This is a genomic window from Citrobacter portucalensis, from assembly GCF_002042885.1.
GTDB classification, from domain to species: domain Bacteria; phylum Pseudomonadota; class Gammaproteobacteria; order Enterobacterales; family Enterobacteriaceae; genus Citrobacter; species Citrobacter portucalensis.
On sequence record NZ_MVFY01000007.1, the window covers coordinates 1 to 52,717 of the forward strand.

The window sequence follows — 52,717 nt, forward strand, 5'->3', positions numbered from 1 at the left end:
TAAACTATCCATTAGGTGGTCAATTCACCTTCTCATCAATCCCGCCCGCCCACCACTGCATCATCTCCATGCGCGTATCAAGGTAAGCTGCGTGGTTGTAAACAGAGCGGGTCATGCTGAGTTCGATGATCGTCAGGTGATATGAGACAAAAATGGGACGCCAAGGCTTTTATATGCCTTTCGACCAATTTCTATCTTTTACTAAGATGGGACGTGTGATGGGGCATGGATGGGGCACAACGAAGCGCTCACTCTGAGGTGAACTTAGGCGATTGATGTTTTCGACGACTCTAACCATCTGTTATCTGATGCGCTCTTGGACGATCTTTGTCGTTTATGAAAAATACATGGTCATATGATGTCGATGCAGGTGTAGGGACAACGTGCAGATAATGTTTGCCGGATAAGCGCAGTGCCATCCGGCAACCAGTTACTTCTGAATCAAATAGCGGATCGTTGGACCATCCTGCTGAATATCCAGCACCGTATAGCCGTGATTACGCGCATCCAGTGGAATATTGTTGATTGACTGCGGGCAATCGCTCACCACTTCCAGAATTTCACCTTTCTTCAATTGCGGCATCGCTTCCAGCGTGGCTACAGCAGGGTATGGACACGGTTCGCCGACCATATCGAGGCGATAATCAGGCACGATATTTTTCATACAGACTCCTTGGCAGGCGTCAGCCCTGCGCGACGGAAGAAACGTTTTTCCCAGCCGATAATCAGCATCAGCGCGGCAAACAACAGCAGATAGGTCACCAGCAGACCGCCGAGCGGACCGAAGGTGTTGAGCAGATTCACTTTGTCCCAGTTGGTGGCAAGCGCGGGAGCAAAATCATCCCAGTAGTAGGCCAGAATGGTCGAGCCAATAACGTTGCCCAGACCAACCCACCAGTAATGCACCTGGCCTTCAACGGCGCGATACATCCAGCCGGTTTCACATCCGCCCGCTAAAACGATGCCAAAGCCGAACAGCAAGCCGCCGATCACCGCATTCGGACCCGCCCACATGATTTTAGGCTCGACGCCTAGTTGCACGTAGCTAAAAATACCGATGGCGCTGACCGCCATCCCGAAGATGATCGCTTTTGCCATATGGGTGCGACCGGAAATCCACAGATCGCGGAAGGCGGAGGTGAAGCAGATTTGCGCCCGTTCAATCAGCAGACCGAACCCAACGCCGAACAGCATCGCCAGACCGAGCTTGGGTTTATCCATCGCCGTGAGTAGCGCCCAGCCGATCATGCCGATAAACACCAGCATGCCCAGGCGGAAACGGCGACGGGCCTGATCCGGTTTTTGCGTTAACGGCGAGGCGGCGGAGACTTTTTGCATTTTGACCGGAATACGAAACATTGGCAGCAGTGTAAAGCGTGCGCCAAACCAGGAGCCAATGGCCGTGGCCAGCGCAAAAAACCAGGCGTGTAGTGAGAACTGCGGAATGCCGGTGAAGAATGCGGCCAGGTTACAGCCCATTGCCAGCCGTGCGCCGAATCCGGCGATTGCCCCGCCGACTATCGCCTGCATAATGCGCACTCGACTGCGCGGCATGCGTAACTTGACGTTGTTGGCCCACAGTGCGGCAGCAAAACAGCCGCCGAACATACCGAGGATCATCATGCCGTCGATGCGGGTCAACGGAGAGCCTTCGAGATGGATCAGCTTGTAGTATCCCCACTCTTCGGCGTGCACACCAAACAGTTGCAGGATTTGACCACCCCAGCGGGTGAATTCACCGGTAACGGCCCAGAAGGTTCCCGTAATGCCGAAATAATAAGTGGAGAGAATACCCGCTGCGATGACCGCAGGGGCGGGGGCCCAAAATTTAATTAACCAGGCCTGTTTGAAGTGTTGCCATGACATGCGTTGTGCCTCTGAACTCAGAAGGTATGTAACAAGAAGTGTGGATACTACACCGTTCAGAATTTTTGACTATGAGTAATAAGAGGTAACACCGTCTGGATCAATCTTTCTCAACGCTGCCGAAAGGCTGGCGACATCAGGCCTTTAATGCCACAATCCCATTTTCTTCGCATGCAGGATGAATGATGAAAAAATTAGCAATCGTTGGTGTATTTCTGGCGCTTACCGGATGCGCCGAAGTAGAAAATTATAACGACGTGGTGAAAACGCCAGCGCCAGCCGGTCTGGAAGGATACTGGCAGTCAAAAGGTCCGCAACGCAGCCTGGTGAGTCCGGAAGCGATTGCCAGCCTGGTGATAACGAAAGAGGGCGATACACTGGATTGTCGCCAATGGCAGCGGGTCATTGCCCTGCCGGGGAAATTGACGATGATTTCCGGCGATCTCACCAACGTGACGGTGAAACGCGAGCTGTACGAGATCGAGCGTGAAGGCAATACGCTGGAATATGACGGTATGACGCTGCAACGGGTGGATCGCCCGACGCAGGAATGTGCTGACGCGTTAAAGAAAACGCCGCTGGCAACACCGCTGCCATAAGCCGTACGCCCCGGTAACCATCGGTCACCGGGGTTGAGCTTTACAACACGTCTTCAATCACCCACACGCTGACGCTCCCGCCGTTACAGAAAAACGTCGCTTCGCCGTTTTCATCGGTGACCACGCTTTCTTCACGATTTCCCAGATAGTCCCGCCAGGTTTTATTGCCATAATTCGCGCCGAGATTGATGGTCTTTTCTCCGTCATCGCCGTTAGACAACACCACCACACAGCCGGGATCCTCATCCGTACCGCTGCGGCTAAAAGCGATACAGTTAGGATGATCGAAAAAGAGCGTCTGTACCCCATGCGCGAAGCGCTGGCGTGCGAGGATCAGTTCATCAAGTTGTTCAATGATCGGCATGTCGATAGGATAGGTTTCGCCATCGCCGCCGGTGTCTTCGTAATGCGCTCCGTAGAGGTCAGGGTAAAACACCGACGGTACGCCGTTTTCGCGCAACAGGATCAGCGCATAGGCCAACGGCTTAAACCACGGCTCGACGGGGGCTTCGAGTGCCTGTAAAGGTTGTGTGTCGTGATTGGCCACCAGCGTGACGGCATGAAACGGATCGGCCTCCACCAGAGTGTCGGTGAAAATCTGGCTCATGTCGTAATCGCGGCCCTGACGGGATGCTTCGTGGAATTTCATCTGCAAAGGGGCGTCGAACAGCATGGTTTTCCCCTCCACCTGATTAATGTAGGTTTGCAGCTTATCGACTTCATGGGACCAGTATTCCGCCACAATAAACAGCGGCTTGGGTGCAACCTCCTGCACGTGCTCAATCCACTCTTTGTAAAACCATGCCGGAATATGTTTCACCGCATCTAAACGAAAACCGTCACACTGGGTTTGCTCCATTACCCAACGCGCCCAGTATTTGAGCTCCTCAGTCACCGCGTGATTGCGAAAATCAATGTTTTCGCCCATCAGATAATCAAAATTACCCAACTCATCATCGACCTGATCGTTCCAGCCTTCTCCGGTGTAATCGTTAACGATTTTAAAAATCCCGTCTTCGGTTGGATTCTCGATATGGTCAATGCCGCTGAAGCATTTAAAGTCCCAAATGAATTGCGAATACTGGCCAGCGCGGGCAGGGAAGGTATAGCGCGTCCAGCCTTCGCACTCGACAATCTCATCATCTATTTGCGTGCGATCTTCGGCGTTAACGCGCTGGACGCGGATCTTTTCTTTCTCATCAGCGCCCATTTTGTGGTTAACCACCACGTCCAGCAGTACGGCAATATCATTGTGCTTAAGCGCGTCTATCGCCGCCAGCAGCTGGTTTTTATCGCCGTATTTGGTGGCAACGGTTCCCTTTTGGTCGAATTCGCCCAAATCAAACAGATCGTAGGAGTCGTAGCCAACGGAATAGCCGCCGGACGCGCCTTTATAAGCGGGGGGCAGCCATACCATATTGATGCCGATATCATTGAGTCCGCCTGCACGTTCGGCAAGCTCGGGCCAGAGTTGACCGCCATCAGGGTAATACCAGTGGAAGTACTGCAATAACGTGGGATTTTTCATCTTCCGTGCTCCAGAAGTCGTTTGGCCGACCTCTGGAGTATGGAAGATAATTCAGACGAGACGGGAAATTATTGTGGCGAGGTGGGGGCGTCGGGTACCAGCAGCATGCCTGAAAGACGACCATAAGCGTTATTCAGCGTCTTTTGGCGTGTCGACTGGCCGATGAGGTTGCTGAGCTCATCCAGTCGCTGCTGCAACAACGTTTTGAGTAATTGTTCGTTATCCAGCGTTTGCTTAATATACCCGGCAACCAAGTCCTGAATACTTCGCGTAATGCCCGGTGGAGTTTGCTCTTCCATGACCACTTCAATACTTTGCAGATAGGTAACTTCCTGTTCCAGTAAAAGGTCCCATTCACCGCGCTGCGCCAGTTCCAGCAGCGAGTGACTGAGTAGCGCGATGCGCTGCCAACGGTTGATAAACTCCACGGCTGAGGTCATTAACGAGACTCCTGGGACGACGCTTTCGGTGAGATCTGTTTCCAGGCATCTGCAATGTTGCCGAGTAACTCTTCGACTTCTTCAATGGCCTGACAATCATTACGCAAGTTAGCTTGCAGTAAACGGCGGATCATATAGTCATACAGCGAGGACAGGTTGGTGGCGATTTCACCGCCAGTTTCCTGATCCAGGCCTGCTTTCAGACCATTGTCGATAATGTTAATGGCTTTGCTTAAGGCCTCGCCTTTGGCGACGATATCACCCTGTTGCATAAACAGGCGAGCGCGCACGAGGGCGCTGTTCGCGCCATCAAACAACATTTCAATCAGCTGATGCGGATTGGCGCTCATTACGCCACTCTCTATGCTGACCTGTGCATAGGCTTTGGTACCGCTCGCGGTATACATGCTTACCTCGTGTTATCAGGATTTATTCATCGCCGTAAATTGTTGGCTCAGATAGTTGCTGGTGTTGTTGAGCTTGCTCATCATGGTGTCCAACTGTGTGAACTGTGCCGTGTAACGCGCAACCGTATCTTCAATGCTGGCGCTGACCGACAGATACTGCTTAGTCAGTTTTTTCAGTGTGGCGTTAATACTGTCTTGCGCATTGTCGATAATACCGTCATCAGCCAAATAGCTTTTTACTTCGGTGGCAATTTTGGTGGTAATACCGGTTTCTTTTCCATCGCCAACCAGCAGTTCACGCACGGAGGCTGTATTTTCGTTCAGCGCCTTCTTAAGCTTATCATCATCAATTTTCAGCTTGCCGGTTGCGCCGTCCTGCTTAATACCAATTTCATTTAATGTTTTGAATGCGCCATCGCTTGCACCATTAGCAAATTGTGCGCGGATACCGGTTTGAATGGTGCGAACTACGCTGTCACCAAGTAGTGCACCATTACTTTTATCCTGTTCTTCTGCGCCAGGGTCAACGGCCTTGTATTTGGTCAACGTATTAAATGTATCAAGCAGAGAATTATAAGCATCCACCCAGCCTTTGATGGCTTCAGTGGCTTTCTCATTACTTTTCGTTACGGTGACACGTGCGTCAGTGACTTTTTTGGTTAGTTCCAGCGTAACACCCTGCGGAGCATCGGTTACTTTATTGCTCTGACGCTCGATATCGATACCGTTCATGGTGAGTTTAGCGTTTTGTGCTTCAACCAATTCGTCCATTTTACCAGTGCCGGCTTTACTGTCGTAGGCCAGCAGATCGTTGAGTTTGCTGTCACCATCAACCGAGATAGTCATTTTGCTATCCGTACCTTCGGCTGCAGTCAGTACAAGACGGAACTCTTTTTCATTAACTTTAACAATACTGGCTGAAATACCACTATCAGTATCGTTTATTGCTTTGCTGATATCGTCCAGTGTGGTTTTGTCTTGAGAGAGTTTGATCTCCAGCGGCTCTTTACGGCCAGGTTGTTCAATCTTAATGGTACGGCTAGCGGAACCGTTACCCAATGCATCTTTACTTGAGGATACGTTTGCTGTGCTCAAAGATTGCGCCTGAGCCAGTTGTGTGACGCTGATGGTATAAATGCCTGGTGCTGCCCCGGCCTCAGTGGATACTTTTAGATCTTCAGTGCTGCTGGTAACGGTAGTACTTCTAAATAATTCGGCTTTATTAAGTGCACTATTTGCTGTCTGGAATTTTTCCAATGAGCTTTTTAATGTGCCATAAGCTGTCAGACGAGATGTATTGTCGCTCTGTTGTTGTGTGATTGGGTTTAAGCGTTTTTTCTCAGCTATGGTCAGATTCGTTAGCAATGTATCCAGCGGCAGATTTGAACCGACGCCCAGAGAAGTAAATGAAGCCATGCCTAATTCCTTTTGATTGCAAACAGTAGTTAAGCGGGTTATCGGCAATCTGCGCGCAAAGTTTAATGATAGTTTTGTAAAAATAATGCGCAGAATAGTGGCATATAAAGAGGGTATTTCAGGGGCTAAGAAAAAAGAGAGCGGAAAGTAAAAATTTTCTAAAGTTCGAATTTAAGGTGCCGATACATGGGTTACGGTGAGAAACCGTGGGCAACAGCCCAATAACATCAAGTTGTAATTGATAAGGAAAAGATCATGGCACAAGTCATCAATACAAACAGCCTGTCGCTGTTGACCCAGAACAACCTGAACAAATCTCAGTCTTCCTTGAGCTCCGCTATCGAGCGTCTGTCTTCCGGTCTGCGTATCAACAGCGCGAAAGACGATGCTGCTGGTCAGGCGATTGCTAACCGCTTCACCTCTAACATCAAAGGCTTGACTCAGGCTTCCCGTAACGCCAACGACGGTATCTCCGTTGCTCAGACTACTGAAGGCGCACTGTCCGAAATCAACAACAACCTGCAGCGTATCCGTGAACTGTCCGTTCAGGCTACCAACGGTACCAACTCAGATTCCGACTTGAACTCTATTCAGGACGAAATTACCCAGCGTCTGAGCGAAATTGACCGCGTATCTGGTCAGACTCAGTTTAACGGTGTAAAAGTACTGGCCGCTGACCAGACCATGAAAATCCAGGTTGGTGCTAACGATGGCGAAACCATCGAAATTCAACTGGACAAAATCGACGCTAAGACTTTAGGTCTGGATAGCTTCAGTGTAGCACCGGGTAAAGTTCCGACTTCCTCATCTGTTGCACTGAAAAGCGAAGCAGCTTCGAAATTTACTGATGTAAACTCCACGAATGGTTCTGTTAATGGTGTAGCTGGAGCTGGTTTTGGTGCCGACTTTAAAGATGCTGCAAATGGTGGGATTACTGATTATTTCAAATCTGCGGTAACCACAGGTGATACTACAGATGCACTAGGTGGGACATCTGAAGTATTTAAAATTGAAGTTGATGGCCAAACTCACTTCGTAGCACAAGCTGCTGATGCTAAGACCGCAAGTTATACTCTGTTAGAGCAAGATGGATCTGGCTACAAAAAAGTTCAGGCTAAAGTTAATGGTGTTGATACTGATGTCCAGTTAGCGAACTTTGGTGGGCGTGTTACTGCATTTGCCAATGATGCAGGTAAAGCTGTTGCTGTCGATGTATCCAGTAAAACTGTTGGTAAAGCTTTGGCATTCAATGATTCTCCAATGTCAGTATATGTGGACGGGAAAAACCTTGAAGTCCGTCAAGTACTGGACAAAGATGGTAAAGCTATTGCGGATACCTATGCAGCCAAAACCGCCGATGGTAAATACCTGGCTGTCAATGTGGACAAAACAACTGGCAACACTTCTGTAATCAAAGATGCTGATGGCAAAAATGTTGAGTTTGCATTAGGCAATGATGGAAGTGCTAAAACTATCGTTCGTGATGGCGATAAAACATACGCTACTACTTTAGGCGCTTTGGGGGCGGCTCCAACTGCGGCAACTACTGACAAAACCAAAGAACTGACCGCAAGCGATTTGAAATCTATCAGTACTTCTAATCCACTGGAAAAATTGGATTCAGCGCTGGCTAAAGTTGATAAACTGCGTAGTTCCCTGGGTGCGGTACAGAACCGTTTCGATTCTGCGATCACCAACCTGGGTAACACCGTAAACAACCTGTCTTCTGCTCGTAGCCGTATCGAAGATGCTGATTACGCGACCGAAGTGTCTAACATGTCTCGTGCGCAGATCCTGCAACAGGCGGGTACTTCTGTTCTGGCACAGGCAAACCAGACCACGCAGAACGTTCTGTCTCTGCTGCGTTAATTAACGCTTATCGCGCAAACCCCGCTCCGGCGGGGTTTTTTACATTTAGCTTTACCCGTAACCCCCAAATAACCCCCCATTTCACCCACTATTCACCCGATTAAAACCCCTGCAGAAACGGATAATCATGCCGATAACTCATTTAACGCAGGGCTGTTTATCGTGAATTCACTGTATACCGCTGAAGGTGTAATGGATAAACACTCGCTGTGGCAGCGTTATGTACCGTTGGTGCGTCACGAAGCATTGCGCCTTCAGGTGCGTTTGCCGGCGAGCGTAGAACTGGATGACCTGCTACAAGCGGGCGGCATCGGGTTATTGAATGCCGTTGACCGATATGACGCTTTGCAAGGAACGGCATTTACCACTTACGCAGTGCAGCGTATTCGTGGAGCAATGCTGGACGAACTACGTAGCCGGGATTGGGTGCCGCGTAGCGTTCGGCGCAATGCTCGCGAAGTGGCACAGGCGATGGGACAACTGGAGCAGGAATTAGGGCGCAACGCGACGGAAACCGAAGTGGCGGCGCGTTTGGCTATTCCTGTGCAAGAGTATCGTCAGATGTTGCTCGATACCAATAACAGCCAACTCTTCTCTTATGACGAGTGGCGGGAAGAGCATGGCGATAGTATTGAGCTGGTGACGGAAGAACATCAGCAGGAAAACCCGTTACAACAGCTTCTTGAGGGTAACCTCCGCCAGCGCGTGATGGATGCGATCGAGGCGTTGCCGGAGCGCGAAAAGCTGGTGTTAACGCTGTACTACCAGGAAGAGCTGAATCTGAAAGAGATTGGCGCGGTACTGGAAGTCGGGGAATCACGGGTCAGCCAGTTGCACAGTCAGGCCATCAAACGTCTACGCACCAAGCTGGGTAAGCTATAGGGGTACATCATTACCCCTGAACAATGCCGCATTACGAATTGACTACCAGGAGTTCTCATGACGGTGCAGCAATCAAAAAGACGGCCTCTAAGCCGCTACCTCAAAGATTTCAAACACAGCCAGACGCATTGCGCCCATTGCTTTAAGTTGCTCGACCGGATCACGCTGGTTCGTCGCGGGCAAATTGTGAATAAAATCGCCATCGCTCGACTGGACACGTTGTTGGATGAAGCCGAGTGGGAGCAGGAGAAAAAAGAGTGGGTGGCACTGTGTCGTTTTTGCGGTGATTTGCATTGCAAAGAGCAGAGCGACTTTTTCGACATCATTGGTTTTAAACAATTTTTATTTGAGCAGACCGAAATGAGTCACGGCACGGTACGTGAATACGTTGTCCGCCTGCGTCGCCTCGGGAATCACCTGACCGAACAAAATATCTCTCATGACCTGCTGCAGGAAGGGTTCCTCGACGAAAACCTTGCCCCGTGGCTGCCGGAAACCAGCACCAACAATTACCGCATCGCCTTGCGTAAGTATGAGCAGTTCAAAGCCCATACCCATATGGGACATATGCAGAAATCCTCCTGGACAGCCAGTTCTGATATATATTAAAAACGAATAAGGTGTAACAGAGTCGTGTTTGTGGATCACGACAAACGCTCTACACTACAGTCATATACACGTCATCCTTCAAGCTGTCTCTGCGTTGGCTGCGCTCATTCACCCCAGTCACTTACTTTAGTAAGCTCCTGGGGATTCACTCGCTTGCCGCCTTGATACAACTCGAATGATTTTGTGAATAAATGATAGTCACTAATGACAATATTCGGGGTAACTATGAAATTAGCACTTCTGGGACGTCAGGCTCTGATGGGTGTAATGGCTGTTGCACTTGTCGCCGGAATGAGCGTAAAGACTTATGCAGATGAAGGTCTGTTAAATAAAGTTAAAGAGCGTGGCACGCTGCTGGTGGGCCTGGAAGGGACCTATCCCCCGTTTAGTTTTCAGGGTGACGACGGCAAGCTGACCGGTTTCGAAGTGGAGTTCGCTGAGGAACTGGCCAAGCACCTTGGGGTGAAAGCTAACCTGAAGCCGACCAAGTGGGACGGTATGCTGGCCTCTCTTGATTCCAAACGCATTGACGTGGTCATCAACCAGGTGACCATCTCTGACGAACGTAAGAAAAAATACGATTTCTCTACCCCGTATACGGTTTCTGGTATTCAGGCGCTGGTGAAGAAAGGTAATGAAGGTGTTATTAAGACTGCTGCCGATCTGAAAGGTAAAAAAGTCGGCGTTGGTCTGGGCACCAACTATGAAGAGTGGCTGCGCCAGAACGTGCAGGGCGTGGATATTCGTACCTATGATGATGACCCGACCAAATACCAGGATCTGCGTGTAGGCCGTATCGACGCCATTCTGGTTGACCGTCTGGCCGCGCTGGATCTGGTCAAGAAAACCAAGGATACGCTGGCTGTGACCGGTGAAGCATTCTCCCGCCAGGAGTCCGGCGTGGCGCTGCGCAAAGGCAATGAAGATCTACTGAAGGCGGTTGATGCGGCCATTGCTGAAATGCAGAAAGACGGTACGCTGAAAGCGCTGTCTGAAAAATGGTTTGGAGCGGATGTGACGAAATAATCGGCATCCGATGAAAAAAGGCGCCTTTAACAGCGCCTTTTTTTATTTCATTGCGCCTGAACGTGCATAATAAAAAGAACATCACAACAACGAATACCGGAGGCTGTATGCCGCTGCATAACTTAACGCGCTTTCCACGTCTGGAATTTATTGGCGCGCCAACGCCGCTCGAATATCTTCCACGCTTCTCCGACTACCTCGGGCGCGATATTTTCATCAAACGCGATGACGTCACGCCGATGGCTATGGGCGGCAATAAGCTGCGTAAGCTGGAATTCCTGGCCGCAGACGCACTTCGAGAAGGTGCTGATACGCTGATAACCGCGGGTGCCATCCAGTCTAACCATGTTCGCCAGACCGCGGCGGTTGCGGCTAAGCTTGGGCTGCACTGCGTAGCGCTGCTGGAAAATCCGATTGGCACCACTGCGGACAACTATCTCACCAATGGCAACCGTCTGCTGCTGGACCTGTTTAATACGCAAATTGAAATGTGCGATGCGCTGACCGACCCGAATGCGCAACTTCAGGAACTGGCGACGCGCATTGAAGCACAGGGCTTCCGCCCGTATGTGATCCCCGTTGGCGGTTCTAACGCCCTGGGCGCATTGGGTTATGTGGAAAGCGCGCTGGAAATTGCCCAGCAGTGTGAAGGGGCCGTTGCGCTTTCTTCTGTTGTGGTGGCATCGGGCAGCGCGGGAACGCACGCCGGGCTGGCCGTGGGCCTGGAACAACTGATGCCAGACGTCGAGCTTATCGGCGTGACCGTCTCGCGCAGCGTCGCCGATCAAAAGCCCAAAGTTGTAACGTTGCAGCAGGATATTGCCCGCGAACTGGAACTGACGGCCTCGGCGGATATCCTGTTATGGGACGATTATTTTGCGCCGGGCTACGGTACGCCAAACGAAGAAGGCATGGAGGCGGTAAAACTGCTGGCGCGCCTGGAAGGCATTTTGTTGGATCCGGTGTATACCGGTAAGGCGATGGCAGGTTTGATTGACGGTATCAGCCAGAAACGCTTCAAAGACGAAGGGCCAATCCTCTTTATTCATACCGGTGGGGCACCTGCACTGTTTGCCTACCATCCTCACGTGTAACAACCAGGTCGAAAAACGCTAATGCATGAAAGTATCCAACTGGTAATTGATTCTCTGCCGTATCTGCTCAAAGGCGCGGTTTTTACGCTGCAACTGAGTATCGGCGGGATGTTTTTTGGCCTCGTGCTGGGGTTTATCCTGGCGCTGATGCGTTTGTCGCCGCTGTTGCCTGTGCGCTGGCTGGCGCGTTTTTATATCTCTATTTTTCGCGGAACACCGCTAATTGCCCAACTGTTCATGATCTATTACGGTCTGCCGCAGTTTGGTATTGAGCTTGATCCCATCCCGGCGGCGATGATTGGCTTGTCGCTGAATACGGCGGCCTACGCTGCGGAAACCCTGCGTGCGGCAATCTCTTCCATCGATAAAGGGCAGTGGGAGGCAGGTGCCAGTATTGGTATGACGCGCTGGCAGACCATGCGCCGGGCAATCCTGCCGCAGGCTGCGCGCGTTGCGTTGCCGCCGCTGAGCAACAGCTTTATCAGTCTGGTGAAAGATACCTCTTTGGCCGCCACTATTCAGGTACCGGAACTGTTCCGTCAGGCGCAGCTGATTACCTCGCGTACGCTGGAAGTCTTTACGATGTATCTGGCGGCCTCGTTGATTTACTGGGTGATGGCGACGGTGCTTTCTGCGCTGCAAAACTATTTTGAAGAACAACTGAACCGCCAGGAGAGAGAGCCGAAATGAGTGCTATCGAAGTCAGAAACCTGGTCAAAAAATTTCATGGGCAAACGGTGCTGCATGGGATCGATCTTGACGTCAAACCTGGTGAAGTAGTAGCCATTATCGGGCCGAGCGGATCGGGCAAAACCACGCTGCTGCGTAGCATTAATTTGCTGGAGCAACCGGAGGCGGGCACCATTAAAGTGGGTGAGATTACCATTGATACCGCGCGTTCGTTGACCCAGCAGAAAGGGCTGATTCGCCAGTTACGTCAGCACGTCGGTTTTGTGTTCCAGAACTTTAATTTGTTCCCCCATCGGACGGTGCTGGAAAACATTATTGAAGGGCCGGTGATAGTCAAAGGTGAACCAAAAGCTGAAGCGACAGCTCGTGCGCGCGAGCTGCTGGCGAAAGTCGGGCTGGCGGGCAAAGAAACCAGCTATCCGCGGCGTTTATCGGGCGGACAGCAGCAGCGCGTAGCGATTGCCCGGGCACTGGCGATGCGACCTGAGGTTATTTTATTTGATGAACCTACCTCAGCGCTTGACCCTGAACTGGTTGGCGAGGTGCTGAATACCATTCGCCAGTTGGCGCAGGAAAAACGCACCATGGTAATTGTGACGCATGAAATGAGCTTCGCTCGCGATGTTGCCGATAGAGCGATATTTATGGATCAAGGACGGATAGTGGAGCAGGGACCAGCAAAATCCTTATTCACGCATCCGCAGCAGCCGCGTACCCGTCAGTTTCTTGAGAAGTTTTTGATGCAATAAATAGTGCATATAGCACTCGTCGGAATTGTTTCTGGCGAGTGCTGTTCGCATAACTATTTATAATTATTGCTTTATTATTAATGCTTGAATCTGTTACTTCCTTCCACTGTTGAGTAATACTCAAGTAATTCTTCATTTGTCCGATAATTTGCATATATAAAATACATTTATGTGTTAGCTTGTTTCATATGTTTGGATGATTATCAATCTCAGGGGCATTACCACTTAGTATGCAGGATCATGATTTCTTCACCTGGCGACGGAGCATGCTGTTACGCTTTCAGGAAATGGCGACGGCAGAGGATGTCTATACGGAATTACAACAACAGACGCAGCACTTAGAGTTCGATTTTTACGCGCTCTGTGTTCGTCATCCGGTACCTTTTACCCGACCTAAAACGTCTCTTCATACGACCTATCCCAAAGCATGGGTGGCGCATTATCAGTCCGAAAATTATTTCGCCATTGATCCGGTGCTGAAACCTGAAAACTTCAGTCAGGGGCATTTACCCTGGAACGATACTCTGTTTCGCGATGCGCAACCTTTGTGGGACGCCGCACGCAATCACGGTTTACGCAAAGGGATGACGCAATGCTTAATGTTGCCTAATCGGGCGTTGGGTTTTTTATCGGTATCGCGTGCAAGTATCCGTAACAGTCGCCTTGCGAGCGATGAAGTGGAGCTCAGGATGCAGCTTCTGGTACGGGAAAGCCTGTCTGTACTGACGCGGCTGGAAGATGACATGGTTATGGCGCCAGAAATGCGCTTTAGCAAGCGGGAAAAGGAAATATTGAAATGGACGGCGGAGGGGAAGACCTCTTCTGAGATAGCCATCATTCTGTCGATTTCTGAAAATACCGTGAACTTCCATCAGAAGAATATGCAAAAGAAATTCAATGCACCAAACAAAACGCAGATAGCCTGTTATGCCGCGGCAACCGGGCTTATCTGAGTAAATTATCGTTCTGAGTGTCAGACGCAAAACCGGCTGAGAGCATTGCTATCAGCCGGTTTCTTTTTACTGGCGGTAAGCTTGTTTAATTTGCTTAACCGTGTTGGAAAATACCGCCGCCTGTGATTGATCTTCAATCAGCGCGAGCTGTTTTTCCATTTTAAGAATCACGCGGCCTGCATCGGCTTGACCCATTGCCTGCAGCATCAGCGTTAACATGGCTTTCAGGCAGGTGACTTCGTTGGCCAGTTCCTGGTTATTCTCAGCAGTGGAAAAGTCAGGCGTACTCATTTATTTTCCTCGTTATGTTTCAATGAAAAAGTGCGATGTCAAATCTTAAGGCGGCGGAGTATACCATAAGCGAGGCTAAAAATATCTGTGGTTGTTTTTTGCGCGGACCAATGTTGTGGACATTAAAATAAACAACATGTTGCAGTGCATATATTTTCTCCACATGTTGTTTATTTCGAGTATTTTCCTCGTTAATTATTGTTACAACTTTGACTGCCTATTTTGCATTCAGCGGGGGAATATGAATTTTTTGTCACTATTCTGAAACAGCTATGCAGATATAACCGTGGCAGAAGGCTGTCAGGACTGAAAGTTTCCACTCGTCGTACAATCTAATTTCCAAAAACGAGAGCAAAATCGAAAGTCGGGCGTTTTTTACATTTCAAAGTTGAGATAAAACCCGTTAACATAGGGCCGATTAACTATCGGTAGCGTTATCCCTATTCTGGAGATATTCCTTTGATCAACGTTTTTCTTGTTGATGACCACGAACTGGTGCGCGCAGGGATACGACGCATTCTGGAAGATATAAAAGGCATAAAAGTTGTCGGCGAAGCGTGCTGCGGTGAAGATGCGGTAAAATGGTGCCGCTCAAATTCCGTTGACGTTGTGCTGATGGATATGAATATGCCCGGTATTGGCGGTCTGGAAGCAACCCGCAAAATTGCGCGTTCCACGGCAGACATTAAAGTGATCATGCTGACGGTACACACCGAAAACCCATTACCTGCAAAAGTTATGCAGGCAGGGGCCGCAGGGTATCTCAGCAAAGGCGCCGCCCCCCAGGAAGTAGTGAGTGCCATTCGTTCGGTTTTTTCCGGGCAGCGTTATATTGCCTCCGATATCGCTCAGCAAATGGCGCTCAGCCAGATTGAGCCTGAGAAAACGGAAACCCCGTTTGCCAGTTTGTCTGAACGCGAGTTGCAGATTATGCTGATGATCACCAAAGGTCAGAAGGTCAATGAGATCTCAGAGCAACTGAATCTTAGTCCTAAAACGGTGAACAGCTATCGCTATCGAATGTTCAGTAAATTAAACATTCACGGCGATGTAGAGCTGACTCACCTGGCAATTCGCCATGGCCTGTGTAATGCGGAGACATTAACAAGCCAGTGACCGAGTTTGATGCCAAAGCGTTCCTGAAAACCGTGACCAGTCAGCCCGGCGTCTATCGTATGTATGATACCGCCGGGACGGTTATCTATGTCGGGAAAGCGAAAGACCTGAAAAAAAGGCTTTCCAGCTACTTCCGTAGTAATCTTGCGTCACGCAAGACCGAAGCGCTGGTCGCGCAAATCCAGCAGATTGATGTCACGGTAACGCACACTGAAACCGAAGCGTTATTGCTTGAGCACAACTACATCAAACTGTATCAGCCGCGCTATAACGTATTGCTGCGCGATGATAAATCCTACCCTTTTATATTCCTTAGCGGTGATACGCACCCGCGTCTGGCGATGCATCGCGGGGCAAAGCATGCCAAAGGCGAGTACTTTGGACCGTTCCCGAACGGTTATGCGGTGCGTGAAACGCTGGCGCTGTTGCAGAAAATATTCCCTATCCGCCAGTGCGAAAACAGCGTTTATCGCAACCGTTCTCGACCTTGTCTGCAATATCAGATTGGCCGCTGTCTTGGTCCGTGTGTCGCGGGTCTGGTGAGTGAGGAAGAGTATGCGCAGCAGGTCGAGTATGTTCGTCTGTTCCTGTCCGGAAAAGACGATCAGGTATTAACGCAGCTGATCGCTCGCATGGAAAAGGCCAGCCAAAATCTCGAATTTGAAGAGGCTGCGCGCATTCGTGACCAAATCCAGGCCGTACGCCGCGTGACAGAAAAACAGTTTGTCTCTAATACCGGAGACGATCTGGACGTCATTGGCGTGGCGTTTGACGCCGGTATGGCCTGTGTGCACGTTCTGTTTATTCGCCAGGGTAAAGTGCTGGGCAGCCGCAGCTATTTCCCGAAAGTACCCGGTGGCACGGAACTCGGTGAGGTCGTCGAAACCTTTGTCGGGCAGTTTTATCTGCAGGGGAGCCAGATGCGTACCTTACCCGGGGAGATCCTGCTCGATTTTAATCTTAGCGATAAAACCCTGCTGGCAGACTCTCTGTCTGAACTGGCCGGCAGAAAGATTAATGTGCAGACGAAACCGCGAGGAGATCGCGCACGTTATCTAAAGCTGGCGCGGACCAACGCGGCAGTGGCGCTCACCACAAAACTTTCTCAGCAGTCGACGATTACGCAACGTCTGACGGCGCTGGCATCGGTGTTGAAGTTACCTGCGGTGAAGCGTATGGAGTGCTTCGACATCAGCCATACGATGGGTGAGCAGACGGTAGCCTCCTGCGTGGTCTTTGATGCCAATGGCCCGTTGCGCGCAGAGTATCGCCGCTACAACATTACCGGCATTACGCCGGGTGATGATTATGCGGCGATGAATCAGGTTTTGCGTCGCCGTTATGGTAAGGCGATTGAAGAAAGTAAGATTCCGGACGTCATATTGATCGACGGCGGTAAAGGTCAGTTAGGGCAGGCGAAAGCCGTTTTTGCTGAGCTGGATGTTCCCTGGGACAAACAGCACCCACTCTTGCTGGGGGTGGCAAAAGGGGCCGATCGTAAAGCAGGCCTGGAAACGCTGTTCTTTGAGCCGGAAGGTGAGGGCTTTAGCCTGCCTCCGGATTCGCCTGCATTGCACGTTATCCAGCATATCCGCGATGAATCTCACGATCATGCGATTAGCGGGCATCGTAAAAAGCGGGCGAAGGTGAAAAGCACCAGCACGCTTGAGACCATCGAAGGTGTCGGGCCAAAGCGTCGCCAGATGTTGTTGAAATATATGGGAGGTTTGCAAGGCCTTCGTAACGCAAGTATCGAAGAAATTGCAAAAGTGCCGGGTATTTCGCAAGCTCTGGCAGAAAAGATCTTCTACTCGTTGAAACATTAGGCCCTCTGTAGCAACATAGGGGTAATTTCACTGACAACAGATAGTTATCCGTCATATGCAATTTAATATCCCTACGTTGCTCACGCTGTTTCGCGTCATCCTGATCCCATTCTTTGTATTGGCTTTTTATCTGCCATTCACCTGGGCCCCCTTTGTTTGTGCGCTGATCTTCTGTATCGCAGCGGTCACTGACTGGTTTGACGGTTTTCTGGCGCGCCGCTGGAACCAAAGCACGCGTTTTGGTGCCTTCCTCGATCCGGTCGCTGATAAAGTGCTGGTGGCTATCGCGATGGTCCTGGTGACAGAGCATTACCACAGCTGGTGGGTGACGCTTCCTGCCGCAACAATGATTGCGCGTGAAATTATCATCTCTGCACTGCGTGAATGGATGGCCGAACTGGGTAAACGCAGCAGCGTAGCCGTATCCTGGATCGGTAAAGTGAAAACCACTTCGCAAATGGCTGCACTGGCCTGGCTGCTGTGGCGTCCAAATATCTGGGTAGAGTATGCTGGGATCGCACTTTTCTTCGTCGCCGCGATACTGACTTTGTGGTCAATGTTCCAGTATTTGAGCGCTGCACGTGGAGATTTGCTTGATCAGTGATCGTTTCGACGCAAATTTCAGCAAACGATCGTCAGTGGTGAAAAATATCGTTGACTCATTGCGTCAGGTAAGTAGAATGCAACGCATCGAACGGCAGCACTGATTGCCAGACGATAACAAAATCAAGTGATTAACAAAGTTACTTGGTGATGCGGGAATAGCTCAGTTGGTAGAGCACGACCTTGCCAAGGTCGGGGTCGCGAGTTCGAGTCTCGTTTCCCGCTCCAAATTTAAGACATCGGCAATAGCGGATGTCGGCTGTAAAGCAAGAAGATTTCGGCGCGTTAGCAAAGCGGTTATGTAGCGGATTGCAAATCCGTCTAGTCCGGTTCGACTCCGGAACGCGCCTCCAATTTCTTCCCGAGCCCGGATGGTGGAATCGGTAGACACAAGGGATTTAAAATCCCTCGGCGTTCGCGCTGTGTGGGTTCAAGTCCCACTCCGGGTACCATGGGAAAGAACAGAATAATCAAAGCAATAAGCAGTGTCGTGAAACCACCTACGGGTGGTTTTTTTGTTTTTGTACTCCATGTTCACCATTGTTTCGCCATTCAGCTTCGCCATAAAAAGAGGGCATTACTGCCCCCCGACGACCGGAACAACTGAAATTCTTCGATTATATCTCGCTGTTTGCGAGGCGTTTTTATGACCTGAAATTTCCTGCTTCTCACTCAGCGTACCTTCAAGATCAGAAATTCCTTTGGCTTTTAGATCATGGAAAGTGAACTGGAAATCAAGGTCTGGATATTTTTCAGCAGCAAGTTTTTTAGTCTTCATCCATTGCGCATTAAAAGCATCGCGTGTGTATCGCAGACCTGATGGCTGGTGGATGACAAAAATACTTACCATCCCGCTGTTAAGAGGAATGCTGTCAGCAAGATTAACGGCATCCTCCAGACGTTTTGTCCAGGCCTTGATCTGGCTAACTGCAGTTTTACTTTGCTGAATTAAAATCCCTTCGCTCAATATTTGACTCTTTTTGAGGTCAAGAATGTCTCCCTGGCGGGCGCAACATAGATATGCCAACTCCATTGCAACTTTTACGGGAACAGAAGCAACGCTATAAAGTGCATCATATTCCCTGTCGCTAATATAACGGGTCCGAGCCTGCTCTTTAAATTGCTTAACGCCCTGGCAAGGATTCATCTTCACCTTTCCTCTTTCGTATGCCCATCGAAACACACGGGACATAAATGCTTTCTCGCGGTTTGCCTGAACTCTGCTCTTAACACCTCGTTTATCCATGTATTTTCTGATGTGCTCGGGCTTGATGTTATCCGGCTTCATTTTCCCGAAGACAACATTTATCTTTGAACCGTATTTTCTGTAGTCTTTACGTGTTTCAGTTGCTAACTCGTGGAAATCGCCGGAATTAAAGAACTCTTCACAAAGTGCGTTGAAGTTCGTACCAACCTTTAAATCGTTTATGAAGTTTTCATAAGCTGCCCACACCTGCGATTTTGTTAGATCCGGATTGCACAACCTGACGGTACGGCCATCTGTTGTACGAAACTCATAAGCAGATTTTCCCCGGCGAACGCGGGGAGGCATCCAGTTATCCTCAGGGTTTTTGCGAGCTCTAGACATTACATATCCTTAAAATTTGGTTCTTCTTCCTCTGGATTACTCACTATCAACTTAATGCCAACCGGGTTTGATACATGATCCCATGTTGTTCCTGGTCTGCCGTCCTTACGTGGGATAAAAAATACCCCACTATCCCTCAGAGCTTTACACTGGAGGGAAGGGCGACGATAACCAGTTAATTGATAGAGGTCATCTGGAGTAAGAAAACGTTGGATTTGTCCGCTCATACATAGTTCTCCACTTAAACCGGCTGCACCCGGTTACTTCATTCTGTAAGCACACGATGAACAACCGTGGCGGGTTCCATCGTTGCAATTGCGACATAATGGACTTTCTTTCGAACTCTTCCCATTTAGCTGACGAAGTATCTCTACTGGCACCATTACCGGCATTGGTACACGAATCACCATGCTTCTGAGTTCAGCAATTTCGTTTGCCTGTTCGAACACTCGCGCCTTACAGTATTCAGCTTCAGATTTCCACCATGCCACATCCGCTTTGAGGCGACGCACACGCCGCTGCTTGAGTTTACTGGGCATGAATATTCACCTTGATAGCGAACACCTTCACCGGTTCCGGCCCGAAGTGAGGATGAGTAATCACCTTGATTTCGTAACCGTCATACGGGATATCAATACGCTTGCTCATGTCGTCGCGCTTCGGATAACCACGAGTGATGATTAGGCGGTCATAGTCTTTGCCGTGAATGCGTCTACCCCAGTACGGATTCACCAGGCGATACTCTTCCGTTTTCTCGCCTGACCTCATCTGGTCGAAGTATTCGCCATTAACTGCCAGTTGAAGGTTAGCCATTAGTCATCACCCTCCCTACCAAGATATGACAGTGAGCTAATAGCCTTAGGATTAAAATCATCGCCAGCAATAAGCTCCTTTAGCTTTTCTAAGTCTGCCTGTGATTTTATGCGGAAGGTAAGTTGAGCAATTCCGGCAAGTTGCGTATTACCGCTAACAGCGCAGTAGTGGTATATGTATCTGTTTTCCATCACTTCACCTCCTGCTTCGGTGCTGCTGCGAAATGCTCGACACCTTTAGCCCAAATAGCTTTGATGGTCGTCCATGTGACAGGAACGGTGATTTCAATTCTTCCGCTTCCGTCGCAGGTTTCGCAATCATCATCACCAAAACACTCTGGGCAGTTTATAAATTTCGTTTCTGAAAACTCACCGGACAGCACTCTTTTTGCGCCGTTCTCAGCGGTTAGTTTCTTCGGGACCAGCATGTAACCATCCTGAGTTACCGGAGAGTTCCCAGCCTGAAGAAGTGATTTCAGCGAAGCCCGTGGCATTGCCGACCAGGCAAGAAATACGTTTGGCCTGTCGACATCTTCTGTCTGGAGAGTGTTTTCGATTTCGTCCAGCGCATCACTTAGCTTCTGAAATGCGTCGTCTGGAACAACGTGGCACTCTTCGCCATCAACATCTTGCTGACAGCTATCATCTGCGAGTTCGAATGCGGCCCCGCAAACATTGAGCAGCATTTCAATAACGCGACGGTGTTCTGCTGTTACGCAATTCTCCGGCACTACCTGCGCTGGCGGGGCAGTGTAGAGCGGTATCACTTTGACGCCATCCCAAGCCAAATCCCTTGCTCGCTCCTCATCATTGGTAACATGCCATTGATTTAGGTGGAACCATCGCCACGCCACAGGCTCAGCATCAAACGCAGTAATCACCCCATCAATCACCTTCACAGCATCAGCCATTGCGTAGCCGAGATTACCGCCGTCGCTTTGTGCTGCTGCTTTGCTGAGTATTTCGCTTATCTGGTGCAGGCGATCGAGTGATACAGGACCGTGCGCCGGGTGGTTAGTTGTCATGCTGCGGTTCCTTCTGTCTTGTTAACGATTACGCCGTCGTAAACCTCTTTAAGATGCCCACGTAAATCCATGCGGCGCAGAGCGCTAAACATGTAATCGCATTCGGCCTGTTTGTTAGCCTGAAATGGTTTGCTATCCCGGTTAACCCAAAGCCCGTTACCAGGCCATCCGTGCACCTTCTTAACCCGACCTTTAATGACGTGAAGTAATCCCCATCCTGACGGCAGGTCTTCAACATTCACAATTCCCGGCTCGCTAATCATGAAGCGCCAATCTCCCATGCCCTTCTCTGGCTCAATCCGGAAAGGCTTCTTACGGTCTGCTAACAGGTCAGAGCGAGAGCATTTAGCCTCAATCAAACAGCTGGCACCGTTGCGAAAGCCGATAGCATCAGCCTGTTCGCCGTATGGTGTCCATGCGCGGAACCGGTCATGAAACGCTACTTTGAAGCCGTTATTCCGAAGAAAGCGCCAGGCGATTTGACAGAGTTCGTCGTGCGTTAATGGTATTAAGTCCATCTCACTCCCCCTTCACGCCAATGCCAGCGGCGCGGATTGCTCTTTCAACATCGCGTTCGTAACGCAATGCCTGGAAAACGCCATCAATGAAATACTCATCATCAGCACATGCTGCTGGTAAGTTCACCGTCCGCGCCTCCAGTTCTGCTATGCGCTGGCGCAATGCTGCAATTTCCATCTCGGCGGCGTCGGCATAATGGATGTTTGCATGTTCTTTTAGGTGGTTGCAGGCCATCATGAAGCCGCGATGATGCTCACGATTAGCTCGGCAAATTCCCTCTTCAATACGCTTCTCTGCCGCTTCCAGTTCATCCAGCAGCGCCAGAACAGCTTCCGGGCTTGCCTCATCCTGCCAAGCGTCAGAGGTGTCACTGACAGAGCGGAGCATTATTTCTTCCTGCGCCGCTTCACGCAGCACCTGTTTGTTGAGTGCTGTCATTGAGCTGCCTCCAGTTTCGATTTGCGCAGCGCTTCTTTGTAGCTGGCCTTCGCTGCTTTTTTGGTGTCGCACCACTCACCTTCAATATCACGTCGTGGGTAGCCATAAGCCGCGTCGTATGAGCAGCGAAACATTCGGCATTTTCCATCACGGCTGTATTCGACTTCAGGCAGTCGATATCCCAACAACCATTCACTGAAAGGCTGGCAGCTATCAGCATCAAGGTATTCTTCGTATCGAGTGCGTTTCTTTGGCTCTGGCAGTGCAGAAATTGCCGTTGCTTCACCTTTTTCTGTGACGTGATAAAGCGTTCCGCCGCCTACGAAATCAGGTGCGGGACGGGAGGTAGCTAAACCATCAGATACCAGTTCTTCCCACTTCTCGTTATCCGTATGCCCTTCGCCTGCGAGGAAATAATTACGGTATGGCGTACGATTACGCTCACTGATGCCCAGCGCATGCTGCATGAGTTCAATTCCAGTGCTCATAACGCAGCCCCTTTGCACAGGTCGTGCATTTCCTGAAGTGTCTGCATATCAACAAGGTCACGGTCTGGCATCTGCGTGTCGTTGTACTTGCTGTAAACCAGGCTGGCTTCGCATACCAGTTCCATTGCTTTTGATGACAGCTCCCTGCACTTGCTCTCGGAGTTAGCGAGATGTACTGCCATGTCTGTGAGTTTCAGTTCAAGATTATGAATAGTCGCGTCTGCTGCCCGGAACTCGCGCTGGGATTCCGTTAAATTTGAGCAGGCGTTTTGAATTGAGTAGGCCAAAATGGCAGTATCACGATCATCTGATTCTTCAGCTTTAACCTGCAACTTAACCGCCAGGCTGAAGAGATCAGCAATTTGAGTTTCTGTCATACGGTTATTGATCGTTTGCATTGGTATGTACCTGCTGAAGTTTGTGTTGTTTAACGAAGTGGGCCACTGCTTTTGACTGGCTGGCGATAATTTTTCTGTCACCTAGGTCGAGCGTGACGTTCTTACCGCGATAAATTATTGCCGAGCCGATTTCCTTGCCGTCCAGCTTCACATACAGCACTTTCCCGATAATCTCTGTCGTAGGGATTGGCTGTGAAAGGCGATAGGTTTCGCGAGCTTCTGAAATGGCTTTGTGTTCGTCGATAATTTCAAGTGCTTCAGCCAGTGCTGTGCCTTGCAAGGTGAACACGCCTTCATCGCTGATCGTCGCCATGGCCATCAGTTCCACGAAACGGCGAGCACTTTTAATGTTGAGTTCTGGAGCGATAGAACTGCGCGTAACCTTTGTTTTTCCCTGGGCGGCGGCTACGGCTTTATCGTGCTGGAGAACTTCACCAGCCTGTTCGCCAAACTCGCGAACGCGGTCAACAGCAACATCAACAGATACGGAACCAGATTTAACTTCCTGCTGAACGTCATAATTAGCGGCACTCAGAGTGAGCAACTTCTCAACGGTCGCTACAGACTTATTGACCAGCTTTGCAATCTCGCTGGTGGTCTGATTGAAAGCGTTATGAAGCTCCTGAATAACGGCGGCCTGTTCAATATCGGAAAGGGGGAGTTGGTTATTACTGGTCATGATGCGAGCCAGACGCTGCACATCGTTACCGTTAAACGGCATGATATGAATGCGGTCTACCGGCTTACCAGCTTCAGCACAACGTGCGTAGCAACGGCGACGGCGATGCCCTTCAACAACCCACACCCCACCTTCATCACGTGCGATAACCTCCAGTGGAGGAACGGTGCCACCGTTCATAAGATAATTAAACAGGTCGTCATCTGCCTGGCGTGTGCGTTCGTCGTCTTCACGCTTGTTGAAACCTTCACGCACGTGGATATGTTCAAGGCTGATAAACATCCCTGTATCGGTGCGCTTGATGGTCCCGTCACGGGACATCTGTTTGAATGAGTTAGAGGCCATCACTTAGCCCCTTCATTCATGACATCATTAGTTACCGGAGTTAACTCACGCAGTTCGCGCTTAGCTTCCAGAAGGTGCATGTTGCTGCGTGTTTTTGTGTGTCTTTCAACAATGCGATCGCATTCTTTTGCCCAGCAGATAACGTCATCGCGTAATACGGTGTTCTCGATGGCCAGTGCTTTACGCTGTTCCATTGACTCGCACAGCGCCACGCTGACGATATCAAGGCGGTTAGCCAGTTCTGTCATGATCCCGCTGTAAGCAACAGGAAGGAGAGGGGCCGCTTTACGGGCAGCATCGATCAGTTGCTCTCTGGTCATACGTGGTTGTAACTCAGTGACGTTCTGTGTGGTCGTCATGGTTAGTTTCTCCGTGTTATATGCGCCCTGCACGGCGCTGAATTTTGGTTGCACGAATCCCTCGCCAAAAGGCGAATAAAAATTTTGGTTTCGTTTCAGTAAATGCCCCATGAAGAGGCACTTAGTGAAACGGGCGACTGCAATCGCCGGTTAGTTTCTCCACTCAATTGAAAGCGCGTTCCGCTAGTTTTGGATTTAACGAACTGGCACTTAATGACAAGGGACAGAACGCGCTTTCAGTTGAGTAAAAAGGGCGGTACCAGGGACTTCAAAGGTTGGTACTGGTACCGCCAAGACTCCACACAGCTTTCTTACTTCCTGGTACCACGCTGGCTACGTGATTCTGGTGCAGCATGCAGGATTCGAACCTGCGACCCACGGCTTAGAAGGCCGTTGCTCTATCCAACTGAGCTCATGCCACAACTGGAAGCGCACTCCACCTGTTTCACACCTGTCACCCATAACTGGTAAGTAAAGGAGTGCGCTTTCATGTTGTGTTCGTGGGGTCTACTTCCCTCCTGTCACGGTTCTTTCCCCGCGTCATCATGTGTTCATTCGGTACATGAAACCCATTTTTCGGGATTCCACCGACTCCCATCTGTTTTTAAAGCCACTCAGATATCGTCTGGGCTTCGCCGTCTACTTCCGGCTGTCACTGCCGTCGAGAGTGCTGGCATCTCACTGACCTGATAACTCCCAGGATCAACTGGAGTGGTTGTTATCGCGACCAAAGCGCCACTGTCCAGGACATTTAAAAGGACCGTCTCCAAGTGGTAACTCTTCCAGTCCCGGTAAGAACCCTGCGAGATGCTTACCGTGACTGACTGAAACTGCTGTCTCCTTGTAATTAAGAATGTATCACTGCGGTGCATAATGAGTATCACCAATAGTGATTAAATGGTCAACACCTCTAGTGATAAAATTATCACTAAAAGTGTTAACTTCATGATTATTAAAGTGAAAAAAGATGCAAAAAAAAGGAGCCGATTGGCTCCTTATTCGAAGATATTTTCAGGCCATTGGGCCTTAACAACCTTACCTATTATCCTGCAATGTTCATTACATTCAATTGCTTGGTATCGAGGGCTTGGATTGAGTGGTTCAAGCCACGGCCTTCCATCCTCACGAACGAATCTCTTAAATGTCACTTCTGAATCGTTAAAAATACCAGCAACGCAAAAATCACCGGCCTCAACATCCTGTTCTGGGTCTATGAGGATTAGCATACCCTCAGGAAAGCTTGGCTTTACACCAGGTGGTGCTGTCATTGAGTGTCCAGAAACTTCAAGCCAAAAAGCTGAATCACTGGCTTTAACTGTAGTGGAAACCCATTCCTTTGCATCTCGCTCAGTGTAAGAACTTACAGGACAGAAGGATCCAGCCTGAACTTCGGTTAGTAGTGGGTATTCATAAACTGAAGAATGGTTTTTCCCGTTTGCGATAGCTTCAAACATTGCTGATATTTCAGCTGCAAGCGATGGGCTGAAGTCGTCAACTTTCACACCCAGAATTTTAGCGAACTGAGCTGCATGAGTTGCATTAATTGCGTTGGTCCCATTAAGCAGTTGTGCAACGCCACTCTGACCCATACCCATCTGTTCAGCCAGCGTCTCCTGAGAGAGCCCAAGAGATTTCTTCTTGGACTCAAAAATGGCTTTAAGCCTACTGGCGTCAGCCAATTGTTCGGCGGTCAAAGGTTTCTTTTTCATTCTCATAATTTATCACCGCACGGCATATTTACCAATCACCGCTAGTGTTGACAATATTATCACTAACAGTGATACTCCTTGTGTGCATCCACGAGGAAATCTAATGAAAATTATTCCGCTATCTGAATATGTTTTGGAAAACGGCCAGGCCAAAACAGCTGAGGCTCTTGGGGTTTACCAAAGCGCCATCAGTAAAGCTCTGAAGCGTAACCGAAGAGTGAACATCCTGGTTAAGGAAGACGGGAAAATCGAGGCTGAAGAAGTTAGACCTTTTCCAAATAAATATAAACCCGCCGATCCAGACGTTGCAGTAACACCGTAACTGATGATCACGCACTTAGTAACTACCAAAGGAAAAACAAGATGGTAGAGCAAACACTGAAAGAAGTAGTGAAAGCGATGTGTAAGGCCTACCCCGGAGGCCGTCAGGCTATGGCTGGTGCGTTGGGCATGTCAGAAACCCAGTTCAACAACAACCTGTACGAGAAAAACGGATGCCGGTTCTTTGAAGTAACTGAGCTGGAAGCGATGGAGGACATTTCCAACACGTCATTCGTTGCCGACTACTTTGCCAAGCGTCGCGGCGCACTGCTGGTGGACGTACCAAGCCTGGAAGATCTGGACCGTGTTGACTTATTCAGCCGTGCAATGCGCACAGCAGCTGCAAGAGGGCAGGTTGATCAGATTATCCAGAAGGCGCTTGAGGATGGAGTGATTGAAAAGCATGAAGCTGAAGAGATTCAGGAACATCACCGCCGTCATCTGGCAGCGCGTGAAGAAGAAATCCGCGCGATTGTGGCCTTATTCAGCCGCCGTCAAAAGAAGTGACGCCAGCGAGTGTGCAGCTCCTGGCGTCGTGGCGTGTCGTATTCAGTGGAGAAACTAACGCATGAACAGTGTAACAACACAGTACCGCAGGTCGCAACTTATTGCTCGACCGATGCCGGGTGGAAAAGGTCCGGCGCAGTTCGTGTATGGGGTAATGGTATCCGGATGCTTTGAGCCTGTCTGCTACCAGTTTGCCGATTGGGTTGTAGGTGATTTCAACGGCCAGGCGGAGAAGGTCGAATGCGAGCACTCAACAGACGGTTCAAAGACAGCTACGGCGTCCCAGTCAGGGTTATCCGGTGGGAGCCAGAAACTCAACGGGTTATATACCTGCGCGACGGATACGAGCATGAATGCTTCAGTCCTCTCGAACAGTTTCAGCGTAAATTCAGGGAAATAGAGGATCAGAATGAGCCTGTTAATGACATCCCGGCCCATAGTAATAAATCCTGACCTTGCATACAGCATTGGCCTGAATGAGGCGATTGCTCTGCAGCAGATTAACTACTGGCTGAAAGAAACAGCGTCTGGCATGGAACGCGGCGGTGTTCGCTGGATTTACAACACGACTGAACAGTGGCTGGAGCAGTTCCCGTTCTGGTCTGAGTCGACCCTGAAGCGTACCTTCACCCGCCTGAAGACACTCGGCGTGCTCAAAATTGAGCAGCTGAACAAGTCTCAACGCGACATGACCAACTTCTACACGATCAACTATGAAAGCGAGCTTTTAGATGAAGTAAAAGTGACAGAATCGAAGAGGTCAAAATGCACTGTTCCATCAGGTCAAAATGACACGATGGAAGAAGTCAAAGTGACACGCTCCATCAGGTCAAAACGAACCGATGTCATCAGGTCAAAATGCACTGATGATCCTACAGAGAATACAACAGAGAGTACTACAGAGATTACAGGTAAAGACTCTTGTCCGGTTGCGGTGCAACCAGACCGAGATGTGTTGATTACTGATCAGGCTAAACAGGTTTTGGTTCACCTGAACCAGGTCACGAACTCACGCTACCAGGTTTCAACCACGTCTCTGCAAAACATCCGTGCACGTATCGGCGAAGGGTTCACCGTTGATGAGTTGTCGCTGGTGGTGGATTACTGCAACGCGAAGTGGGGTGATGACCTGAAGATGTCTGACTACCTGCGACCACAGACGCTTTTCCAGCCGACCAAGTTCCCGGGATATCTCAAGTCTGCAAATAACTGGGACAAAGCTGGCCGACCAGAACGAGTGAATGGCGAATGGGCCCGTGAAGATGGCATCTTCAAACCCAGCTTTAAGAACACTGATTACAGCGCTATTCCACCAGGGTTCAGGGGGTAACGATGAGCATTCTGAAAACGGTCCAGATGTTTATTGCCATGAATCCCGGCTCCACGACCAGAGACATCATCGAAGGTCTGACCCAGTTCAGCCAGGACAGGCTCCAACTCGCCGTTTGCCGCCTGCATGGTTCTGGGCTGGCCACGCGTAAACGCGACGGGCGCCAATTCCGTTACTACGCGGAACCGCCAGCAGATTGCCACTTCGAAGTGTTTGAACCAACTCCTGAAGTCAGCGCCCTGATGGAAACGGCGAAAGGTCTGGAGTCGAAAGGCCTCTTTCATCGTGCCGCGACGATTTACATGGAGGCGTTCAGCGCATCAGCCATTGAATCAGAGAGAGCGGCTATTCTGGCGGAACGTCAGCGCTGTCTTGGCCTGGCTAAGCCAGCAGTTATTGCCGAAGACGGATGTTATCTGGCTGGTCGATTTTCGGGAGGTCGTTAATGGGCTACTCACTGATTTACGCCGATCCTCCGTGGGAATACGGAAACACCATCAGCAATGGTGCAGCGGAAAACCATTACGGCACGATGAAACTCATCGACATAAAACGCCTGCCTGTCTGGGAGCTTGCTGCGGAAGATTCCGTTCTGGCCATGTGGTTCACCGGTACACATACCCGTGAAGCGATCGAACTTGCTGAGGCATGGGGTTTTAAGGTTCGGACCATGAAGGGATTCACCTGGGTGAAGTTTAACTCACTGGCAGAACAGCATATCAATAAAGCACTTCAGGCTGGTGGAGTAGAGGACTTTTACGACTTCCTCGACCTGCTGAACGCTCAGACCCGAATGAACGGTGGTAACCATACCCGCGCCAATACCGAGGATCTGCTAATTGCCACCAGAGGGAAAGGTCTTGAGCGTCAGAACGCCAGCATAAAACAGGTTATCTACAGCCCACTTGGCGAGCACAGCCAGAAGCCAGCAGAAGCTCGTTACCGTCTGGAGCAGTTATATGGCGATGTATCACGCATTGAGTTGTTCAGCCGCTGCGCTGCTCCCGGCTGGCACCACTGGGGAAACCAGTCTGTCAAACCAGATCTGCATCTGATTCCAGGTAGCGTAATGCATATCGACTGGGCAAAAGGAGAAGGCGCATGAACCAGGAAACCGAGAACGCTATTCAGGCTCAGGCTAAACGCTGTAGTGACGAGATTAGGAAAGCAATGAAGGTGAAGCCCAAGCCTAACTGGAACGAGACAGTACCACCGATCCTGAAGAAACATCACGAGAAGATAAGGCCGCTGGGAGTAACCCTGCTGCAATTCGTAGGAAAAATAGGGCGCATGAACGGGAGATTTGGAGTGGAATCATGATGAAACTGGTACTCCCATTTCCACCCAGCGTGAACACCTACTGGCGTGCTCCTAACAAGGGGCCGCTGGCTGGCCGCCATCTCATCAGTGCCAAAGGCAGGGCGTATCAGAGCGCAGCATGCGTTGCAATTGTTGAGCAACTTCGCATTCTCCCTAAGCCGTCATCATCACTGGCATCAGTAGAGATTGTTCTCTATCCACCCGATGAACGCCGCCGCGACATAGACAACTACAACAAAGCGCTGTTTGACGCGCTTACACATGCAGGCATCTGGGAGGACGACAGTCAGGTGCGACGTATGCTGGTGGAGTGGGGACCGAAAGTACCTGGTGGTCGGGTAGAAATATCGATCACTAAACATGTACCAATGGCGGGTGCAGCCGCCTGATAAGTGGAGATAAAGCATGCAACAGATGAGCATAACCGTAACGTGTCCTACCCACCATGCCGTAACAACGGGACAGCAGATCACCATGTCCAGCCGCGAGATTGCGAAACTGGTTGATTCCCGGCATAGCAATGTCTGCGTAACGATAGAGCGCCTTATGAATTCCGGTGTGATTGGAGGGTATGCTGCATTGCAGTACACCCACCCCCAGAACGGGCAGACCTACCATCACTATGAAGTGAACAAACGAGACAGCTATGTAATCGTTGCTCAATTATCGCCGGAGTTTACCGCCCGACTTGTTGACCGCTGGCAGGAACTGGAGAGCAACGGTGGAATGATTGTCCCCCGGTCACTCCCCGAGGCCCTGCGCCTTGCTGCTGATCTGGCAGAGCAGAAACAGCGCCTGAGTGAAGAACTGGCAGTTGCAGCACCGAAGGCCGAGTTCGTTGATCGTTATGTTACGGCTACTGGGTCAATGACTTTTCGACAGGTCGCCAAGCTGCTTAACGCCAAAGAGCCGGAGTTTGCGATGTTCCTGATTGAGAACGGCATAATGTACCGGCTTAACCGTGTTCTCACGCCAAAGAGCAAGCATATCGAGGCAGGACGCTTCGAGGTGAAGACAGGAACGACAAACCAGACAAATTACGCGTTTAATCAGTCCCGCTTCACCGCCAAGGGTGTTCGCTGGATTGGCGGCCTGTGGGCAGAGCATATTGCTAAGGGGCAGGTAGCGTGAGGGCATTACTGACACCTGAAGTGGCACCGATGACCGGGGTAGTGATATTTCGCCCAGGCAGTGAACTGATGCATCTGTTCAGACGTGGGCGTGTTCTTATCGAGCCACAAACAGAGTCAATGGCTGAGTTACCGTCTGGCATGCTGCCGGATACTGCTCAGGAGCTTCAGAACGATCCGTTGATGCGTGATGTCTTCGAAAATCAGAAGGTCATATATCGTGCTGGTGGACTGAATTCACTGGATGCCTGGCTCGAAAGAAAACTGGAATGTCAGTACCCACACAGCGAGTGGCATGATCGCAACTACACCATCACCCGGCATGCGCCTGGCTCAATCCGCACGTGCTGGGGCTGTGACTTAAAAATTCGTGATCAGTTCACTGACGGTCTGGCGGGTATAGCCCGTGAAAACCTGGTATCCTGGCTACTGAAGGTTGTAAACGGCCAATTAGGTTTCAGTGAGGACCACATACTGACGCTGCCGGAGTTTTGCTGGTGGATGGTCAGGAACGACCTGGCTGACGAGATACCTGAAGCCGTAGCCCATAAAGCCCTTCGTCTGAACGAAGATACTAACCAGTCGGTAACACGTGAAAGCGATATTGTTCCAACATTACCCGCTCAACAACTGGTACAGGAGAAAGCGAAAAAGATAGTGGCGATGAAGGTAGATCCGGAAACGCCGGAATCCTTCATGCTTAAACCCAAGCGTCGCCGCTGGGTGAATGAGAAATACACGAGATGGGTTAAGGCCCAGCCGTGCGTCTGCTGTAACAAGCAAGCTGACGACCCACACCACCTGATTGGCCACGGGCAGGGGGGAATGGGTACAAAGGCACACGACCTGTTTGTGATTCCTCTGTGCAGAGAGCATCACGACGAGTTGCATGCTGATCCTGTGGCATTTGAATCGAAATACGGTGACCAGCTGGTCCTCGTGTTTCGGGTTATAGATCGTGCGCTGGCAATCGGCGTACTGGCGTAAGTGGAGAACGCTAAATGATTAATCCTTCTGAAGTTGGTAAATCTGGTGAAATGGTTCGTCTTTGTACTCTGGAAAGCATCTGGATACAGGGTAAGTTGCGCATGTGGGGCCGCTGGTCTTATATCGGCGGTGGTAGTGGTGGGAACATGTTTAACCAGCTTCTTGCATCCGGGAAAATCACCAAAACGGCAATTAACGAAGCGCTACGCCGGATGAAGAAAGCAGGTATCAGCAAACCAGAACTTGAAGCGTTCTTCAAAGAGATTCAGGAAGGTAATAATAAAAGCGGCCTGGCGTTCTGTACCGATGAAGAAGCGCTGGCCATCAACGCTGTACTCAGCGGTGTCCTTGTGCAGTCAGGGCATAAGAAGTTATACGCTCTTATTGAAGATCGTTATATCAAGCGCCTGAGCAAAAAAGCGATGGCCAGAGACTTAAATGAAAAACATCCTGAATGGTGTTTGCGAACCTGTGAAAGCCGGATTGATGTTTGGCTAAATGTAGCAGAATCGATGCTATACAAGCCAATGTGTGACGCATTCGGCACAAATAGCGACAGATTCTACTTGAATAATTGCGCGGAAAGTGCTTAAATTGTGATAAGCTCGGGACGTTAAAGCGAATTGAGCTGCAAAGCAAAAAAGAACCCGCTTAGTTGCGGGTTTTTTTATAGTTTTATTAGCCTGCAATGCTTTATAGCTTTCGGAGCCTTAATAAAAAAAGGACTCAGGGTGATATCATTAGGTGTACTATTTCTCCTGCGCCAAATGGCTCTATACTCTTTTTGATAAGAGTACTCAATATCTTTTGTTTGAGCAGGGTGTAACTTAGTCTCAGTCAAATAAGAGTATTCTTTATCCATATAAGTGATTTCTCCCTGCCATGCCAAATCACCTGCAGTTCTTTTTATCTTACGTGTCAATGCGCTGATGAATGAATTAGGATTTAAAATCTCTATACATTTGTCGCAATTAAACTCTTCCATTGCTTTCCTACTTGGCTCCGTTGTCATGCAGAAAATATAGAAATCTTCAGAAGTTATTTCTTGGACTAGCTTTATACCAGTTATAGCTGATCCAGCTCCCATGCTTATAAAACCTGCTAGAAAAGCTGATTGCGAATCAGTCATTTGATCAGCATGGAGAGTTTGGTCAGTATCCATAAATGGGAAATGAGAACCTTCCTTATTATCTCCGATGGCTTTATTAAAAGCCTCATTTTTTTTGAAATCATAAAGGGTGCCGATCCTCAGTGTACCATTTGCAAAGAACATTTCTGCATGTTCAGATTTTATGTATTTGTAAAGCAAGGTGCCAACCTTTTCATAAGTTAGTATGTGTTATTAAGTAAAAATGAATTTTGAACTTTTCCGTAGAAAAAGAAAACAATCCCCTCAATTTTTTATGAGAGGACTCACAGCAATTAAGAGGGGGCTAAATGTCCGATCCGATTTCCGGTACTGGGCTGGCTGGTGGTGTCCTGACGGGGGCCAGCGTATATGGATTTCTGTCCGGAACCGATTACGGCGTAGTGTTTGGCGCGTTTGCCGGAGCTGTATTTTACATTGCGACCACTGCAGACCTGAGTGCAGCGCGCCGTCTGGCATATTTTCTGGTGTCGTATATCGCGGGGATCCTTTGTTCCGGGCTGGTGGGGTCAAAGCTCGCTCAGGTTACTGGTTACAGTGATAAACCACTGGATGCCATTGGCGCCGTAATCGTTTCTGCTTTAGCCGTCAAAATCCTGACGTTCCTGAACAACCAGGATGTCGGCTCGCTGGTGGCGCTGATAACGCGCCGGGGAGGTTCAGGTGGTACTAAATGACCCATCGGCAACAATTAACGCACTGCTTTGCGCTGGGGTAGTGCTGACCCTGATGTTTTACCGTCGCGGGGATTCTCGCCATCGACCGTGGATATCTCGCTTAGCGTGGCTGCTTACGGTCATCTACAGCGCCGTTCCGCTGGCATATCTGTGCGGTATATATCCTTATTCATCGTGGGCCACTATCGGGGCCAACATTATTTTCCTGTCCGTGCTGGTCGCCGTCAGAGGCAACGTGGCGCGCTTGGTTGATCATCTGAGACACTAATGACTAAAGACGATATCTTCAATGCCATCCTTGGCAAAGAGGGCGGCTATGTTAACCATCCCGACGATAAAGGCGGCCCAACGAATTGGGGTATCACTCAGGCGACGGCGAGGGCACATGGGTATGTAGGCGATATGCGCGACCTCACCCGCCAGCAGGCGCTGGATATTCTGACGGCTGACTACTGGACAGGCCCGCGATTCGACCTTGTTTCTGAAGTGTCATCAGCTATCGCAGCTGAACTCTGCGACACGGGCGTAAACATGGGGCCATCGGTTCAGACCAAGTGGTTTCAGCGCTGGCTGAACGTATTCAACATTCAGGGCTCGCTCTATCCCGAACTGATTGCGGATGGTTTTATAGGTCCGCGAACTATCAGTGCGCTAAAAAGTTACCTATCTCGACGCGGGAAAGAAGGAGAGCTGGTAATGCTCCGGGCTCTGAATTGCAGCCAGGGTCAACGTTATCTTGAGCTGGCAGAACAGCGCAGCGCGAACGAGACGTTTGTTTATGGCTGGGTAAAGGAGCGGGTGGTTATATGACGCTTGAGATGATTATCGGACTCCTTGCAGCTGTTTTAGCTGCCATAGCCGCTGCATTTGGATTAGGCCATTCGCGCGGCACCAGCAAAGCTGAAGCGAAAGCCGACCAGCAACGCACTGAAGAACGCGCAGCAGCTACTGAAGCGGTAGCCGAACGCCGGGTAGAGACAACAAAAGGAGCCAGGAATGTACAGCAGACTGTTAATCATCTTCCTGATGACGATGTTGACCGTGAGTTGCGCGAAAACTTTACCCGCAAAACCTGAAGTAACGGACACGGCCTGTGACTGGGTGAATATTATCTACCTCACAGAGCACGATATTGCCGTGCTGGATAAGCAGACGAAGCGGGACATATTGGCGCACAACAAATCAGTGCAGGCTAACTGCATGAAGGAGCCTGGTCGTGAACGTAGAGAACTTAAATAACGCGCATTACATCTATAACGAGATGAAAGAGCTACAGCGACAGAAAGGCATACTGGAAAGCGGTGCCGGGCTTGGGGTGACAATCCAGTCTACTTATCAGGATAATGCCTTTCTTGATGCCATACGCCCGCAGGCAGTGACCGAACTGGATAGACGCATTCAGCAAAAGATCGAAGCACTAGCGAAACTCGGGGTGACATTCACTTGAAGGTTTTGTTGCTGTAGCGTTTAGTAAGTTCAAGGGTTATCCAAAAACATATTACATCAATGATTTTCTCAATATGTGGAGCGTATGCAAGTACAAGTTCGAGCGCGGTTTGGTGGTTCATTTTATCTCCTAGGCTTTATATGTGGAGATAGTCACGAGTTGCCATCTCCTAGTGTAGTGCCTAAAGCTTGCACAGCATGTAGAAGCAGCAGTCTAGTACACTAGACTGCTTGAATACTCTGAATCAACTAAACACTTAAGCTCGACTGGATTGGCATTACAGCAGGCATTCACTGAGTGCCTGTGATAATGCTCTTGCGCACAGTTATTGATATACTCCTTACATGGATAAAAATGAGGGGTAAAGCGTGTCAGCAATAAATCACATAAAAAACCCGCTAACAATTATTGGTATCTTCGCAGGGATAGTTGAGGTTTCAGCTAACTTTGTTCTTCCATTCTTGGAAGAGGGGCAACAAGCAACATACATATGGTTTTTGATGCTGTTCCCGGCTGCTTTAGTGGTTCTTTTCTTCATAACGCTAAACTTTAATCACGTTGTGCTTTATGCCCCAAGCGATTATAAGGATGACCAAAGCTTCATGAGAGCTAATGGGAAAATGGATAACAACGTAGTAGTGGGTACCGATCCAACACAGGGGTTTGATTTGTCATGAGGACATTCATATCTGGCACGTTCAAAAATACAACAATGGACCTTGATGGTGCGCATTATGAAGAATGCACTTTTCAGAATTGCATTATTCGTTTTCGCGGGACAGCTCCATTTGGGTTAGTAGGTTGCAAATTTGAGTCATGTAAATGGTCTTTAGAGGGGCCAGCGGCCAACACAATCCAATTTTTACGTTTAATGTATAAAGATATGGGTGATTTTGGTAAACAAATGGTCGAAGCAACATTTGAAAATATAAAAAAATGACGCCAGCACCTGAGTAATTTGTATTTTTATAAAGCCTCGCTTATGCGGGGCTTTTTTATGCGCATCGCACGCGCACATCAAAGAGAGTCTTTCAGTAGTGAGCCTGGGTGATGCCGTTAGGTTGCGTTTACCTCTCGGGCGGCATTGCCGTGCGACAGGCTCACGTCTAAAAGGAAACGCACATGAAGTATCAGCTCGCAAAATTGTATCGCGGTGATCGTTTCTTCGGGTATGGAATAGCAGTAGGTGGCTTGCTTATTGATGGTCAGGTTTCAACGGTGGTAGAAACTGCGCCAAACGAAATGCCGAAAGTAATTGCGACATTTAATCTCAGCAATGAACATTCCGAAAATCAACCACGAATTGATTTAGACAACCCAAGTGCTTCTAACGAATTCCATTTTGTAATCCATCCAGAAAAGCAATTGACAGTTGAGCAAGCAGAAGAGCTAGGTGATGTAGTGAATGATTTTCTTGCTAAGCACAATCTGTGTGGTGGTGGTGCATGGAAGTATTGATAAACGGGGTACGTTTTATACCAGAAGGCGATAACAAGGTACGTATTGGGATAGCAATCACAACCCATAATCGTCATGAAGTGCTTAAGCGAGCCATTGAGCAGCACATGAAGCATCTTCCATCTGGTGCGCTGGTGGTCGTGATCGATGATGGCTCAAAACCTGCATCGGTAGTGCCAGTCGGCGTGCAACTGCTTCGGCATGAAACATCACTCGGCATTGTTGCCTCGAAGAACGCCAGCCTGTCAGCCCTGATGGATGTCGGGTGCGAGCATCTGTTTTTATGGGATGATGATGCCTGGCCCATCGCCGATAACTGGCATCTTCCCTACATCGAATCACCAGAGCCGCACCTGGCTTACCAGTTTCTGGATCTGGCCGGTTGCAATAAGCTGAACGACATGGCGGAGCTGTACCGTGATGATAAGCATGTTGCTTACACTGGTCAGCGCGGGGTGATGCTTTATTACCACCGCAGCGCCATCGAGAAGGTTGGCGGATTCGATCCGGTATACGGTCGCGGCATGTACGAGCATCCCGATCTGGCGCTTCGGATACACAACGCTGGTTTAACGTCGTGGGCGTTCGCTGATGTAATTGGCTCTGAAAAGCTGATTCACTCAATGGACGAGTACGAAGAGGGCGCGCGCTCAATACCACGGCCTGACCGAGAGGCACTGGTAAAAAGAAACGTTGGCATCTTCAACGCCCGACGCGACAGCGGTTATACAGGCTTTGCCTCGTACAGCAGAAATCCAAATCTAGTGATTACGACGCTGCTCACAAGCCAGCCAGACCCACAGCGAGGCAGGAAGATGAAACCCGACCCGCAGGCTCTTCAGGCTTGGGCAGATTCAATATCCGGCGCGCTGCCGATTGTCCTGGCTGACGAATTAAAAGAGTCGCCAACTGGCGCTGGTCTGTTTGAAGTCCCGCCGTTGGGTATGAGCCCCTACTTTGCTCGCTGGCTTCACATCTATCAGTATCTTCGTGCCCACCCTGAATACCATCTTGTCTGGTGTACTGACGGGACAGACGTTGAAATGCTGCGTGAGCCTTGGGCAGAGATGGCGCCGGGTAAAATTTACGTTGGCTCTGAGCACAAAACCTACTTTGACGAATGGATGAAGGACAATCACCACGGCAAAGCTTATAGCGTGTTCTTCGAACTGCACCGGGATGAGCAACTGCTTAATGCTGGCCTGATTGGTGGCTGCCGTGAAGATGTAATGGAGTTCGCCCACCGGATCATCCGTCAGCATTACCTTATTGAAAGCCACCGCTTCTGGAAGATGGAAGCAGCTCCCGCCACGCTGGTGGATATGGGCGCTTTCGGAATGGCTGCAAAGTCATTCGGTAATCGAATCGTTACGGGCCCTCTGGTGCATACCATCTTTAAAACGGACGGTTTCGGTAAGGAGTTAGCGTGGTGGAAACACAAGTGAAGTTTGCAGTTATCGGACACCATTCCCGATATAAGCAGGTATCGCGTCTTGCTGAACTTCTCGGTGATGTACTGCTGATTGATAGCGGAGACCATGGCGCAAACTGGAATCATCGCCGCGCGCTTGAATGGGCATCATGGCAGGATTGCCGGGTAGTAATTATCGAAGATGACGCGTTGCCCGTTTCAAATTTCGTTGAGCGGGTTAGTGAATGGCTTAACCGCTTCCCGGAAACGCTGGTGAGTTTCTACCTGGGCACAGGCCGCCCACCTCAATATCAAATGCAAATAGCCGAACGGCTGATAGTTGCTGATAAGACTCGGGCAGACTTCATCATGTTGCCGCGACTGATACACGGGGTTTGCTATAGCGTACCGCATCAGCATATTGAGCGCGTGTTGTCTCGATGGGACAGCAGCAAGCCTGCCGATTATGCCGTTGGTGATGCCTATGGCGGCGCTGTGGTTTATCCGTGTTACTCGCTGGTGGACCATGCTGACGGCGAACCGGTGGAGCGTCACCCTGATTCATCGCCACGAACAGAACGCCGCCGGGCGTGGAGGTTAGCCTGATGCCTGCGTTAATACCGAGAGCATGCCGCAAGCGTGGCTGCCCTTGCACAACCACAGATCGCTCAGGCTATTGTCCCAAGCACCTTAACGAAGGCTGGCAGCAGCATCAGCGAGGACAGAGCAGGCATCAGCGAGGTTATGGCAGCAAGTGGGACAGGCTGCGCCCAATCGTTCTCGACAGAGATAAACACCTTTGTCAGGAATGCCTGCGAAATGGAAGGTATACACCCGCAGAGACGGTGGACCACATCACCGCCAAAGCAAATGGGGGGGCCGATGACCTGTCCAACCTCGAAAGCCTCTGCAAGCCTTGCCACAGGGCGAAGACAGCGGTTGAAAGATTCAAATGACATCAATTCTCATTTGAGTAGACCGAGGGGGAGGGCGGGTTGAAAGTTCAGGAACGACGCGCCAAAGGACCGCCGCCTAACCTTTTTTCACATCGCCGCAGGTTAGAAAACTTTTTTATGGGGTCCCCCATTCGATGATTAATAGGAGTTTTCGATTATGTCTGGACCACCGAAAACCCCGACACATCTACGTTTGGTGAGGGGTAACCCATCAAAACGCCCGATAAATGAGAACGAACCAAAACCCGCTGCAGGGGTACCCCCAACGCCGAAGCATTTCGACAAACAGGGGAAGTACTGGTTCAAGCGGATGGCTGAAGAGCTAGATGCGATTGGTGTGATGTCTCAACTGGATGCCAGAGCTCTTGAGTTGCTGGTTGAGGCATATACCGAATACAGGCACCACTGCGACACGCTCGAAATTGAGGGATACACCTACCGGACCGAAACGCAGAGCGGTGATGTGATGATCAAAGCTCACCCGGCAGCCATCATGAAAGCTGATGCCTGGAAACGTCTGCGCGCCATGCTCGGTGAGTTCGGCATGACGCCAGCAAGCCGCTCTAAAGTGAATGCAAAAGGTCCTGATGCGGTTGACCCGCTGGCCGAGTTTATGAAAGCGAGGGATTAATGGCTAAGGTTGCAGATGGCATCCGCTACGCCGAGAGGGTGGTGGCGGGGGAAATTATTGCCTGTGAATATGTGCGCCTTGCCTGTCAGCGTTTTCTTGACGATTTGGCACACGGCGAAGAGCGCGGTATTTTCTTCAGTGAGCCGCGCGCGCAGCACATCCTGAATTTCTATAATTTTGTTCCTCACGTCAAAGGCGCGCTGGCTGGCCAGCCTATTGAACTGATGGACTGGCATGTTTTCATCCTGATTAATATTTTTGGTTTTGTTATCCCGCTGGTTAACGAAGAGACGGGGGAAACCGTCCTGCGTAACGACGGCAGCGGTCGGCCGGTGATGGTTCGGCGTTTCCGTACAGCAGATGTTGAGGTGGCCCGTAAAAATGCCAAATCAACACTTTGCTCCGGTGTGGGTCTCTATATGGCTGGCGCTGACGGCGAGGGCGGGGCGGAGGTTTATTCCGCTGCCACCACCCGTGACCAGGCGCGAATTGTTTTTGAAGACGCGAAGAATATGGTCAAGAAGGCGAAAGCCACTCTTGGCCGGATCTTCGAATTCAACAAGCTCGCTATCTACCAGGAGCAAACGGCCTCCAAATTCGAGCCTTTATCATCAGATGCGAACAACCTCGACGGCCTGAACATACACTGCGCCATCGTCGACGAGCTGCATGCTCATAAAACCCGTGACGTCTGGGACGTTCTGGAGACGGCCACCGGCGCGCGCCTGCAATCACTGCTTTTTGGTATCACCACAGCCGGCTTTAACAAAGAAGGCATCTGCTATGAACTGCGCGATTACGCCATCAAGGTGCTGCGCGGCCTGGTTAAAGACGATACGTTTTTTGCCATCATCTACACCTTAGACGAAGGTGACGATCCCTTTGATGAAAAAGTCTGGCAGAAGGCGAATCCGGGGCTGGGTATCTGTAAGCGCTGGGATGACCTGCGCCGCCTGGCTAAAAAGGCGAAAGAGCAGGTTTCGGCCAGGATTAACTTTTTCACCAAACACATGAATATCTGGGTTACTGCTGAGTCGGCCTGGATGGACATGATGAAATGGGAGAAATGCGAGTTTATCGCTCCGCAGCATGAACTTAAAACCTATCCCTCCTGGGTGGGCGTTGACCTCTCAAACAAAATTGATATCTGTGCGGCCGCTAAAGTCTGGCGCGCGCCAGGTGGTCACGTTCATGCAGATTTTAAATTCTGGCTCCCGGAGGGGCGCCTTGAGAAGTGTTCACGCCAGATGGCAGAGCTCTATCGTAAGTGGGCCGAGATGGACAAGCTGATCCTTACCGACGGGGATGTAATCGACCATGCTCAGATTAAGGAAGAGTTGCAGGTGTGGGTTGCCGGCGAGAGTCTGAAAGAAATTGGCTTCGACCCCTGGAGTGCGACGCAGTTCAGCCTTGCGCTGGCAGAAGAAGGGCTGCCGCTGGTGGAAGTACCGCAGACGGTTCGCAATTTCTCTGAGGCGATGAAAGAGGTCGAAGCGCTGGTATACGGTGGCCGCTTCCATCACAGCGATCACCCGGTAATGAACTGGATGATGTCCAACGTAACCGTAAAACCTGACCGGAACGAGAACATTTTCCCGAATAAATCCACACCAGAGGCCAAGATTGATGGTCCGGCGGCATTGTTCACAGCAATGAGCCGCGTTCTGGTTAACGGTGGCAACGACCAGCAGGATCTTTCCGGATTCTTCAATAATCCCATCATGGTAGGTTTCTGATGAAAAAAAACAAACAGCCAGGCAGGGTGAAAAGCGCTCTGCTTAACTGGCTCGGTGTGCCTATCAGCCTCACTACCGGCACATTCTGGGAGGAATGGTTTGGTACCAGCAGCAGCGGAAAGGTGGTAACGGCCGATAAAGCCATCCAGCTATCGGCAGTGTGGGCATGCGTAAGGCTGTTAAGCGAGTCTATTTCAACCCTTCCGCTGAAAATATACGTTCGACAGCCTGACGGTTCACGAAAAGCAGCAACCGATCACCCTGCCTATTCGATACTGTGCCGCCGTCCCAATTCAGAAATGACGCCATCACGCTTTATGTTGATGGTGGTCGCCAGTATCTGCCTGCGCGGGAACGCTTTCATTGAGAAGAAATTCATCGCAAATCGCATGGTTTCGCTGGTGCCTTTGCTGCCGCAGAACATGGTGGTTAAACGTCTCACTACCGGGGCGCTGGAATACAAATACACTGAAAACGGTAGCGAGCGCGTCGTTCCCGTCAAAAACATCATGCACATTCGCGGGTTCGGTCTGGATGGTGTTTGCGGCATGATGCCGATGAAAACCGGACGGGATGTGATCGGTTCAGCAATGGCGGTTGAGGAGTCTGCTGCGAAGATATTTGAACAGGGGCTTCAGAGTTCAGGTTTTCTCTCCGCTGATAATGCGCTGAGTGACGAACAACGTGAAAGACTTCGCAGCTACATGGCTGCATTTACCGGTTCAAAAAACGCCGGGAAAATCATGGTACTTGAAGGTGGATTGAAGTATCAGGGCGTTACCATGAATCCGGAAGATGCCCAGATGCTGGAAAGCCGATCTTTCAGTATTGAGGAAATCTGCCGCTGGTTTCGTGTACCTCCTTTCATGGTTGGCCACACCACGAAACAAAGCAGTTGGGCATCCAGTCTTGAGGGTATGAACCTGCAGTTCCTGACTCATACTCTTCGACCGCTGCTTGTTAATATTGAGCAGGAAATTGGCCGGTGCTTACTCGACAGCGATGACGAAGTGTTTGCAGAATTCTCTGTTGAAGGTCTACTGCGAGCCGATAGTGCCGGTCGCGCGGCATACTATACCAGCGCGCTTCAGAATGGCTGGATGTCCCGTAATGACGTTCGTCGTCTTGAGAACATGCCGCCAATTGAAGGGGGCGATATTTACACCGTTCAACTCAACCTGACGCAACTGAAAAATCTCGAAAGCAGCAACCCTGCTGTTCAGGCGCTGGCCCTGCGAGAGCTGCATAACCACGTATTCCCCGATATTTCCTTTGAACAATCTCCGCTGAAACAGGCCGCTTAGGAGCACTTTCCTGATGAGAAAAAAACAACTTCCGGTAGCACCGGTGGGTCGCCCCTGCGCGCGCGTTACCTGTGAAACATTACCGTCTGCACTGGACCGCTGGGACGGCGGGATCAAAGCGGCGGCCACCGACGATAACAGCATTTCTGTTTTTGATGTGATCGGACAGGACTATTGGGGCGAAGGGGTAACAGCTAAACGTATTGCCGGTGCACTTCGGGCGATGAATGGCGCCGACGTTACGGTGAATATCAACTCCCCGGGCGGCGACATGTTCGAAGGTCTGGCTATTTATAACCTTCTCCGCGAATACGAAGGCCGTGTAACTGTGAAGGTGCTCGGTATTGCCGCCAGCGCCGCCTCAGTCATTGCGATGGCCGGGGATGATATTCAGATCGGTCGTGGTGCCTTCCTGATGATCCACAACTGCTGGGTCTACGCGATGGGTAACCGCCATGACTTTGCGGAACTGGCACAGTCTCTGGAGCCCTTCGATAACGCTATGGCAGACATCTACGCGGCGCGTTCCGGCCTTGATATGGCAGCTGTTCAGAAACTGATGGATGCCGAGAGTTATATCGGTGGCAGTGACGCTGTGGCGAAGGGGCTGGCAGACAGCCTGCTTTCTGCGGATGCGGTCAGTGATGGCGATGAATCACCCGCGGCCGCGCTTCGCAAACTTGATGCGCTGCTGGCTAAAACCAACACCCCGCGCTCTGAGCGCAGAAAACTCATTAAAGCCTTATCCGGTGGCATGCCTGGCGCTGTCACCACCAACGACGGTACGCCGGGCGCTGCCGAAGATATCAAACCTGAAACCCTCAATTCACTTGAAAGCGCTCTTGCGGCGTTAGTCAAATAAGGACCCTTTATGTCTGAAGTAAACGAAATTCTGAAAAAAGTCACTGCCAGCATTGAAGAGGCAACCGGCAAATTCAACGCGAAAGCAGAAGACGCACTCAAAGAGGCGCAGAAGTCAGGCAGGCTGTCAGAAGAAACAAAAGCTGCCGTCGATAAAATGGCTTCTGAGTTCAACGCCCTGCGCGAAGCAGAAAAAACGCTGAAGGCAGCGATGGGCGAACTGGAGCAACATGTCGCCCAGATGCCGCTGGCAAACGCAAAACAGGTTATCGAGTCCGTTGGCCACCAGGTGATCTCCGCTGAAGCCCTGAAAACCTTTGCTTCCAGCGTGGAAGGCGGTAAGCGCATCAGCATCCCGGTCAAGGCCGCCCTGACTTCGGTGGATGTGCCTGATGGTGTCGTGGAGCCACAGCGCCTGCCGGGTATTGATACGGCACCGAAGCAGCGCCTGTTCATCCGCGATCTGATTGCTCCAGGCCGTACGTCCTCCTCAGCTATTTTCTGGGTGCAGCAGACAGGCTTTACCAATAACGCGAAAGTGGTTCCTGAAAATACGCAGAAACCATACAGCGAAATTGAGTTCACGCCGAAAATCACTGGCGTCAGCACCATCGCCCACCTGTTCAAAGCCTCAAAGCAGATCCTGGATGACTTCGCACAGTTGCAGTCCACCGTTGATGCCGAAATGCGCTACGGACTGAAGTATGCAGAAGAGCAGGAAATTCTCTTCGGTGATGGTACCGGCGTTCATCTGCACGGCATCGTTCCTCAGGCGTCAGCTTTCAATCCGGCGTTCACTGTCGAACAGCAGAGCGGGATTGACGATCTGCGTCTGGCAATGTTGCAGGCACAGCTGGCACGCTTCCCGGCGTCTGGTCATGTTCTTCACTTCATTGACTGGGCGCGGATCGAGCTGACCAAAGACAGCCTGGGTCGTTACATTCTGGCGAACCCTGCGGCGCTGACTGGTCCGACTCTGTGGGGCTTGCCGGTTGTAGCCACGGAAGCGGCGGCCTTCCAGGGTAAATTCCTGACTGGTGCTTTCAACGCTGGCGCGCAAATCTTCGACCGCGAAGATGCGAACGTGGTTATCTCCACGGAGAACGCCGACGATTTCGAGAAAAACATGATCACCATCCGTTGCGAGGAACGTCTGGCGCTGGCCGTCAAACGCCCTGAAGCGTTCGTGTATGGCTCCTTCAGCACCGGCGCAGGTAGCTGATAAACACTGCGGCCTGCGGGCCGCTTTTTTTAGGTCAGAAAAATGCTTGATCAAAATGTGGTGAAACAGCACTGCCGCATTGATACCGACTTTACCGGTGATGATGCCTTGTTGACTTTATACACTGGCGCGGCGGCGCGTTACGTTCAGACATGGACGCGGCGAACGCTCTATGAAAAAGAAGACAGCCCTGGTTACGTAGACGACCCTGCCCCGATTCTACTGAATGATGATGTTAAAGCGGCCATGTTACTGCTGATAGGTCACTGGTATGCCAACAGAGAATCAGTGGTCGTTGGTCAGACCGTTGCAGAGGTTCCGTTTGCAGTTGAAGCCTTGCTGCAGCCATACCGAATTTACGGAGTGTAAATATGACCTGTTCCGGGTGCGCGCAGAGGCGCGAATGGATAAAAAAGTGGGCGAAAATAGCTTATGAACGAGCAACTGGTAAAGGAACTAATAGCGGCGCTGCGGGAACAAACCGCAGCTCAGAGAGAACAGACGGAAGCGATAAGCCGCCTGGCTGAATCAAACGCAGCTCTGTGTGATGTCATTATCCAGTCACTGGCAGAAGATGAAGAAATTGATACTACTTCATTAGGTGATGAGCGACCCGTTTACTTGAGTCAAAAACCCAGGGGGTGATATGCAAGCCGGGAAATTGCGTCACAGGGTTACCCTGCAGGTGCCGGTAAAAGAACAGAACCCTACAACGGGAGCCGTAATTAATACCTGGCGCGATGTCGCAACTATCTGGGCCGAAATATCCCCCTTATCAGCACGGGAGTTTATAGCGGCCCAGGCATCACAGGGCGAAATAACAACGCGCATAACGATTCGTTACCGTGCCGGTATTACCCGAAAGCACCGTATTCTCTTTCGTGGCTCAGTATACAACATTGAGGGCGTGCTCCCGGATCCGAAAAGTGGTCGTGAATATCTGACGCTTCCTTGTTCTGAGGGGGTAAACGATGGCTGATAGTGTTGAAGTAAACCTTACAGGCCTCGAATCACTGCTTGGAAAAATGGAGGCTGTTTCCGACGTTACCAGAAATAAAGCCGGGCGTTCTGCGCTGCGTAAGGCTGCGAATATAATCAGGGATCGCGCCAGAAGTAACGCAGCCAGAGTTGATGATCCCCTCACCAAAGAGGCGATATATAAAAATATTGTCGCCAGCTTCAGCAGCAAAAAATTCCGCAGGACGGGTGATCTGGCATTTCGTGTTGGGGTAATGGGCGGCGCCAGTCAGTATGCAAACACAAAGGCTAACGTCAGGAAAGGCAGGGCTGGGAAAACGTTCAAAACACTGGGCGATAAAAGCAATCCTGGCGGCGATACCTGGTACTGGCGTTTTCTCGAATTTGGAACCGAACATGCCGCCGCAAAGCCTGTACTGCGACCAGCGATGAATGGTGTTGATACCGCAGTAATCAGCGTTTTCGCTGAAGAAATGGAAAAAGCTATCGATCGCGCAGTTAGGCGTGCCGACAAAAAAGGAACGACAGCATGATTGCTCCAGTTTTTTCCGTCTGTTCGACAGACCCGAAAGTAAAAGAGCTACTTGGTGCCAACCCGGTCAGGCTTTATCCGTTTGGCATGCATGATGATGACCTTGTGTATCCCTACGCGGTCTGGCAGAACGTGGGCGGTGAACCTGAAAATTACCTGAGTCAGAACCCTGACATCGACCGTTATTCCATTCAGGTGGATGTGTATGGCGACACCGATGAAGATGCTCTTGCTGTGGCGAGAGCATTGCGCGATGTCATTCAGCGCAAGGCTTACATTACCCGCTGGGATGCACAGGGCAGAGACTCTGCAACCCTCAAATACCGTTATTCATTCGACGTTGACTGGCTGGTCAACCGATAACTTAAAACCACTCACATCACACCGGCTAAAAGCCGGTTTTTATATCCGGAGATGACTATGTCAGTAGTGACTCAAGGCACTCAACTTTTTGTGCTCGCGAATGGTGTCGTGAGCGAAATTGAATGTATTACGGCATTCTCACCAGGCGGCAGCCCTGCAGATCAGATTGATGATACGTGCCTCAGTGAACGCAACACCCGAAAATATAAAAAGGGTCTGCGTACACCGGGGCAGGCGACGGCAACGCTTAACGCTGATCCACAGAATGCCAGCCATCTGATGCTCAGTAATATGGCTGAATCAAATGATCAGAGTGATGTGACATTTGCGATCGGATGGTCCGATGGTGAGTCTAAACCAACAACGGGGAGTTCCCCTGATGCTGTTGATGGACTGATTCTGCCTTCAGATCGTACCTGGTACGTGTTCAAAGGTTATGTTTCCGACTTCCCGTTTGACTTCCAGGGTAATACCGTCGTGCAGACGTCTGCTACCATCCAGCGCTCTGGCCAGGGGGCATGGATTCCGAAAGAACAGCCAGGCAGTTAATTAAACGCGGGGATCATACCCCGCCTCATTTATGTTTATACCGGAAAAAGACATGAAACTGACTCTTGATACGCTGAAAAAAACAGGTGCTTTTACTGGTCGTCCTGTTGAGAAAGAAATTAAATGGAAAGGTGCTGACGGGGAAGAACATATTGCCACAACTTATGTTCGCCCTCTGGGTTATCACACTGCCACGTCTGACGTTCTCGCTGGTCTTGGCAAGATTGATGGCGTTGCTGGTCGTATTGCAGCATCAATCTGTGATGAAGACGGGCATCAGGTGTTTACCGTTGCTGATGTGACCGGCGAGGCTGATCCTGAACGTGGCGCACTGGATGGCAATCTTACAGTGGCTTTGCTGGTGGCTATTCAGGAAGTTAACGATCTGGGAAAGACGGACTCAGCGCAGAAGACGAAATCTGGTGCGAACTAGTCCTTAACGGGATTGGTGGACGTACCATTTCAGAAGCGCAGGAACGCCTTAGCTTCCTTGAGTTCCAGCAGTGGGTTCAGTATCGTCAAAAATACGGAAGCCTAAACCCTATGATGCGGACGGAATGGGGAGCAGCGTTGATTTCTTCTGTGCTGGCTAATGTGAATCGCGGTACAAACACACCGGCATTCAGCGTTGCTGATTTCGCCCCTCACATAGCAGCTGTAGAGCGCGTTGCCGCTAACGAACCAATCAGCCTGCATGAAGCGATGAGGACGTGGAATTGAAAAGTAGAATTTATTAGAAACGCTTTCCTTGCTACCCTATCTAAAAACAAGGAGATCAAGGAATGGCTTTGATTAAATGCAAAGAGTGTGGAGAACAGGTATCTGATAAGGCCGCATCATGTCCAAAGTGCGGAGCTCCCATAGCAAAAAAAAACAAAGGCCCATCGGGATGTATGATGGTGTTTTTTATTTTTGTAGGGGTTCTTATCCTTCTTTTGTTTATTGGCAAAGTAAGCAATAAAAAAGAAGCACCTAGCCAAATAGTGGGTAGCACACAGGTAAGCACTGATAAGTTGAAAAATGATGTCGTAAAAGAAGTAGAGGTAAAAAAAGAACCAGTTACAGTTATTAACTGGCATAACCAACCCACGAAAGATAGCGTTACTGGTGAGGTTGGGGAGATTTTTTATAATACATCGAAAAACCATGTTAATTTCCCATTCCCATACAACGTTGATGGTGGATCTGTACTCAACTTGGTTTTCCGCAAAAGAAAACAAGGTACTGATGCCTATGTCGTGATATCTAAAGGTCAGATTGTATGTGGTTACTCAGATTGCTCAATAAGAACGAAGGGCGATAACGGAAAGGTAAAAACCTGGACTGCAAGTAGTGAGGCGTCTGGAAGATCAGATATGATTTTTCTTGATAACCCACAGTCTTTCGAAAAATATATCAAGAGCAATAAAAAAATCACTATTGGAGTGACATTTTATCAATCTGGCGAACAGGGGTTCGATTTTGATGTTTCAGATTATCCAGAGCAAGCAAAGAAAAAATAAAAGTAATATTTACACTATTTAATAAGCATTAAAATGCCTCGCTTTGCGGGGCTTTTTTTTACCTGGAGGACAGCGTGGCAAGTAAATCATTAGGTACATTAACGATAGACTTAATTGCCAAAGTTGGCGGCTTTGTTGGCGGCCTAAGCCAGGCTGAAAGGGCATCGCAGAAATGGCGAAAACAGGTTCAAGAGGATGCAAAATCTGTAGCTGTTGCATTCACAGGGGCAGCAACTGCAGCAAGCGCCGCTGCTATTGGCGTAGGTGTGGCTGGATACAACCTGTTAAAAAACACCTCCAGGCAAATTACTGAGTCTGACCGTTGGGCTAAGTCGCTCAACATGTCTACTCAATCATTACTTGCTTGGCAGTATGCTGCAGAAAAAGCAGGTGTTTCAGGCGATCAAATGGCTGATATTTTTAAAGATATCGGAGATAAAATTGGTGACTCGGTACTGAATAAATCAGGTGAGGCAGTAGATGCATTGGATGCACTCGGTTTATCAGCTAAAAAATTATCGAGTGAATCGCCGGATAAGCAACTTTTAGCCATAAGTGATGCGCTAAGCAAGATTAAAACAAACGCTGAAAAGACTACTATTCTTGAAAGCTTGGGTAACGATCTCTCTAAGTTGCTTCCTTTGCTTGATCAGGGCGGTGATAAATTACAAAAATATATTAAGGCTGCGAAAGAATTTGGCGTAGCACCAGATGATACCGATATAGAAAGTCTCGTAAAAGTTAATTCAATCTTTGAGGATATGGAAAACCAAGTTAAAGGGGTTAAGATTGAATTATCAGCTGGATTAGCAAAGGTTGACCTTTCTAACCTGCAGAAATCAATTAGCGACATGGGTGATGTATTTAAAGACCCTGAAGTTATCAAAGGTATCACCAACCTTGTTAGTGGTGTGGTCGACCTCGCTACCTGGCTTGTTAAGGTTGGAGCGGAAGCAGGAAAACTCATCGATCTTTACAAAGGGGGACAGGCAGTAGGGGAGAATGCATCTATAGAGGAAATTGATCGTCGCATAAGAAACCTTGATGCAGATTTAAATGACGAAGGTTTTCTTGCAGATTTCAACAGATTAGGAATGGATGTGGAAGGGAAACGGGCTGAACGATCAGAGCTTGAACGCCGCCGAGCAATCCTTAAAGCAGGAAATAACCTACCTCTATATCCAGCAACCATAGGTAATTATTCTTCATCTAAAACAGATTATCGTCTTGACGCAGGAGAATCAAACGGGAAATTAAAAACTGATACTTCAGCAAAAAAACTTGAATCAGCTTTTAAATCAATGGAGACAAGTTACCTCCGTCAGATTGCTCTCATCGACACCACTGGAAAGAAAAGCGCAGAAGTTACTGAACAGCAAAAACTACAATTTGATATCGCTGACGGAAAGCTAACTGGACTTAATGAAACACAGAAGCAACGCCTTGAACAACTGGCTACAGAGGTTGATCGCCTAAATTCCGTAAAAAAGGCAAACGAGGAAAATCTAAAACTGGCTGAATACGTATCGAACCTTCAGCGTGAAAATGCGAATTCAGCGGCTTCTCTTGATGCAGATGTCATTGGCGCAGGACTTGGTGATAAAGCCCGCGAAAGGATGCGTGAGCAACTCAGCATTGAACGCGAATTTCTGGAGAAGCGAGAGGATTTGCAACGTCGGTATCAGAGCGGAGATATTCGTAGCCAAGAGGATTATGACCGTTATAACCAGGAACTGGACAAAGCGCTTGCTGAGCGACTCGATAAATACCGTTCTCATTATGACCAACTGGATGAGTTACAGGGAAACTGGCTGGCAGGGGCTCAGAATGGTCTGGCTAACTGGGTAGACACTTCCAGCGATTATTACACTCAGGTATCAGATTTAGTCGGTAACACCCTTGATGGCCTGGTGGATAACATGGCTGATGCCCTCAGTGGTAATAAAGCTGACTGGGCAAGTTGGGCGAACAGTGTGTTGAATGAGCTGCAGAAAGTCTTGCTCAGGGCAATTATGGTCAACACGCTTAAATCTGCTGGTGATAGCGGTTGGTTTGGTTCGCTTGGTGGGATGTTTGGTAGTTCAGTGGCTGGCGCAGCATCCACTGGCGGTGCAACACCGTCCGGAGCTTATACAGGTGCGGCATCTCAATTGAAATTCGCCAAGGGTGGTGTAATGGATTCGCCTGATCTTAGTCGTTTCCGTAATGGCGTCGTGAACAGTCCGACGATGTTTGCTTTCGCCAAAGGTGCGGGGCTCATGGGAGAAGCTGGTCCTGAAGCTATTATGCCCCTTACGCGTACTGCTGACGGTAACCTCGGTGTTCGTATGGTGGATGACACGGTTTCTTCTGTTGGCGGTGGTGGTACTCAGCTCCAGCAAACCATTCAGCAACATTTTTCTATTTCCGGTAACGGTGACGCCGCACTGAAGCAGGCTATGCAGGAAGCTGCACGACAGGGAGCTAACGACGGTGCGAAACAGGCGCGTAAGGATTTGCTTCAGGACTTCTCTAATAGAGGTCAGGCGAGGCGATTGCTTGGCGTGTAATGCATTATTAATATTCATTAAGCCGAAAGGTGGGAGACAGATATGAATTTAGAAAAACAAGTTGAAATACTTGATATTAACAAATACGACTTAACAGTTAAGTCACTTTATTTAGCTGGCCAATCTGTTTCCGTGGTATTGGAGGTGCATTCTTCACGAATGACAACGGTACCGTTGTTCAGTATGGATATCGAAGTGGAACGAAAAAAAGATGCCAGTCTCTCTTATTATGAGTCGGAAGCTATAAAAAAAGCCGCCTCACTAATCCATAATATTGCTGACAAATTGAGTGTGACGGCTTAAATATTTATTTCAAGAATGGTTCTGGTTGACTATTACCAAACATGAGCCTAACAGGTGGCTGCATAAGCTCATTGATTGCATGCTTCGTCACTGCCGTCCCACCCATGTTAATTTTACTCAACTCACCATTAAGTTTGGCTTTTAGTGATTCGCTAAACTTCTCATCGCCGCTTTGCTCGTCTAGCGTTGAAACAATGCTGTAAAGTAAGAAGTTAGAAGCCGTCTTGATCTTCTGATTTTCTTTGGTGAGTTCGTTAACCTGACGAATCAGATCATTAATTACTCTTTCCATTTTGTCTCCTGAATGAGGTTATCAACCATCCCTCTTTACCTAAGTACGCCAGTGTCCTTCCACTGACGGGCTGAGTAACAACCATAACCAGGTATGTAAACCAGTAACATCCTGACAAATGATCAGTAGCGCCGCTGTGCGCAGAATAATGCAGGAGTATCTATGGCTGTACTCGAATGGCCGGAAGATGTCTGTCCCGCGTCGCTGACATGGCGACCTGAGAGTAATACCAAAACCTTTCGATCTCCATTCAATGGGGCATCGCAGACAGCACGCTTCCCCGGTACCCGCTGGGTATGTTCCCTGACTTTTAATAACCTGACTGACGAAAAATCCAGGCGTATTGATGCTCTGGTGGCTTCGCTTGACGGTGAGTATGGCAGGGTAAAAGTTCGTGACTGGGGGCGAAGTGGCAGAACGCCAGCGGGCGTGCCCGTTGTTGATGGCGCTAACCAGACCGGAACCCAGATCCAGAGTAAGGGCTGGACGCCGGGAACAGTGGTGCTCAGACAGGGCGATTATTTCACTGTTAATGACGAGCTTAAGATGGTCACAGCCGATGTAACGAGCGCGGCGAACGGTACCGCAATGATTGTATTTGCGCCGATGTTGCGTAGTTCTCCGCCTGCTAATGCTGTCATTGAGGTTGCGAAACCCTACGGTATTTTCAAACTGAAAGATAACCAGCAGGGTGCCGGTAATCGTGTGCCGGGTGTTTTTACCAGTTACATGCTGGAGCTTGAGGAGGCATTTTGATGCTGTATTCCCCCTTTTCGGATTCGATGGTGGACTGGTTATCCCGCGACAGGGTGACGGTCGCGATCGCCGCCAATATTCAGTTTGAATCCGGTACCGTCTATGTACATTCCGGTACCGGGAC

At 49.8% G+C, this 52,717-nt stretch carries 76 protein-coding genes and 4 tRNA genes (1 of these 80 cut by a window edge); 56 read left to right on the forward strand and 24 right to left on the reverse strand.

Annotation, left to right across the window (positions count from 1 at the left end):
- Positions 1-430 precede the first annotated feature (430 nt).
- Together yedF and yedE are read right to left on the reverse strand one after the other, a co-directional pair.
- Positions 431-664 (reverse strand): sulfurtransferase-like selenium metabolism protein YedF, encoded by a 234-nt coding sequence (gene yedF / locus BZK40_RS11755; protein ID WP_000790504.1) that lies wholly within the window; start codon positions 662-664, stop codon positions 431-433.
- Positions 661-1,866, reverse strand: a complete 1,206-nt coding sequence (yedE, locus tag BZK40_RS11760) for a selenium metabolism membrane protein YedE/FdhT (RefSeq protein ID WP_048235181.1) — start codon at positions 1,864-1,866, stop codon at positions 661-663. The genes yedF and yedE overlap by 4 nt, the downstream gene beginning before the upstream one ends.
- 185 nt (positions 1,867-2,051) lie before the next feature.
- Here yedE and yedD point away from each other — a divergent pair, with 185 nt between their 5' ends.
- Positions 2,052-2,465, forward strand: a complete 414-nt coding sequence (gene yedD / locus BZK40_RS11765; RefSeq protein ID WP_079934681.1) for a lipoprotein YedD — start codon at positions 2,052-2,054, stop codon at positions 2,463-2,465.
- A gap of 40 nt (positions 2,466-2,505) precedes the next feature.
- On the opposite strand, the gene amyA is transcribed toward yedD, so the two are convergent.
- The 4 genes from amyA to fliD form a co-directional block, all read right to left on the reverse strand.
- Entirely contained in the window at positions 2,506-3,993 is a 1,488-nt protein-coding gene (amyA, locus tag BZK40_RS11770; protein ID WP_048216064.1) for an alpha-amylase, read from the reverse strand.
- A 68-nt stretch (positions 3,994-4,061) separates the two neighbouring features.
- A complete protein-coding gene (fliT, locus tag BZK40_RS11775) occupies positions 4,062-4,433 on the reverse strand; it encodes a flagella biosynthesis regulatory protein FliT (RefSeq protein ID WP_008785101.1) in 372 nt (123 codons plus the stop codon).
- On the reverse strand, positions 4,433-4,840 hold the full coding sequence (gene fliS, locus BZK40_RS11780; RefSeq protein WP_048216065.1) for a flagellar export chaperone FliS: 408 nt from the start codon (positions 4,838-4,840) through the stop codon (positions 4,433-4,435). Before fliS ends, fliT begins: the two co-directional genes overlap by 1 nt.
- A gap of 15 nt (positions 4,841-4,855) precedes the next feature.
- Positions 4,856-6,256, reverse strand: coding sequence for a flagellar filament capping protein FliD (gene fliD / locus BZK40_RS11785; RefSeq protein WP_048216066.1), 1,401 nt, complete (start codon positions 6,254-6,256; stop codon positions 4,856-4,858).
- A gap of 255 nt (positions 6,257-6,511) precedes the next feature.
- On the opposite strand from fliD, the gene BZK40_RS11795 reads away from it, so the two are divergent.
- From BZK40_RS11795 to sdiA, 8 genes are all read left to right on the forward strand, one after another.
- Positions 6,512-8,125 carry a flagellin N-terminal helical domain-containing protein gene (locus tag BZK40_RS11795; protein WP_071445481.1) on the forward strand — a complete coding sequence of 538 codons (1,614 nt, stop codon included), beginning with the start codon at positions 6,512-6,514 and terminating at the stop codon, positions 8,123-8,125.
- A 162-nt stretch (positions 8,126-8,287) separates the two neighbouring features.
- On the forward strand, positions 8,288-9,007 hold the full coding sequence (locus BZK40_RS11800) for an RNA polymerase sigma factor FliA (protein ID WP_003030465.1): 720 nt from the start codon (positions 8,288-8,290) through the stop codon (positions 9,005-9,007).
- A 57-nt stretch (positions 9,008-9,064) separates the two neighbouring features.
- A complete protein-coding gene (gene fliZ / locus BZK40_RS11805; RefSeq protein WP_003030467.1) occupies positions 9,065-9,616 on the forward strand; it encodes a flagella biosynthesis regulatory protein FliZ in 552 nt (183 codons plus the stop codon).
- Positions 9,617-9,841: 225 nt separating this feature from the next.
- Positions 9,842-10,642 (forward strand): cystine ABC transporter substrate-binding protein, encoded by an 801-nt coding sequence (gene tcyJ / locus BZK40_RS11810; protein ID WP_003030469.1) that lies wholly within the window; start codon positions 9,842-9,844, stop codon positions 10,640-10,642.
- A 107-nt stretch (positions 10,643-10,749) separates the two neighbouring features.
- Positions 10,750-11,736, forward strand: a complete 987-nt coding sequence (gene dcyD, locus BZK40_RS11815; RefSeq protein WP_079934682.1) for a D-cysteine desulfhydrase — start codon at positions 10,750-10,752, stop codon at positions 11,734-11,736.
- Between the two features lie 21 nt (positions 11,737-11,757).
- Positions 11,758-12,426, forward strand: coding sequence for a cystine ABC transporter permease (gene tcyL / locus BZK40_RS11820; protein WP_003030474.1), 669 nt, complete (start codon positions 11,758-11,760; stop codon positions 12,424-12,426).
- A complete protein-coding gene (tcyN, locus tag BZK40_RS11825; protein ID WP_003030477.1) occupies positions 12,423-13,175 on the forward strand; it encodes an L-cystine ABC transporter ATP-binding protein TcyN in 753 nt (250 codons plus the stop codon). Before tcyL ends, tcyN begins: the two co-directional genes overlap by 4 nt.
- A 230-nt stretch (positions 13,176-13,405) precedes the next feature.
- Positions 13,406-14,128, forward strand: coding sequence for a quorum-sensing transcriptional regulator SdiA (gene sdiA, locus BZK40_RS11830; RefSeq protein WP_008785095.1), 723 nt, complete (start codon positions 13,406-13,408; stop codon positions 14,126-14,128).
- Positions 14,129-14,194: 66 nt separating this feature from the next.
- On the opposite strand, the gene BZK40_RS11835 is transcribed toward sdiA, so the two are convergent.
- Together BZK40_RS11835 and BZK40_RS25015 are read right to left on the reverse strand one after the other, a co-directional pair.
- Entirely contained in the window at positions 14,195-14,419 is a 225-nt protein-coding gene (locus BZK40_RS11835; RefSeq protein ID WP_003030482.1) for a DUF2594 family protein, read from the reverse strand.
- Positions 14,420-14,438: 19 nt separating this feature from the next.
- The gene (locus BZK40_RS25015) at positions 14,439-14,582 is read right to left on the reverse strand and encodes a hypothetical protein (protein WP_418219448.1); all 144 of its coding nucleotides are present in this window, start codon (positions 14,580-14,582) and stop codon (positions 14,439-14,441) included.
- A gap of 296 nt (positions 14,583-14,878) precedes the next feature.
- Here BZK40_RS25015 and uvrY point away from each other — a divergent pair, with 296 nt between their 5' ends.
- From uvrY to BZK40_RS11865, 6 genes are all read left to right on the forward strand, one after another.
- Positions 14,879-15,535, forward strand: coding sequence for a UvrY/SirA/GacA family response regulator transcription factor (uvrY, locus tag BZK40_RS11840; protein WP_003834023.1), 657 nt, complete (start codon positions 14,879-14,881; stop codon positions 15,533-15,535).
- Positions 15,532-17,361, forward strand: coding sequence for an excinuclease ABC subunit UvrC (gene uvrC, locus BZK40_RS11845; RefSeq protein WP_079934683.1), 1,830 nt, complete (start codon positions 15,532-15,534; stop codon positions 17,359-17,361). Before uvrY ends, uvrC begins: the two co-directional genes overlap by 4 nt.
- A 55-nt stretch (positions 17,362-17,416) precedes the next feature.
- Complete coding sequence (gene pgsA / locus BZK40_RS11850) at positions 17,417-17,965, forward strand: CDP-diacylglycerol--glycerol-3-phosphate 3-phosphatidyltransferase (protein WP_003030490.1); 549 nt, start codon at positions 17,417-17,419, stop codon at positions 17,963-17,965.
- A gap of 151 nt (positions 17,966-18,116) precedes the next feature.
- A tRNA-Gly gene (locus tag BZK40_RS11855) sits at positions 18,117-18,192 on the forward strand.
- A gap of 51 nt (positions 18,193-18,243) precedes the next feature.
- Positions 18,244-18,317: transfer RNA gene (locus tag BZK40_RS11860), tRNA-Cys, on the forward strand.
- A gap of 12 nt (positions 18,318-18,329) precedes the next feature.
- A tRNA-Leu gene (locus BZK40_RS11865) sits at positions 18,330-18,416 on the forward strand.
- Positions 18,417-18,541: 125 nt separating this feature from the next.
- Here the strand turns inward: BZK40_RS11865 and BZK40_RS11870 are convergent.
- The 13 genes from BZK40_RS11870 to BZK40_RS11935 all read right to left on the reverse strand — a co-directional run bounded on the left by BZK40_RS11870 (position 18,542) and on the right by BZK40_RS11935 (position 26,330).
- Positions 18,542-19,552, reverse strand: coding sequence for a tyrosine-type recombinase/integrase (locus BZK40_RS11870; protein WP_079934684.1), 1,011 nt, complete (start codon positions 19,550-19,552; stop codon positions 18,542-18,544).
- Positions 19,552-19,779 carry a DUF4224 domain-containing protein gene (locus BZK40_RS11875; protein WP_079934685.1) on the reverse strand — a complete coding sequence of 76 codons (228 nt, stop codon included), beginning with the start codon at positions 19,777-19,779 and terminating at the stop codon, positions 19,552-19,554. The genes BZK40_RS11870 and BZK40_RS11875 overlap by 1 nt, the downstream gene beginning before the upstream one ends.
- A 301-nt stretch (positions 19,780-20,080) precedes the next feature.
- Positions 20,081-20,365, reverse strand: a complete 285-nt coding sequence (locus BZK40_RS11885; RefSeq protein WP_079934687.1) for an RNA-binding protein — start codon at positions 20,363-20,365, stop codon at positions 20,081-20,083.
- Positions 20,365-20,556, reverse strand: coding sequence for a hypothetical protein (locus BZK40_RS11890; protein WP_079934688.1), 192 nt, complete (start codon positions 20,554-20,556; stop codon positions 20,365-20,367). Before BZK40_RS11890 ends, BZK40_RS11885 begins: the two co-directional genes overlap by 1 nt.
- The gene (locus tag BZK40_RS24785) at positions 20,556-21,389 is read right to left on the reverse strand and encodes a hypothetical protein (RefSeq protein WP_253193179.1); all 834 of its coding nucleotides are present in this window, start codon (positions 21,387-21,389) and stop codon (positions 20,556-20,558) included. Before BZK40_RS24785 ends, BZK40_RS11890 begins: the two co-directional genes overlap by 1 nt.
- Positions 21,386-21,898, reverse strand: coding sequence for a hypothetical protein (locus BZK40_RS11900; protein WP_079934780.1), 513 nt, complete (start codon positions 21,896-21,898; stop codon positions 21,386-21,388). Before BZK40_RS11900 ends, BZK40_RS24785 begins: the two co-directional genes overlap by 4 nt.
- 10 nt (positions 21,899-21,908) lie before the next feature.
- The gene (locus BZK40_RS11905; protein WP_079934689.1) at positions 21,909-22,346 is read right to left on the reverse strand and encodes an ead/Ea22-like family protein; all 438 of its coding nucleotides are present in this window, start codon (positions 22,344-22,346) and stop codon (positions 21,909-21,911) included.
- A complete protein-coding gene (locus tag BZK40_RS11910) occupies positions 22,343-22,834 on the reverse strand; it encodes a hypothetical protein (protein WP_079934690.1) in 492 nt (163 codons plus the stop codon). The genes BZK40_RS11905 and BZK40_RS11910 overlap by 4 nt, the downstream gene beginning before the upstream one ends.
- The gene (locus BZK40_RS11915; protein WP_249018409.1) at positions 22,831-23,232 is read right to left on the reverse strand and encodes a hypothetical protein; all 402 of its coding nucleotides are present in this window, start codon (positions 23,230-23,232) and stop codon (positions 22,831-22,833) included. Before BZK40_RS11915 ends, BZK40_RS11910 begins: the two co-directional genes overlap by 4 nt.
- On the reverse strand, positions 23,216-24,256 hold the full coding sequence (locus BZK40_RS11920; protein WP_079934691.1) for a ParB-like helix-turn-helix domain-containing protein: 1,041 nt from the start codon (positions 24,254-24,256) through the stop codon (positions 23,216-23,218). Before BZK40_RS11920 ends, BZK40_RS11915 begins: the two co-directional genes overlap by 17 nt.
- Positions 24,256-24,615 carry a hypothetical protein gene (locus BZK40_RS11925; RefSeq protein ID WP_225990942.1) on the reverse strand — a complete coding sequence of 120 codons (360 nt, stop codon included), beginning with the start codon at positions 24,613-24,615 and terminating at the stop codon, positions 24,256-24,258. Before BZK40_RS11925 ends, BZK40_RS11920 begins: the two co-directional genes overlap by 1 nt.
- A gap of 344 nt (positions 24,616-24,959) precedes the next feature.
- Positions 24,960-25,036, reverse strand: a tRNA-Arg gene (locus tag BZK40_RS11930).
- 574 nt (positions 25,037-25,610) lie between these two features.
- Positions 25,611-26,330, reverse strand: coding sequence for a LexA family protein (locus BZK40_RS11935; RefSeq protein ID WP_047416133.1), 720 nt, complete (start codon positions 26,328-26,330; stop codon positions 25,611-25,613).
- A 97-nt stretch (positions 26,331-26,427) separates the two neighbouring features.
- Between BZK40_RS11935 and BZK40_RS11940 the strand changes: the two genes are divergently transcribed.
- Positions 26,428-26,646, forward strand: coding sequence for a Cro/CI family transcriptional regulator (locus BZK40_RS11940; RefSeq protein ID WP_047416137.1), 219 nt, complete (start codon positions 26,428-26,430; stop codon positions 26,644-26,646).
- A gap of 41 nt (positions 26,647-26,687) precedes the next feature.
- Complete coding sequence (locus BZK40_RS11945; protein WP_032207800.1) at positions 26,688-27,152, forward strand: YmfL family putative regulatory protein; 465 nt, start codon at positions 26,688-26,690, stop codon at positions 27,150-27,152.
- Between the two features lie 183 nt (positions 27,153-27,335).
- Here the strand turns inward: BZK40_RS11945 and BZK40_RS24790 are convergent, their stop codons facing one another.
- A complete protein-coding gene (locus BZK40_RS24790) occupies positions 27,336-27,503 on the reverse strand; it encodes a hypothetical protein (protein WP_227467236.1) in 168 nt (55 codons plus the stop codon).
- On the opposite strand from BZK40_RS24790, the gene BZK40_RS11955 reads away from it, so the two are divergent.
- Genes BZK40_RS11955 through BZK40_RS11995 form a run of 9 tightly spaced genes read left to right on the forward strand, consistent with a single transcriptional unit; the run spans position 27,447 to position 32,512 of the window.
- Positions 27,447-27,605 carry a DUF4222 domain-containing protein gene (locus BZK40_RS11955; RefSeq protein WP_227467234.1) on the forward strand — a complete coding sequence of 53 codons (159 nt, stop codon included), beginning with the start codon at positions 27,447-27,449 and terminating at the stop codon, positions 27,603-27,605. The genes BZK40_RS24790 and BZK40_RS11955 overlap by 57 nt on opposite strands.
- Positions 27,562-28,482 (forward strand): conserved phage C-terminal domain-containing protein, encoded by a 921-nt coding sequence (locus BZK40_RS11960; protein ID WP_079934692.1) that lies wholly within the window; start codon positions 27,562-27,564, stop codon positions 28,480-28,482. The genes BZK40_RS11955 and BZK40_RS11960 overlap by 44 nt, the downstream gene beginning before the upstream one ends.
- A gap of 2 nt (positions 28,483-28,484) precedes the next feature.
- Positions 28,485-28,928 carry a hypothetical protein gene (locus tag BZK40_RS11965; protein ID WP_079934693.1) on the forward strand — a complete coding sequence of 148 codons (444 nt, stop codon included), beginning with the start codon at positions 28,485-28,487 and terminating at the stop codon, positions 28,926-28,928.
- Positions 28,928-29,587, forward strand: a complete 660-nt coding sequence (locus BZK40_RS11970) for an MT-A70 family methyltransferase (protein WP_079934694.1) — start codon at positions 28,928-28,930, stop codon at positions 29,585-29,587. The genes BZK40_RS11965 and BZK40_RS11970 overlap by 1 nt, the downstream gene beginning before the upstream one ends.
- Entirely contained in the window at positions 29,584-29,802 is a 219-nt protein-coding gene (locus BZK40_RS11975; RefSeq protein ID WP_079934695.1) for a hypothetical protein, read from the forward strand. The genes BZK40_RS11970 and BZK40_RS11975 overlap by 4 nt, the downstream gene beginning before the upstream one ends.
- The gene (locus tag BZK40_RS11980; RefSeq protein ID WP_032938613.1) at positions 29,802-30,191 is read left to right on the forward strand and encodes a RusA family crossover junction endodeoxyribonuclease; all 390 of its coding nucleotides are present in this window, start codon (positions 29,802-29,804) and stop codon (positions 30,189-30,191) included. The genes BZK40_RS11975 and BZK40_RS11980 overlap by 1 nt, the downstream gene beginning before the upstream one ends.
- A 25-nt stretch (positions 30,192-30,216) precedes the next feature.
- Positions 30,217-30,933 (forward strand): phage antirepressor KilAC domain-containing protein, encoded by a 717-nt coding sequence (locus BZK40_RS11985; RefSeq protein ID WP_095533135.1) that lies wholly within the window; start codon positions 30,217-30,219, stop codon positions 30,931-30,933.
- A complete protein-coding gene (locus BZK40_RS11990) occupies positions 30,930-31,919 on the forward strand; it encodes a DUF968 domain-containing protein (RefSeq protein WP_079934697.1) in 990 nt (329 codons plus the stop codon). Before BZK40_RS11985 ends, BZK40_RS11990 begins: the two co-directional genes overlap by 4 nt.
- Positions 31,920-31,933: 14 nt before the next feature.
- Positions 31,934-32,512, forward strand: coding sequence for a DUF1133 family protein (locus BZK40_RS11995; RefSeq protein ID WP_079934698.1), 579 nt, complete (start codon positions 31,934-31,936; stop codon positions 32,510-32,512).
- A gap of 74 nt (positions 32,513-32,586) precedes the next feature.
- Here BZK40_RS11995 and BZK40_RS12000 read toward each other — a convergent pair whose 3' ends face one another.
- Positions 32,587-33,228 (reverse strand): hypothetical protein, encoded by a 642-nt coding sequence (locus BZK40_RS12000; RefSeq protein ID WP_079934699.1) that lies wholly within the window; start codon positions 33,226-33,228, stop codon positions 32,587-32,589.
- A gap of 128 nt (positions 33,229-33,356) precedes the next feature.
- Between BZK40_RS12000 and BZK40_RS12005 the strand changes: the two genes are divergently transcribed.
- The 28 genes from BZK40_RS12005 (at position 33,357) to BZK40_RS12140 (ending at position 51,545) form a co-directional block, all read left to right on the forward strand.
- On the forward strand, positions 33,357-33,743 hold the full coding sequence (locus BZK40_RS12005) for a phage holin family protein (protein WP_008784467.1): 387 nt from the start codon (positions 33,357-33,359) through the stop codon (positions 33,741-33,743).
- Complete coding sequence (locus BZK40_RS12010; RefSeq protein ID WP_072132567.1) at positions 33,730-34,011, forward strand: phage holin family protein; 282 nt, start codon at positions 33,730-33,732, stop codon at positions 34,009-34,011. Before BZK40_RS12005 ends, BZK40_RS12010 begins: the two co-directional genes overlap by 14 nt.
- Positions 34,011-34,553, forward strand: coding sequence for a glycoside hydrolase family 108 protein (locus BZK40_RS12015; protein ID WP_079934700.1), 543 nt, complete (start codon positions 34,011-34,013; stop codon positions 34,551-34,553). The genes BZK40_RS12010 and BZK40_RS12015 overlap by 1 nt, the downstream gene beginning before the upstream one ends.
- Positions 34,550-34,819: a hypothetical protein gene (locus tag BZK40_RS12020; protein WP_079934701.1), complete on the forward strand. Its 270-nt coding sequence runs from the start codon at positions 34,550-34,552 to the stop codon at positions 34,817-34,819. Before BZK40_RS12015 ends, BZK40_RS12020 begins: the two co-directional genes overlap by 4 nt.
- Entirely contained in the window at positions 34,776-34,982 is a 207-nt protein-coding gene (locus BZK40_RS24795) for a hypothetical protein (protein WP_079934782.1), read from the forward strand. The genes BZK40_RS12020 and BZK40_RS24795 overlap by 44 nt, the downstream gene beginning before the upstream one ends.
- Positions 34,960-35,190 (forward strand): hypothetical protein, encoded by a 231-nt coding sequence (locus BZK40_RS12030; protein WP_079934702.1) that lies wholly within the window; start codon positions 34,960-34,962, stop codon positions 35,188-35,190. The genes BZK40_RS24795 and BZK40_RS12030 overlap by 23 nt, the downstream gene beginning before the upstream one ends.
- A gap of 368 nt (positions 35,191-35,558) precedes the next feature.
- Positions 35,559-35,867, forward strand: coding sequence for a hypothetical protein (locus BZK40_RS12035; protein ID WP_079934703.1), 309 nt, complete (start codon positions 35,559-35,561; stop codon positions 35,865-35,867).
- Complete coding sequence (locus BZK40_RS12040) at positions 35,864-36,130, forward strand: hypothetical protein (protein WP_079934704.1); 267 nt, start codon at positions 35,864-35,866, stop codon at positions 36,128-36,130. Before BZK40_RS12035 ends, BZK40_RS12040 begins: the two co-directional genes overlap by 4 nt.
- Positions 36,131-36,312: 182 nt before the next feature.
- Positions 36,313-36,648 carry a hypothetical protein gene (locus BZK40_RS24700; RefSeq protein WP_200080504.1) on the forward strand — a complete coding sequence of 112 codons (336 nt, stop codon included), beginning with the start codon at positions 36,313-36,315 and terminating at the stop codon, positions 36,646-36,648.
- Entirely contained in the window at positions 36,636-38,093 is a 1,458-nt protein-coding gene (locus BZK40_RS12050) for a glycosyltransferase family 2 protein (RefSeq protein ID WP_079934705.1), read from the forward strand. The genes BZK40_RS24700 and BZK40_RS12050 overlap by 13 nt, the downstream gene beginning before the upstream one ends.
- Positions 38,075-38,665, forward strand: a complete 591-nt coding sequence (locus BZK40_RS12055; RefSeq protein ID WP_079934706.1) for a hypothetical protein — start codon at positions 38,075-38,077, stop codon at positions 38,663-38,665. The genes BZK40_RS12050 and BZK40_RS12055 overlap by 19 nt, the downstream gene beginning before the upstream one ends.
- The gene (locus BZK40_RS12060; RefSeq protein ID WP_079934707.1) at positions 38,665-39,015 is read left to right on the forward strand and encodes an HNH endonuclease; all 351 of its coding nucleotides are present in this window, start codon (positions 38,665-38,667) and stop codon (positions 39,013-39,015) included. The genes BZK40_RS12055 and BZK40_RS12060 overlap by 1 nt, the downstream gene beginning before the upstream one ends.
- 157 nt (positions 39,016-39,172) lie before the next feature.
- Entirely contained in the window at positions 39,173-39,646 is a 474-nt protein-coding gene (locus tag BZK40_RS12065) for a phage terminase small subunit P27 family (RefSeq protein ID WP_032433024.1), read from the forward strand.
- Positions 39,646-41,382 (forward strand): terminase large subunit, encoded by a 1,737-nt coding sequence (locus BZK40_RS12070; RefSeq protein WP_047047382.1) that lies wholly within the window; start codon positions 39,646-39,648, stop codon positions 41,380-41,382. Before BZK40_RS12065 ends, BZK40_RS12070 begins: the two co-directional genes overlap by 1 nt.
- Positions 41,382-42,686 (forward strand): phage portal protein, encoded by a 1,305-nt coding sequence (locus BZK40_RS12075; RefSeq protein WP_079934708.1) that lies wholly within the window; start codon positions 41,382-41,384, stop codon positions 42,684-42,686. Before BZK40_RS12070 ends, BZK40_RS12075 begins: the two co-directional genes overlap by 1 nt.
- 13 nt (positions 42,687-42,699) lie before the next feature.
- Positions 42,700-43,548 (forward strand): head maturation protease, ClpP-related, encoded by an 849-nt coding sequence (locus BZK40_RS12080; RefSeq protein WP_079934709.1) that lies wholly within the window; start codon positions 42,700-42,702, stop codon positions 43,546-43,548.
- 9 nt (positions 43,549-43,557) lie between these two features.
- Positions 43,558-44,769, forward strand: coding sequence for a phage major capsid protein (locus BZK40_RS12085; protein WP_032104393.1), 1,212 nt, complete (start codon positions 43,558-43,560; stop codon positions 44,767-44,769).
- A gap of 42 nt (positions 44,770-44,811) precedes the next feature.
- Entirely contained in the window at positions 44,812-45,138 is a 327-nt protein-coding gene (locus BZK40_RS12090; RefSeq protein WP_079934710.1) for a head-tail connector protein, read from the forward strand.
- Positions 45,139-45,201: 63 nt separating this feature from the next.
- A complete protein-coding gene (locus tag BZK40_RS12095) occupies positions 45,202-45,414 on the forward strand; it encodes a hypothetical protein (RefSeq protein WP_039517925.1) in 213 nt (70 codons plus the stop codon).
- 1 nt (position 45,415) lies between these two features.
- A complete protein-coding gene (locus BZK40_RS12100; protein WP_071692342.1) occupies positions 45,416-45,748 on the forward strand; it encodes a phage head closure protein in 333 nt (110 codons plus the stop codon).
- A complete protein-coding gene (locus tag BZK40_RS12105) occupies positions 45,741-46,280 on the forward strand; it encodes an HK97-gp10 family putative phage morphogenesis protein (RefSeq protein WP_079934711.1) in 540 nt (179 codons plus the stop codon). The genes BZK40_RS12100 and BZK40_RS12105 overlap by 8 nt, the downstream gene beginning before the upstream one ends.
- Complete coding sequence (gene gp17 / locus BZK40_RS12110; protein ID WP_039517932.1) at positions 46,277-46,642, forward strand: tail completion protein gp17; 366 nt, start codon at positions 46,277-46,279, stop codon at positions 46,640-46,642. The genes BZK40_RS12105 and gp17 overlap by 4 nt, the downstream gene beginning before the upstream one ends.
- Positions 46,643-46,699: 57 nt before the next feature.
- Positions 46,700-47,191: a phage tail tube protein gene (locus BZK40_RS12115; protein ID WP_039517935.1), complete on the forward strand. Its 492-nt coding sequence runs from the start codon at positions 46,700-46,702 to the stop codon at positions 47,189-47,191.
- Between the two features lie 52 nt (positions 47,192-47,243).
- On the forward strand, positions 47,244-47,624 hold the full coding sequence (locus BZK40_RS12120; protein WP_003841709.1) for a phage tail assembly chaperone family protein, TAC: 381 nt from the start codon (positions 47,244-47,246) through the stop codon (positions 47,622-47,624).
- A 113-nt stretch (positions 47,625-47,737) separates the two neighbouring features.
- Positions 47,738-47,911, forward strand: a complete 174-nt coding sequence (locus tag BZK40_RS25020) for a phage tail assembly protein T (RefSeq protein ID WP_423244266.1) — start codon at positions 47,738-47,740, stop codon at positions 47,909-47,911.
- 62 nt (positions 47,912-47,973) lie between these two features.
- A complete protein-coding gene (locus tag BZK40_RS12130; RefSeq protein ID WP_079934712.1) occupies positions 47,974-48,693 on the forward strand; it encodes a zinc ribbon domain-containing protein in 720 nt (239 codons plus the stop codon).
- 74 nt (positions 48,694-48,767) lie between these two features.
- Positions 48,768-51,242 carry a phage tail tape measure protein gene (locus BZK40_RS12135; RefSeq protein WP_079934713.1) on the forward strand — a complete coding sequence of 825 codons (2,475 nt, stop codon included), beginning with the start codon at positions 48,768-48,770 and terminating at the stop codon, positions 51,240-51,242.
- A gap of 42 nt (positions 51,243-51,284) precedes the next feature.
- Positions 51,285-51,545: a DUF1327 domain-containing protein gene (locus tag BZK40_RS12140; RefSeq protein ID WP_079934714.1), complete on the forward strand. Its 261-nt coding sequence runs from the start codon at positions 51,285-51,287 to the stop codon at positions 51,543-51,545.
- A gap of 4 nt (positions 51,546-51,549) precedes the next feature.
- On the opposite strand, the gene BZK40_RS12145 is transcribed toward BZK40_RS12140, so the two are convergent.
- Positions 51,550-51,837, reverse strand: a complete 288-nt coding sequence (locus BZK40_RS12145) for a hypothetical protein (RefSeq protein ID WP_079934715.1) — start codon at positions 51,835-51,837, stop codon at positions 51,550-51,552.
- A gap of 162 nt (positions 51,838-51,999) precedes the next feature.
- Between BZK40_RS12145 and BZK40_RS12150 the strand changes: the two genes are divergently transcribed.
- Together BZK40_RS12150 and BZK40_RS12155 are read left to right on the forward strand one after the other, a co-directional pair.
- Positions 52,000-52,593: a hypothetical protein gene (locus tag BZK40_RS12150; protein ID WP_079934716.1), complete on the forward strand. Its 594-nt coding sequence runs from the start codon at positions 52,000-52,002 to the stop codon at positions 52,591-52,593.
- A protein-coding gene (locus BZK40_RS12155) for a hypothetical protein (RefSeq protein WP_048217931.1) crosses the window boundary here: on the forward strand, positions 52,593-52,717 show its beginning. The gene runs 460 nt beyond the window's last position; 125 of the gene's 585 nt are visible here — the first part of the coding sequence; it begins with the start codon at positions 52,593-52,595; the stop codon falls past the right edge of the window. Before BZK40_RS12150 ends, BZK40_RS12155 begins: the two co-directional genes overlap by 1 nt.

Bases quoted from the DNA above. Each gene is read 5' to 3' on its own strand.
- yedF (WP_000790504.1), bottom strand. From the start codon at position 664: ATGAAAAATATCGTGCCTGATTATCGCCTCGATATGGTCGGCGAACCG.
- yedE (WP_048235181.1), bottom strand. From the start codon at position 1,866: ATGTCATGGCAACACTTCAAACAGGCCTGGTTAATTAAATTTTGGGCC.
- yedD (WP_079934681.1), top strand. From the start codon at position 2,052: ATGAAAAAATTAGCAATCGTTGGTGTATTTCTGGCGCTTACCGGATGC.
- amyA (WP_048216064.1), bottom strand. From the start codon at position 3,993: ATGAAAAATCCCACGTTATTGCAGTACTTCCACTGGTATTACCCTGAT.
- fliT (WP_008785101.1), bottom strand. From the start codon at position 4,433: ATGACCTCAGCCGTGGAGTTTATCAACCGTTGGCAGCGCATCGCGCTA.
- fliS (WP_048216065.1), bottom strand. From the start codon at position 4,840: ATGTATACCGCGAGCGGTACCAAAGCCTATGCACAGGTCAGCATAGAG.
- fliD (WP_048216066.1), bottom strand. From the start codon at position 6,256: ATGGCTTCATTTACTTCTCTGGGCGTCGGTTCAAATCTGCCGCTGGAT.
- BZK40_RS11795 (WP_071445481.1), top strand. From the start codon at position 6,512: ATGGCACAAGTCATCAATACAAACAGCCTGTCGCTGTTGACCCAGAAC.
- fliZ (WP_003030467.1), top strand. From the start codon at position 9,065: ATGACGGTGCAGCAATCAAAAAGACGGCCTCTAAGCCGCTACCTCAAA.
- tcyJ (WP_003030469.1), top strand. From the start codon at position 9,842: ATGAAATTAGCACTTCTGGGACGTCAGGCTCTGATGGGTGTAATGGCT.
- dcyD (WP_079934682.1), top strand. From the start codon at position 10,750: ATGCCGCTGCATAACTTAACGCGCTTTCCACGTCTGGAATTTATTGGC.
- tcyL (WP_003030474.1), top strand. From the start codon at position 11,758: ATGCATGAAAGTATCCAACTGGTAATTGATTCTCTGCCGTATCTGCTC.
- tcyN (WP_003030477.1), top strand. From the start codon at position 12,423: ATGAGTGCTATCGAAGTCAGAAACCTGGTCAAAAAATTTCATGGGCAA.
- sdiA (WP_008785095.1), top strand. From the start codon at position 13,406: ATGCAGGATCATGATTTCTTCACCTGGCGACGGAGCATGCTGTTACGC.
- BZK40_RS11835 (WP_003030482.1), bottom strand. From the start codon at position 14,419: ATGAGTACGCCTGACTTTTCCACTGCTGAGAATAACCAGGAACTGGCC.
- pgsA (WP_003030490.1), top strand. From the start codon at position 17,417: ATGCAATTTAATATCCCTACGTTGCTCACGCTGTTTCGCGTCATCCTG.
- BZK40_RS11870 (WP_079934684.1), bottom strand. From the start codon at position 19,552: ATGTCTAGAGCTCGCAAAAACCCTGAGGATAACTGGATGCCTCCCCGC.
- BZK40_RS11875 (WP_079934685.1), bottom strand. From the start codon at position 19,779: ATGAGCGGACAAATCCAACGTTTTCTTACTCCAGATGACCTCTATCAA.
- BZK40_RS11885 (WP_079934687.1), bottom strand. From the start codon at position 20,365: ATGGCTAACCTTCAACTGGCAGTTAATGGCGAATACTTCGACCAGATG.
- BZK40_RS11890 (WP_079934688.1), bottom strand. From the start codon at position 20,556: ATGGAAAACAGATACATATACCACTACTGCGCTGTTAGCGGTAATACG.
- BZK40_RS24785 (WP_253193179.1), bottom strand. From the start codon at position 21,389: ATGACAACTAACCACCCGGCGCACGGTCCTGTATCACTCGATCGCCTG.
- BZK40_RS11905 (WP_079934689.1), bottom strand. From the start codon at position 22,346: ATGACAGCACTCAACAAACAGGTGCTGCGTGAAGCGGCGCAGGAAGAA.
- BZK40_RS11910 (WP_079934690.1), bottom strand. From the start codon at position 22,834: ATGAGCACTGGAATTGAACTCATGCAGCATGCGCTGGGCATCAGTGAG.
- BZK40_RS11915 (WP_249018409.1), bottom strand. From the start codon at position 23,232: ATGCAAACGATCAATAACCGTATGACAGAAACTCAAATTGCTGATCTC.
- BZK40_RS11920 (WP_079934691.1), bottom strand. From the start codon at position 24,256: ATGGCCTCTAACTCATTCAAACAGATGTCCCGTGACGGGACCATCAAG.
- BZK40_RS11925 (WP_225990942.1), bottom strand. From the start codon at position 24,615: ATGACGACCACACAGAACGTCACTGAGTTACAACCACGTATGACCAGA.
- BZK40_RS11935 (WP_047416133.1), bottom strand. From the start codon at position 26,330: ATGAGAATGAAAAAGAAACCTTTGACCGCCGAACAATTGGCTGACGCC.
- BZK40_RS11940 (WP_047416137.1), top strand. From the start codon at position 26,428: ATGAAAATTATTCCGCTATCTGAATATGTTTTGGAAAACGGCCAGGCC.
- BZK40_RS11945 (WP_032207800.1), top strand. From the start codon at position 26,688: ATGGTAGAGCAAACACTGAAAGAAGTAGTGAAAGCGATGTGTAAGGCC.
- BZK40_RS24790 (WP_227467236.1), bottom strand. From the start codon at position 27,503: ATGCTCGTATCCGTCGCGCAGGTATATAACCCGTTGAGTTTCTGGCTC.
- BZK40_RS11960 (WP_079934692.1), top strand. From the start codon at position 27,562: ATGAGCCTGTTAATGACATCCCGGCCCATAGTAATAAATCCTGACCTT.
- BZK40_RS11965 (WP_079934693.1), top strand. From the start codon at position 28,485: ATGAGCATTCTGAAAACGGTCCAGATGTTTATTGCCATGAATCCCGGC.
- BZK40_RS11970 (WP_079934694.1), top strand. From the start codon at position 28,928: ATGGGCTACTCACTGATTTACGCCGATCCTCCGTGGGAATACGGAAAC.
- BZK40_RS11975 (WP_079934695.1), top strand. From the start codon at position 29,584: ATGAACCAGGAAACCGAGAACGCTATTCAGGCTCAGGCTAAACGCTGT.
- BZK40_RS11980 (WP_032938613.1), top strand. From the start codon at position 29,802: ATGAAACTGGTACTCCCATTTCCACCCAGCGTGAACACCTACTGGCGT.
- BZK40_RS11985 (WP_095533135.1), top strand. From the start codon at position 30,217: ATGAGCATAACCGTAACGTGTCCTACCCACCATGCCGTAACAACGGGA.
- BZK40_RS11995 (WP_079934698.1), top strand. From the start codon at position 31,934: ATGATTAATCCTTCTGAAGTTGGTAAATCTGGTGAAATGGTTCGTCTT.
- BZK40_RS12005 (WP_008784467.1), top strand. From the start codon at position 33,357: ATGTCCGATCCGATTTCCGGTACTGGGCTGGCTGGTGGTGTCCTGACG.
- BZK40_RS12015 (WP_079934700.1), top strand. From the start codon at position 34,011: ATGACTAAAGACGATATCTTCAATGCCATCCTTGGCAAAGAGGGCGGC.
- BZK40_RS12020 (WP_079934701.1), top strand. From the start codon at position 34,550: ATGACGCTTGAGATGATTATCGGACTCCTTGCAGCTGTTTTAGCTGCC.
- BZK40_RS24795 (WP_079934782.1), top strand. From the start codon at position 34,776: ATGTTGACCGTGAGTTGCGCGAAAACTTTACCCGCAAAACCTGAAGTA.
- BZK40_RS12040 (WP_079934704.1), top strand. From the start codon at position 35,864: ATGAGGACATTCATATCTGGCACGTTCAAAAATACAACAATGGACCTT.
- BZK40_RS24700 (WP_200080504.1), top strand. From the start codon at position 36,313: ATGAAGTATCAGCTCGCAAAATTGTATCGCGGTGATCGTTTCTTCGGG.
- BZK40_RS12050 (WP_079934705.1), top strand. From the start codon at position 36,636: ATGGAAGTATTGATAAACGGGGTACGTTTTATACCAGAAGGCGATAAC.
- BZK40_RS12060 (WP_079934707.1), top strand. From the start codon at position 38,665: ATGCCTGCGTTAATACCGAGAGCATGCCGCAAGCGTGGCTGCCCTTGC.
- BZK40_RS12065 (WP_032433024.1), top strand. From the start codon at position 39,173: ATGTCTGGACCACCGAAAACCCCGACACATCTACGTTTGGTGAGGGGT.
- BZK40_RS12070 (WP_047047382.1), top strand. From the start codon at position 39,646: ATGGCTAAGGTTGCAGATGGCATCCGCTACGCCGAGAGGGTGGTGGCG.
- BZK40_RS12075 (WP_079934708.1), top strand. From the start codon at position 41,382: ATGAAAAAAAACAAACAGCCAGGCAGGGTGAAAAGCGCTCTGCTTAAC.
- BZK40_RS12080 (WP_079934709.1), top strand. From the start codon at position 42,700: ATGAGAAAAAAACAACTTCCGGTAGCACCGGTGGGTCGCCCCTGCGCG.
- BZK40_RS12085 (WP_032104393.1), top strand. From the start codon at position 43,558: ATGTCTGAAGTAAACGAAATTCTGAAAAAAGTCACTGCCAGCATTGAA.
- BZK40_RS12090 (WP_079934710.1), top strand. From the start codon at position 44,812: ATGCTTGATCAAAATGTGGTGAAACAGCACTGCCGCATTGATACCGAC.
- BZK40_RS12095 (WP_039517925.1), top strand. From the start codon at position 45,202: ATGAACGAGCAACTGGTAAAGGAACTAATAGCGGCGCTGCGGGAACAA.
- BZK40_RS12100 (WP_071692342.1), top strand. From the start codon at position 45,416: ATGCAAGCCGGGAAATTGCGTCACAGGGTTACCCTGCAGGTGCCGGTA.
- BZK40_RS12105 (WP_079934711.1), top strand. From the start codon at position 45,741: ATGGCTGATAGTGTTGAAGTAAACCTTACAGGCCTCGAATCACTGCTT.
- gp17 (WP_039517932.1), top strand. From the start codon at position 46,277: ATGATTGCTCCAGTTTTTTCCGTCTGTTCGACAGACCCGAAAGTAAAA.
- BZK40_RS12115 (WP_039517935.1), top strand. From the start codon at position 46,700: ATGTCAGTAGTGACTCAAGGCACTCAACTTTTTGTGCTCGCGAATGGT.
- BZK40_RS12120 (WP_003841709.1), top strand. From the start codon at position 47,244: ATGAAACTGACTCTTGATACGCTGAAAAAAACAGGTGCTTTTACTGGT.
- BZK40_RS25020 (WP_423244266.1), top strand. From the start codon at position 47,738: ATGCGGACGGAATGGGGAGCAGCGTTGATTTCTTCTGTGCTGGCTAAT.
- BZK40_RS12130 (WP_079934712.1), top strand. From the start codon at position 47,974: ATGGCTTTGATTAAATGCAAAGAGTGTGGAGAACAGGTATCTGATAAG.
- BZK40_RS12140 (WP_079934714.1), top strand. From the start codon at position 51,285: ATGAATTTAGAAAAACAAGTTGAAATACTTGATATTAACAAATACGAC.
- BZK40_RS12145 (WP_079934715.1), bottom strand. From the start codon at position 51,837: ATGGAAAGAGTAATTAATGATCTGATTCGTCAGGTTAACGAACTCACC.
- BZK40_RS12150 (WP_079934716.1), top strand. From the start codon at position 52,000: ATGGCTGTACTCGAATGGCCGGAAGATGTCTGTCCCGCGTCGCTGACA.